Annotated in this window: 39 protein-coding genes (1 of these 39 only partly in view); 16 read left to right on the top strand and 23 right to left on the bottom strand. The window is 40.6% G+C overall.

The genetic code is table 11. The features are described 5' to 3' along the window. Positions 1 to 39: 39 nt before the first annotated feature. Positions 40 to 1,338 carry a hypothetical protein gene (locus C1E24_RS12335; RefSeq protein ID WP_138481876.1) on the top strand — a complete coding sequence of 433 codons (1,299 nt, stop codon included), beginning with the start codon at positions 40 to 42 and terminating at the stop codon, positions 1,336 to 1,338. A 36-nt stretch (positions 1,339 to 1,374) separates the two neighbouring features. On the opposite strand, the gene C1E24_RS12330 is transcribed toward C1E24_RS12335, so the two are convergent. The 3 genes from C1E24_RS12330 to C1E24_RS12320 form a co-directional block, all read right to left on the bottom strand. Further along, the gene (locus tag C1E24_RS12330) at positions 1,375 to 3,030 is read right to left on the bottom strand and encodes a winged helix-turn-helix domain-containing protein (protein ID WP_138481874.1); all 1,656 of its coding nucleotides are present in this window, start codon (positions 3,028 to 3,030) and stop codon (positions 1,375 to 1,377) included. A 153-nt stretch (positions 3,031 to 3,183) separates the two neighbouring features. Continuing rightward, complete coding sequence (locus C1E24_RS12325) at positions 3,184 to 4,182, bottom strand: cytochrome d ubiquinol oxidase subunit II (protein WP_138481872.1); 999 nt, start codon at positions 4,180 to 4,182, stop codon at positions 3,184 to 3,186. Beyond that, positions 4,175 to 5,548 (bottom strand): cytochrome ubiquinol oxidase subunit I, encoded by a 1,374-nt coding sequence (locus tag C1E24_RS12320; RefSeq protein ID WP_138481870.1) that lies wholly within the window; start codon positions 5,546 to 5,548, stop codon positions 4,175 to 4,177. Before C1E24_RS12320 ends, C1E24_RS12325 begins: the two co-directional genes overlap by 8 nt. A gap of 236 nt (positions 5,549 to 5,784) precedes the next feature. Between C1E24_RS12320 and C1E24_RS12315 the strand changes: the two genes are divergently transcribed. Beyond that, positions 5,785 to 6,945 carry a lactonase family protein gene (locus tag C1E24_RS12315; protein ID WP_138481868.1) on the top strand — a complete coding sequence of 387 codons (1,161 nt, stop codon included), beginning with the start codon at positions 5,785 to 5,787 and terminating at the stop codon, positions 6,943 to 6,945. A 67-nt stretch (positions 6,946 to 7,012) separates the two neighbouring features. Here C1E24_RS12315 and C1E24_RS12310 read toward each other — a convergent pair whose 3' ends face one another. Continuing rightward, complete coding sequence (locus C1E24_RS12310) at positions 7,013 to 7,615, bottom strand: porin (protein WP_138481867.1); 603 nt, start codon at positions 7,613 to 7,615, stop codon at positions 7,013 to 7,015. A 94-nt stretch (positions 7,616 to 7,709) separates the two neighbouring features. Continuing rightward, the gene (locus C1E24_RS12305) at positions 7,710 to 8,126 is read right to left on the bottom strand and encodes a hypothetical protein (protein ID WP_138481865.1); all 417 of its coding nucleotides are present in this window, start codon (positions 8,124 to 8,126) and stop codon (positions 7,710 to 7,712) included. 586 nt (positions 8,127 to 8,712) lie between these two features. Here C1E24_RS12305 and brnQ point away from each other — a divergent pair. From brnQ to C1E24_RS12280, 5 genes are all read left to right on the top strand, one after another. Continuing rightward, positions 8,713 to 10,002: a branched-chain amino acid transport system II carrier protein gene (gene brnQ / locus C1E24_RS12300; protein ID WP_138481863.1), complete on the top strand. Its 1,290-nt coding sequence runs from the start codon at positions 8,713 to 8,715 to the stop codon at positions 10,000 to 10,002. A 139-nt stretch (positions 10,003 to 10,141) separates the two neighbouring features. Further along, positions 10,142 to 12,382 carry a DUF5916 domain-containing protein gene (locus C1E24_RS12295; protein WP_138481861.1) on the top strand — a complete coding sequence of 747 codons (2,241 nt, stop codon included), beginning with the start codon at positions 10,142 to 10,144 and terminating at the stop codon, positions 12,380 to 12,382. A 131-nt stretch (positions 12,383 to 12,513) separates the two neighbouring features. Next, entirely contained in the window at positions 12,514 to 12,918 is a 405-nt protein-coding gene (locus C1E24_RS12290) for a hypothetical protein (RefSeq protein WP_138481859.1), read from the top strand. A gap of 154 nt (positions 12,919 to 13,072) precedes the next feature. Next, complete coding sequence (locus C1E24_RS12285; RefSeq protein ID WP_240722007.1) at positions 13,073 to 13,831, top strand: substrate-binding periplasmic protein; 759 nt, start codon at positions 13,073 to 13,075, stop codon at positions 13,829 to 13,831. A 220-nt stretch (positions 13,832 to 14,051) separates the two neighbouring features. After that, entirely contained in the window at positions 14,052 to 16,373 is a 2,322-nt protein-coding gene (locus C1E24_RS12280) for a TonB-dependent receptor (RefSeq protein ID WP_206078134.1), read from the top strand. A 274-nt stretch (positions 16,374 to 16,647) separates the two neighbouring features. Here C1E24_RS12280 and C1E24_RS12275 read toward each other — a convergent pair whose 3' ends face one another. From C1E24_RS12275 to C1E24_RS12260, 4 genes are all read right to left on the bottom strand, one after another. Further along, positions 16,648 to 17,331: a manganese efflux pump gene (locus C1E24_RS12275; protein ID WP_138481854.1), complete on the bottom strand. Its 684-nt coding sequence runs from the start codon at positions 17,329 to 17,331 to the stop codon at positions 16,648 to 16,650. Between the two features lie 4 nt (positions 17,332 to 17,335). Continuing rightward, positions 17,336 to 18,973, bottom strand: a complete 1,638-nt coding sequence (locus C1E24_RS12270; RefSeq protein ID WP_138481852.1) for a hypothetical protein — start codon at positions 18,971 to 18,973, stop codon at positions 17,336 to 17,338. A gap of 53 nt (positions 18,974 to 19,026) precedes the next feature. Continuing rightward, a complete protein-coding gene (locus C1E24_RS12265; protein ID WP_138481850.1) occupies positions 19,027 to 20,952 on the bottom strand; it encodes an alkaline phosphatase PhoX in 1,926 nt (641 codons plus the stop codon). A 264-nt stretch (positions 20,953 to 21,216) separates the two neighbouring features. After that, complete coding sequence (locus C1E24_RS12260) at positions 21,217 to 23,286, bottom strand: TonB-dependent receptor plug domain-containing protein (protein WP_138481848.1); 2,070 nt, start codon at positions 23,284 to 23,286, stop codon at positions 21,217 to 21,219. Between the two features lie 105 nt (positions 23,287 to 23,391). Here C1E24_RS12260 and C1E24_RS12255 point away from each other — a divergent pair, with 105 nt between their 5' ends. Beyond that, entirely contained in the window at positions 23,392 to 24,282 is an 891-nt protein-coding gene (locus C1E24_RS12255) for a LytTR family DNA-binding domain-containing protein (protein ID WP_171040889.1), read from the top strand. A 226-nt stretch (positions 24,283 to 24,508) separates the two neighbouring features. On the opposite strand, the gene C1E24_RS12250 is transcribed toward C1E24_RS12255, so the two are convergent. The 12 genes from C1E24_RS12250 to C1E24_RS12195 all read right to left on the bottom strand — a co-directional run bounded on the left by C1E24_RS12250 (position 24,509) and on the right by C1E24_RS12195 (position 40,154). Beyond that, complete coding sequence (locus tag C1E24_RS12250) at positions 24,509 to 24,694, bottom strand: hypothetical protein (RefSeq protein ID WP_138481844.1); 186 nt, start codon at positions 24,692 to 24,694, stop codon at positions 24,509 to 24,511. Positions 24,695 to 24,724: 30 nt separating this feature from the next. Beyond that, the gene (locus C1E24_RS12245; RefSeq protein WP_138481842.1) at positions 24,725 to 24,973 is read right to left on the bottom strand and encodes a hypothetical protein; all 249 of its coding nucleotides are present in this window, start codon (positions 24,971 to 24,973) and stop codon (positions 24,725 to 24,727) included. A 136-nt stretch (positions 24,974 to 25,109) separates the two neighbouring features. Beyond that, a complete protein-coding gene (locus tag C1E24_RS12240) occupies positions 25,110 to 26,630 on the bottom strand; it encodes a serine hydrolase domain-containing protein (protein WP_138481840.1) in 1,521 nt (506 codons plus the stop codon). Positions 26,631 to 26,915: 285 nt separating this feature from the next. After that, positions 26,916 to 28,169, bottom strand: coding sequence for an L-methionine/branched-chain amino acid transporter (gene yjeH, locus C1E24_RS12235; protein ID WP_138481838.1), 1,254 nt, complete (start codon positions 28,167 to 28,169; stop codon positions 26,916 to 26,918). 478 nt (positions 28,170 to 28,647) lie between these two features. Continuing rightward, on the bottom strand, positions 28,648 to 30,771 hold the full coding sequence (locus C1E24_RS12230) for an alpha/beta hydrolase family protein (protein WP_138481836.1): 2,124 nt from the start codon (positions 30,769 to 30,771) through the stop codon (positions 28,648 to 28,650). A 43-nt stretch (positions 30,772 to 30,814) separates the two neighbouring features. After that, complete coding sequence (locus tag C1E24_RS12225; protein WP_138481834.1) at positions 30,815 to 32,722, bottom strand: hypothetical protein; 1,908 nt, start codon at positions 32,720 to 32,722, stop codon at positions 30,815 to 30,817. Then, on the bottom strand, positions 32,719 to 34,611 hold the full coding sequence (locus C1E24_RS12220; protein WP_138481833.1) for a hypothetical protein: 1,893 nt from the start codon (positions 34,609 to 34,611) through the stop codon (positions 32,719 to 32,721). Before C1E24_RS12220 ends, C1E24_RS12225 begins: the two co-directional genes overlap by 4 nt. Before the next feature lie 9 nt (positions 34,612 to 34,620). Continuing rightward, positions 34,621 to 35,523, bottom strand: a complete 903-nt coding sequence (locus tag C1E24_RS12215) for an ABC transporter ATP-binding protein (protein WP_138481831.1) — start codon at positions 35,521 to 35,523, stop codon at positions 34,621 to 34,623. A gap of 2 nt (positions 35,524 to 35,525) precedes the next feature. After that, entirely contained in the window at positions 35,526 to 35,939 is a 414-nt protein-coding gene (locus tag C1E24_RS12210; protein ID WP_206078133.1) for a GntR family transcriptional regulator, read from the bottom strand. Positions 35,940 to 36,279: 340 nt separating this feature from the next. Beyond that, positions 36,280 to 37,377, bottom strand: coding sequence for an HlyD family secretion protein (locus C1E24_RS12205; RefSeq protein WP_138481829.1), 1,098 nt, complete (start codon positions 37,375 to 37,377; stop codon positions 36,280 to 36,282). A gap of 39 nt (positions 37,378 to 37,416) precedes the next feature. Continuing rightward, positions 37,417 to 38,745 carry a glycosyltransferase family 2 protein gene (locus C1E24_RS12200; RefSeq protein WP_240722006.1) on the bottom strand — a complete coding sequence of 443 codons (1,329 nt, stop codon included), beginning with the start codon at positions 38,743 to 38,745 and terminating at the stop codon, positions 37,417 to 37,419. Continuing rightward, positions 38,742 to 40,154 (bottom strand): hypothetical protein, encoded by a 1,413-nt coding sequence (locus C1E24_RS12195; protein ID WP_138481827.1) that lies wholly within the window; start codon positions 40,152 to 40,154, stop codon positions 38,742 to 38,744. Before C1E24_RS12195 ends, C1E24_RS12200 begins: the two co-directional genes overlap by 4 nt. A gap of 464 nt (positions 40,155 to 40,618) precedes the next feature. On the opposite strand from C1E24_RS12195, the gene C1E24_RS12190 reads away from it, so the two are divergent. The 6 genes from C1E24_RS12190 (at position 40,619) to C1E24_RS12165 (ending at position 44,423) form a co-directional block, all read left to right on the top strand. Further along, positions 40,619 to 41,050 (top strand): Lrp/AsnC family transcriptional regulator, encoded by a 432-nt coding sequence (locus tag C1E24_RS12190; RefSeq protein ID WP_138481825.1) that lies wholly within the window; start codon positions 40,619 to 40,621, stop codon positions 41,048 to 41,050. Positions 41,051 to 41,168: 118 nt separating this feature from the next. Then, positions 41,169 to 42,125 carry an endonuclease/exonuclease/phosphatase family protein gene (locus tag C1E24_RS12185; protein WP_138481823.1) on the top strand — a complete coding sequence of 319 codons (957 nt, stop codon included), beginning with the start codon at positions 41,169 to 41,171 and terminating at the stop codon, positions 42,123 to 42,125. A gap of 66 nt (positions 42,126 to 42,191) precedes the next feature. Further along, entirely contained in the window at positions 42,192 to 42,662 is a 471-nt protein-coding gene (locus tag C1E24_RS12180) for a glutathione peroxidase (protein ID WP_138481821.1), read from the top strand. Positions 42,663 to 42,673: 11 nt separating this feature from the next. Continuing rightward, positions 42,674 to 43,105, top strand: coding sequence for a MarR family winged helix-turn-helix transcriptional regulator (locus tag C1E24_RS12175; RefSeq protein ID WP_138481819.1), 432 nt, complete (start codon positions 42,674 to 42,676; stop codon positions 43,103 to 43,105). A 50-nt stretch (positions 43,106 to 43,155) separates the two neighbouring features. Beyond that, complete coding sequence (locus C1E24_RS12170) at positions 43,156 to 43,992, top strand: hypothetical protein (RefSeq protein WP_138481817.1); 837 nt, start codon at positions 43,156 to 43,158, stop codon at positions 43,990 to 43,992. A gap of 11 nt (positions 43,993 to 44,003) precedes the next feature. Then, positions 44,004 to 44,423, top strand: coding sequence for an HIT family protein (locus C1E24_RS12165; protein WP_138481815.1), 420 nt, complete (start codon positions 44,004 to 44,006; stop codon positions 44,421 to 44,423). Between the two features lie 20 nt (positions 44,424 to 44,443). On the opposite strand, the gene C1E24_RS12160 is transcribed toward C1E24_RS12165, so the two are convergent. Then, complete coding sequence (locus C1E24_RS12160) at positions 44,444 to 44,857, bottom strand: VOC family protein (RefSeq protein WP_138481813.1); 414 nt, start codon at positions 44,855 to 44,857, stop codon at positions 44,444 to 44,446. Positions 44,858 to 45,242: 385 nt separating this feature from the next. Between C1E24_RS12160 and C1E24_RS12155 the strand changes: the two genes are divergently transcribed. Then, positions 45,243 to 46,004 carry an isocitrate lyase/PEP mutase family protein gene (locus tag C1E24_RS12155; protein WP_138481811.1) on the top strand — a complete coding sequence of 254 codons (762 nt, stop codon included), beginning with the start codon at positions 45,243 to 45,245 and terminating at the stop codon, positions 46,002 to 46,004. Positions 46,005 to 46,085: 81 nt separating this feature from the next. On the opposite strand, the gene C1E24_RS12150 is transcribed toward C1E24_RS12155, so the two are convergent. Then, positions 46,086 to 46,313 (bottom strand): hypothetical protein, encoded by a 228-nt coding sequence (locus C1E24_RS12150; RefSeq protein WP_138481809.1) that lies wholly within the window; start codon positions 46,311 to 46,313, stop codon positions 46,086 to 46,088. Between the two features lie 174 nt (positions 46,314 to 46,487). Here C1E24_RS12150 and C1E24_RS12145 point away from each other — a divergent pair, with 174 nt between their 5' ends. Next, positions 46,488 to 46,700, top strand: partial view of a hypothetical protein gene (locus C1E24_RS12145; RefSeq protein WP_138481807.1) — the start only. 282 nt of this gene lie beyond the right edge of the window; the window shows 213 of its 495 coding nt (coding positions 1-213); it begins with the start codon at positions 46,488 to 46,490; its stop codon lies beyond the right edge, outside the window.

Here is a 46,700-nt window from a genome sequence, read left to right as displayed (position 1 = left end):
TAGCTAAGTAATTAGCTAAGTTTTAAGTTAAGGATAATTATGTCATCAAAAACATGGGGGATTTGCCTTATTTCTTGCGCGGTCTCATTTAGTGCGGGGTTTTATTTAAAAGGGTCTCAGGTAGCTATAAACGACTCTAGCAAATTAAACGATTTAAATGGAACTGTTTCACAAAAATCTCCTTCAGAACAGGCCGTGAAACCATACGAAAAAACAAAACTTCACACTACAAATCAGAACTTATTCACTGAAAAAGTCGTACTTGATAAGGTTGACGACTTTTTGAGTCGTAATAAAAACATTCACGATTTAAACATTACAAACAAAATGGTTGCGCCTTTTTATCAACTACTTTCAGAGCTAGACGAATACCAGTTGCAGCAAAAAGCAGAAGATTTAGTTGATCAGCTACCAAACTATGCAGCGTCTCGTCTACTCACTATTACACTTGAAACACTCGCAGAATTACAACCTCAAAAAGCCCTCGAAATATCAATGAGTATAAGTGACAAACATCATCAAAAATTAGCAAATATTCAGTCAGTTTTTTCAATATGGAGTGCCTCATCTCCAGAGGAGGCACTCGAGTGGTACGCTTCCGAAGACTTTAGTCAAACTGAATATGAACATTTAGCAAAAGATATTTTATCAACCACAGTGCTTAATCATCTCTATAATGAAAATAAATCTCTAGCGTTAACTAAAGTCTCCGAGCTATTACAGCAAAATAAATTAACCGCTTTTTCCATGGAAAGTTTATCTAAAAGTATTAATCAATCTAATGAATTTAGATCTTTATTAGATGTGCTTAGTGTTTCGCATTTTCACAACAACGGTATGATAGAGGTTACTGCACAGTGGTTTGATAAAGCACCTCAAGATGCAGCAGCTTGGGTCAATATGTTGGATGAAGAGCAAAAATCTCCGCGTTTATTCGATCTCGCTTTAAAGAATTGGATTAAGTCAGAACCAAAATATGCATCTGATTGGTATATCAAACAATTTGACGAACAACAGCAGAGCGAAGCAATTTCCAAAGCCGCAACGCATTTTGCTAGAGAAGATCCTAAATCAGCTTTAGAATGGGTTGAAAGTTTAAACATGACAAACTCTCAAAATGCAATATATGACATTTTAAGAAATGCTAGTTATGACTATCCTGATTTTGTGATCGCAAACTTAGATAGGGTACATGACACAAAAAGTAAATTGTCTGCTTTCCAAGATGCTATTTACTCTATTTATTTGAGCAACCCAGAGAAAGCCCAAAAGCTTATCGACGCCTCTGAACATAAAGAAGCTTTAGAGGCATATATACACAAGTTAAATCAATCATAAGGGAGGAATTGGTTTAATCACTATTCTATTTTTAGATTAATTAACTGTGTAAACCGGTGAATCATTAAACCAAGCATCAACCCGCGCTATCAGCATAGGGTTATCGCTGTGATTGGCGATAACCTGAGCCTTTTTCGCAAACTGTTCCGCTTCAGTTTGCAATAACTGGCTCCTTGCAATATCAGCCCTAGCTAATAATACCCAAATCTGGTTTGCAGGTGCTTGTGAGTGAGTCGCGATTTCAAATGCTTGTTGTAAGTATTGCTCTGAAAGCGCTTGATTTTGTTGTGCATTTGATACCTTTGCTAGTTCAATTAGCGCCGCAGTTTGGCCATAATCGCCTTGAAACTGCTTATGATACTGCAGTGCCGCAGTGAGATGGCGTGCAGAGTCGCTAAACTCACCTTGCAAACGCTTGATTTTGCCTAGCTCTTCATGAGAATACGCAATAAATAACTCATCGTTTTGCTGCTCAGCCAATTGTTTCGCTTGTTCAACATACTGCTCAGCACTGAGCAATTCGTTTTCTCTGTCAGTTTGTTGCGGCCAATTTATTTGCAAATACCCAATCATTAAATATGCGCGCAATAACTCTCTACCTTGTTTTCCTTGAGCTTGGGCAAGATTAATACTGTCTTTTAGAAGCGCTATCGCCTCTGTAATTTGTCCTGAGTTTGCATAACTCGCAGCCAAATAACGTTTGGCCGCCAATAAATCAGGCTCTGTACTTAACGCAGTTTGCAACAAGGGTTTTGCAGCAACGAAATCTTGCTCTAAATATTTTGCAACGCCTCTAGCAAAGGCCTCATTACTAAATTGGCTGATGTTTTTACCATTACCTGAAGGCTGATATTCATCGAAGCGAATTGCTATTTTGCTCACTAATTGATTGAACGCGTCATCAACAGAGGATGCGAACTCAATACCTTGTTCCACACCAAATGGCGTTTGTAATTGATAATGCAGTTGGAAATCTTCAGGGAAACCAGTCAAACGAGTGGCAACGATTAGATCAGCTTCTAACTTCTCTTGAATGGGATAAAGCGCCCCCCTTTGATAAGCTCTGCGCTGCTCGGCGTTCAGCCTTTCTATCGCGAAAAGTACATGATCGCTGTCAATGACCGCTAATTGACTTGATTGACTTAGACCAAGTGTGAGTTGCTCTTGACCACGCAGTGGCACCCAATTGTGAACGCTGTCTTGCACATCATTCTTCACAGGTAAAAATGCCACTTTTAGAGGCGGCTCTGAACGAATAAATAAAAACACAAACACCATTATCAGCAACAAAAAAACGGCGATTGACGCGCCAATCCACACTTTGCTTTTATCTATGACTGGCCGAGTTTTAATTCTAGCTTGTGAATTAATTGACTGAATTGGCTCTGACTGTATAGATTCAGGTAATAAAGGCGCAACCCACTGATAACCTTTACGAGAATAGGTTTTTATTACATTGGCACCCAGTAAATCACGGATCTCTTTAATAGATTGTGTTAGAACTTGGTCTTGGACAACAACATCATCCCAAACGGCGTTTATGACCGCCTGCTTGCTGACAATATCGCTTTTATGTTCAATAAGGTAATTAAGGACTTGCAAGGTTTTTGCGCGAATAGAATGTTCAGAGTCAACGCTGCTAACTATCCCTGTTACTGTATCTAACACTTTGTCGTCTATCTGAAATCGCATGACATTCTATGGCATTATTTTTAGTTTTTCTGTTTTAGTAGTCTGCTATATCAACTCAAAAGTAGCAAGTTTATGAGGTTGGGAAAGTATTCATAAACTTGCTAGTAAAGTTAAAGCTGATTTTTATCTAAATTAACCTGAGCTTTGGTTAGATCAGTAATATCTTAGGTCGTCGACTTTGCCCCAAAACACGCGATACGAATAAGCGGTGTAAGCCAAGATTGTCGGTACAACGAGTAAAGCCCCCCAGAGTAAAAAGGCCAATGATTCAGCCGCCGCCACTGCCTGCCAAATAGTAAGATGATTTGGCACTATGTCTGGAAAGAAGCTAATTGCTAACCCCAAGAATGACAGAGTAAAAATAGTCACGCTCAAGATAAACGGGTGATGTGCTTTATTATCTGGCTTGGTTGTTAGCTGCGATAGCTTTCGAGCCATTAATACAAAACAACTAAAACAGATAATCGGCAACGGTAATAGCAGCAACATGCTCGGCCAGCTAAACCACTTCAAGAAAATCTCTGGCGACAGCCATAGATTTGCGCCTGACACGAGGGCGATACCCACTAATGCGACATATACACAGCGCTTGCAGACGTTAATTGCATATTGCTGCAACTCACCTTCGGTTTTCATTACCAACCAAGCCGCACCAATTAGGGTATACGCAGCAGCAACACCGACAGCACTCAAAAGTGCAAAACCATAAGACCAAGCAGATTCATCAAAACCCATCACATAGCGACCTAACATATAGCCCTGCGATGTCGCTGCCAACAGTGACCCAAACTTAAAGGCCAAGTCCCATGCATTCTTATGGTCGACAATGGCTTTAGCTCTGAAATCAAACGCAACGCCACGCAAAATCAAGCCAATCAGCATAAAAGTACAGGGAATATACAGCGCTTTTAGCACCAAACTATGCGCAGTCGGAAATGCAATCAGTAGCAACCCAATTGCCAAAACTAACCAGGTTTCATTGGCATCCCAAAATGGGCCTATTGAAGCGATCATTTTATCGGCATCATGATCATTGTTGGTCGGCAATAAAATCCCCACACCCAAGTCATAGCCATCCAAAATGGCATATAGCAGCACAGCTAATGCCATTAACGCTGCGTAAATAATTGCTAAGGTATCTTGTTCAAACATGCGCAGACTCCTTAATTTCAATACTTGAACGTTTTTTGCCTACATGCTCTTGTTGAGATATTTCTTCAATAAGCACCGCTTTTCTCGCCATCAAAAATACCGTGTGTAAATAAGCGACCAATAAAAATGCATACACGGTTAAATACATCGCTAAGCTAAACCCGACATTAGCTGGCGCAATGGTGGTGGCTGCTTGATCGACAGTTAAAACACCGCTAACAATAAAGGGCTGACGGCCAATTTCAGTGACATACCAGCCAGCTAGCGTTGCCACCCAGCCAGAAAAACTCATTGCCACTAAAGTTCGCAGTAGCCAATTTGGTAAAGCGTTATTTTTATAAAGCTTAAATGCGGCAAACCAAGCAACTGCAATCATGAGTAAACCAAGCCCCACCATGACTCTAAAACTAAAGAACACCGGTTTTACAGGTGGGTGCTCACCTTTAAATTCATTTAAGCCTTTAATCTCGCCATCAAGTTGATGGGTTAAGATTAAACTCGCCAAATTCGGCACAGCCAGTTCAAAATGATTTTTACGCTGCGCTTCGTCTGGAATAGCAAATAACAATAAAGGAGCACCTTGTGTTGTTTCCCACACACCTTCCATCGCAGCGACTTTTTGTGGTTGATGTTCAAACGTATTGAGGCCGTGCAAATCACCTACATAAGCTTGTAATGGTGCCAACACTGCAGCCACAACTAAAGCGACCTTAAGGGTGAGCCTTGGCGCTTTTTTATCATCACCTCGCAGTAAACGATAACTACTGATCCCAGCGATTAAAAAGCTCGCGGTAAGGCCGGATGCAATCAGCTTGTGAGTAAAACGGTAAGGAAAAGAAGGGTTAAAAATGATCGCCCACCAATCGGTCGGATAAGCAATGCCATCTCGCATTTCAAAACCAACAGGGGTTTGCATCCAAGAATTAAGACTTAAGATCCAAAATGCCGACAAGGTTGTGCCAACCGCCACCACAAAACAGGCTATGGTATGGACACGTACTGGCACCTTATTAATGCCAAAAAGCATGATCCCTAAGAAGGTTGCTTCTAAAAAAAACGCGGTTAGCACTTCGTAGCCCAGTAATGGCCCTGCAATGTTGCCCACTTTTTCCATAAAACCCGGCCAGTTCGTGCCGAATTGAAACGACATGGTTATGCCACTTACCACACCCAATGCAAAAGTCAGTGCAAAAATTTTTACCCAGAAACGATAGGCTCGCATCCAAACCGCATCGCCGGTTTGTTCAAACCTGACTTTAAAGAATACGAGAAACCATCCTAACGCGATGGTTATAGTAGGAAATAAAATATGAAAACTGATATTTGCCGCAAACTGAATTCGCGACAGCATTAATGTATCTAACATGTTCCCCTCCGAACACGACCCAAGCACGCCTTAGTTGAAATCCTCCTCAACCAAGATTTTAAAGTTTCAGTAATTATTGAAACTTTAAAATATACTAAACACTAAATTGACTCAGATCAATTAATATTCGGTATTAATATTGTGCTCATTGAGATAGCTCAGAAAATGCTTGTTTTAAGTAAGGAGTAAAAATGACATGATAACTGCAAGTTATTTAAACGCTTTGGTCGTCAATTTTGCAAACAACCCGCTGTTATCTCTATCTCCTCTTAGCAATATCATTCATTTCAATTGATGCCTGTGCTAATGATCATATTACTACTCAAACGCCAAGCTATGTTTTAACTAATGATGTTCAAGGTGTAGATGGATTAAATAATCCCAGAGATATTGCATTAAGCAAAGATAAGAAATGGGTATTTGTTGCCAGTGCCGATGATAACTCGCTTTCGGTATTTAAGGTGAACTCTGACTTTTCGCTTTCACATCGGCAAACAATTAAAAGCAGTGACAATGTAAAACTCGAGGGCGCACTTTCTGTGGTGAGCGACAACGGCGGCCAAAACATTTATGTGTTAAGTTATTACCATAGCGCACTTTTACACTTTAGCTTTTCTGAAAAAACAGGATTAGCGTTACAACATACCTTGTCCGACAATCTGCCTTTTGCACAAGTATTTAAACAACCTGAAACCATCAAACCAGAACAAGATACGGTTGGGCTCTTAGGTGGTTATGAGCTAGCAATTAACCACAATACTAATCAATTGTTTATCGCTGCAACCGTCAGCCATGGTGTTAGTGTATTTAACTTGAATCAAGATGGTAAACCAATCCTGTCTCAACGAATTCATACAAACAAAGATGCAGCCCTTTCAGGTGCGGTTTCTGTGACAACCAATAATACAGGCCAATTTTTGGCGGTAGCAGGTATGAATGGTAAAGCCGTATCTATGTACAAACGTAATAAAGCTGGGAAATTTCACTTTTATCAAACTCTAAAGCACCCATTTGATATGCCAATTTCTGTGACTTTTGCTGGTAGCGGGCACTACCTCATTGCGGTCGATGCTATAAACAGCGATATTGTTTTGGCTCGTAAAAACCGTGAACAAGCATTTGAAGTTGTAAAGGCGTTAAGTAAAGACGAACATGGTATTGAAGGCATAAACAAAGTGACGTTATCAAAGAGCGAGCGCGCTATCTTAACTTTCTCAGAGCAAAGCCATCGCATTGATGAATTTCAGATAAACGAAGCTTCACTAAAGCACTCAAAAAGCCTTGCTCCAAGCGGGCTACAATCTGCTACCGCCCTTGAATTTATTAACTCAACCCATGCTGTCTCAACATGGGCGAAATCTGATGCAATTGCAGTATTAAAATTAAATGCCGAATAATAGAAGCACTAAAAAAGGCAACTAACGTTGCCTTTTTAAACACATTTAATCTTAACTCAGGTTAAAATTAAAAGTTATAACGGATATTTAAACCGGTGTTTTTGTAATCTTTTGCATTTCTGTAAGCAAAATTCAGTGTGAAATTCTCTGCAAAAGTATAGTTTAACTGTACTTGATATACTGCATTATTTTCTGACAAATACTCAAAATCCAAATGCTCATACCCCACACCAACAAGCATGTTTAAGGCTTTGTTAAACGCGAAGTGATAATTGGCTTCTAAACCATATATTGTTGCGTCATAAGAACTTTTATCAATACCACCACTATATGAATATTCAATTTCTGTTTTTAATTTTCCAAAGTAGGGAGATACTTCAATAATTTTATCTTCCTCTAAGTACGTTAGAAAACCAAAACCTGCAAACAACTTACCCAGCTCATAATCGTCATTATCATCTGAGTCTGTTGTTACTATATAACTGGCTTTGATTAAAAACTTCTCTTCCAATTGCTTACTGAACTTTAGCCCAACACCTTTTGGATCAAATCTGGAGTCATCAAACGACATAGTGGCATAGCCTGCCTCAACATAATCAAAGTTAATGTTGCTTGCAAAAGCTGAAGAAGAGATTAGCGAAGTTGCTAGAAGAATTGCGCGAATTTTCATTTTTTCCCTTATATTCTACTCCTAAAAATTCGTCGCAATTTTAATGACTTACTCTGCATAGAGTAAGCCTTCTATGTAATATATTGTAAACAAATTAACGGCACGTAAAGCTCATCACCAATTCATAAGGTTGGCCCATTGAATCTTCTGCGATACCTCCCCCTATCGACATCGCTGCGCCTACATCATCAACTGCATTTTCACCTAATACCCAAAGCACTGTGCCTGCTGTTTCTACCGCGCTTGCGATATTTAAATTCTGTAAATATTCTTCTTCAGGCATGCTGCCAACATAAGTGATGTTTTCATTCAGTACGTAGGCTTTCTTGTCTTGCTCATCACAAAAGTGCTTAGATTGTTTTAATGCTTCATTGCCAGCTTCAGATTTTGTTTGTGCCGAGAGCTTCACATAATGCTCACCGCTGTCTGAAGGGCGAACGTTATTGTGGTGTGCACACGCGGTTAATAAAGTCGCTAAAGAAAGTGAGATGAGTGTTTTCGCTGCATTCATTGTAAGTGCCTAAGGTGTTTGTTTTGATGAGTCTAAGTTAGCGCGATTACCTGTGAGAGTCCGTCAAATGTCGTGAGAAGTTGTAGAAAAGTGTAAAAGCACTAGGGCGTGTTTATCTTTGAAGTATGAATTTTGTTCAAATCAAAGGCTTTCAATACGCGAAATGAGCTACGCAGCATAATGGGTTATGTAAGTAGCGAATGACAAAGTAGTGGAAGCCTTTGGTTGAACTCTTCGAGCAGCGTGAGTTGGACATTTATTCGGCGTTATCGGCTGACTTACATAGAATAGCTATGCTACGTAGCCTCTGCCTTGTCTAAATGCCCAACTCGCTGCTGCAAAAACACACTGTAAAGGTCAACACGCCCTAATCGCTCAAATAAAAAATAAAACCATCATATTTACGGTATTCATAAATAGTTTATGCAAAAAACCTCAATTATGCTCCCTGCTCGTTTTTATTTATTTCTTTGTTTAGATTCCCTTCTCATCTGCATTTTTTAATCGCACAGTCTAAATTTGCATTGTCCCTAATAATCCCTAGAATGCGCCGCTCAATTGACTGACAGGTTATTACGAGGTTTTCATGTCAAAGTCTTCTCTATTAACGCTTGGGTTTATGACCTTTGCATTATTCTTAGGTGCGGGTAACGTTATTTTTCCGCCACAATTAGGTCAAGGCTCAGGTGAGTTTTTCTGGCCTGCAACTATCGGATTTTTGATCACCGCAGTGGGATTACCTGCTCTGACGCTTATAGCAATTGGCTACATGGGCGGTAGCGAAGCGCTAACCAATAAACTGCCACGCGCAGGCCATTTAATGTTTTGGGGTGTATTGTTTCTATCAATTGGCCCGCTATTTTCTTTACCAAGAACATTTAGCGTGTCGTTTGAGTTTATTGCCAAACCATTTTTCGCCGATTGGGCCTTGTTACCTTTCACTTTAGTAATGGCTGCAACCACGCTTTTCTTTGCGCTTAGCCCAGGCAAATTAATGGACAGAATCGGTAAAATCTTAACGCCGGTTTTATTACTGATGCTGTTATTTATCGCCATCAGTGCTTTTTTATACCCGCACGGACAACTCGAAAATACCGCAGAGCAATACCAATCTTTCGCCATTGCCTCTGGCCTATCCGAAGGGTATATGACTATGGACGTATTAGGTGCTGTGGGCTTCGGCTGGTTAGTGATCAATGCACTTAAAAGTGCGGCCCCTAATGCGCCTGTTGTGCCTAACCTGATCAAAGTTGTGCTGATTTCTAGTGTTGCGATGTGTTTCGTTTATATTGCAATCGCTTTTGTGGGTGCGAATTACGGCATTGTTGAAAGTAATGGTGGTGCGCTGCTATCAAATTACATGAATTGGATTTATGGTACCCCAGGTGTTTTACTGATGGGTGTGATTGTAACGCTCGCATGTTTGACTACCGCCATAGGTTTGACCTGTGCTTGCGCAGAGTTTACTAGCCAAAACTTCAAAAGCATTAACTACAGAACCAGTACTATTACGATTGTTGCCATTACAACACTAGTCGCTAATCTGGGCTTAGACCTGTTGATTGCTATTACATTGCCACTCGTTGTTGTACTTCACCCTGTTGCTATCAGTATTATTTTATTGGGTCTGTTTTATTTGAAGCGTCCGTTCAATGGCTTGGTTTACAGTTTAACCATTGCAGCCGCTATCACCGGCGGTGTCGTTGATGCGCTCAAGATCCTTGGAAATATGCCAGAGCAACTGCATAACGTATTTGTAAATTACCTACCTTTATATCAATACAATGCTGGCTGGATCGTGCCGACATTAGTCGTTTTTGCAGTCGCAAATATGCTGTTCCAACGCAAAGAAAATACAGCTCAAGCAGCTGCTTAAAGTGCATAACGAGTAATCTAAGGCCAACGATTTGCTATAAGTAATATAATTTTACAATTTATATACGCAAAAGTTGGCCTTCTCATTTTTCATTCGATTTTTCTCTATATAATGCCACCAGCAAAAACAGGGAAAAGAAATGAAAAAAATAAAACATACACTTAAAACATGGCTAAAGCGCTCTCCCGTTGCCATCGCCCTTTCAAGTGCCTTTGTATTACCAAACACCTTTGCCGCCCAAATCGATGGCGTACTCGACGAAGTACAATGGCAAAACGCTCAGGTCATCAACTTAGACAAAACCACCAGTCCTTTTACTCTTGCTCAAGCTGATAAGCAAACTCAGGTAAAATACTTCTCTAGTGAAGAAGGTATACACGTTGCCGTGATTGTCACGCAAGCACTCAGTGAGCAAACCTCTATGCGTACCGCGCGTGACAGTGATTTAGAAAGTGACTTCATTGAACTTATTATCGACTTTGATAATGGTAAAAACACCGCTTATGGCTTTGCGCTAGGAAATGGTGGTTCAATGCGCGACGGTATTTGGCAAAACAACAACCGTTTCAAAAGTGACTGGGATGGCACCTGGTTTGGAAAAACCAGCCAATCTGATACTGGTTGGGTAGCTGAATATTTGATCCCTTGGAATGTTGCGCCAATGGCGACAATTGACGGTGATGATCGCCAAATGGGCATTTATGTTCGTCGTCATGATGTAAAGTCGAACCGAAGCTACAGCCATGCACCAACCTCATCGAGTCAACCTGACTTTTTACGCGAATTCAGTCAAATTAAAGTGGCGAATCACGCCAGTTCATCATTAGATATCTTCGCTTCTGCAACGTACCAAAACGATATGCTTAATGACACCGATGACAGCAATATCGGCGTTGATATCTTCTGGCGTCCAGATGCCAGCCAACAATTGAGTGTGGCATTAAACCCTGACTTTGGTCAGGTCGAATCAGATGGCCTTGTGGTTAACTTTTCACCATTCGAAACTTTCTTTGCAGAGCGCCGCCCTTTCTTTACAGAAAACCAAGCTTTATTCGATATTCAGGGTAATGCCGGTATGCGCCTAGTTCACACTCGTAGAATTGGTGTTTATGGTGACATTGATGCTGCTGTTAAATATACGTCGAATGGCCAAAATAATGATTTTGGTGTGATGGCAGTATTTGAAAATGACGGCTATGTTAACGATAAAGAGTCAAACAAGTTTGCCACAGCTCGTGCCCAACACCGTTTTGATGACTCTCAGCTTGGCTACTTGGTGACTTATGCTGACAAAGCCACACAAGGCCGTGAGTCACAGGTTCATAGCATCGATTACCGTACTGATGTATCTGATACACTGCAAATTCGCGCACAAGTAAACGGCAGTTTCGTTGATTCTGACAAAAACAAAGAGCAAGTCGACGGTTACGGTGCATGGCTGAACTTTGTTCATAAATTTAGTGATAACTGGCAACAACGCTTAAACTTCACGGTTTACGATGAAAAATTTCAAGTCAATGATTTAGGCTTTTTATCACGCTCAGATTTACAACGTGTTTGGTATAACAACGAACGTTACTTCACCGATTTTGATGAAAACAGTAGCTTAAAACAGCGTCGTGTTGAAGGTTACTTTATGCGCGACCACAATAGTGACGGCGATCATCTAAGAACTGAAATAGGAATAACAGGTACTGAAGAATACAAAGACAGTGCCTTTTGGTTCTGGCGCTTTGACTATACGTCTTCAGGCCTTGATGACAGAACAACTCGTGGCAATGGCGATTTTAATTTAGGTTCAGGCCGTGAGTTTTTCACTGAGTACAACTTTGGTAGCCAAAACAAATTCCGCCACCATGTCGCTTTTGGACTACAAAGTTATGACCGAGAAGGCAATGGCGGCCGCTTCCACTATCACCCAAGTTACTACTTCACCGATAACTACCGCGTGTCTTGGAGTTTGTGGGCTGTGCAACAAAAACAAAGCCTATATTGGATTGACAACCAGCTAGCTCGTTATGACTACAAGCAATTAGAAAACAGTTTAGATTTTGATGCCACCATCGATGACAAGCAAGAAGTTCGAGTGCGTTTCCAATGGGTTAGTGTAACGGGTAAAAATGGTAACCTATTTGCCATTAACAACCATGGCGACCTATACGATGCCAACGCAAAAGTAAGTGACTTTTCTCGTTCAACGACGCGACTACAAATTCGCTACCGTTATGAGATTGCTCCGCTTTCTAACATCTATTTGGTTTACAGCCGTGGTGGGCAATCTATCGATGATTTAGAACAGAGCAACTTCTCGCTATTCAAAGAGGGCTGGGACAATCGTACAGGTGACAACTTTGTAGCGAAAATTCGCTATCGTTTTTAAAAAGTAACGATATATCTCGAACCTCCTGTAGTGGAGGTTTGAGGCTTTTACTATCAAAAGTAGCTTGTGGCATAGATTTAAGTCCCCTTTTTCGTATATTATTCATTTTTTAATAATAATGAAGATACGAAATGGATTTATTCAAACCCGCTCTGCTTACCACTTTGCTATTTAGCGCTAACGGTTTCGCCATACAAACTGTTGACCAAAGAAGTTTATCAGTTGAGCTTACAAAAACCGCAGCAATGTTGAATAAAAATGGGCCTGTGATGTTGGATGAAGAAACGCGATTAGACTCAGTTGCGACATTCAAAAACTATATCATCTATAACAACACCATGGTGAATTACAGCGTCGAGCAATTAGACCCCAATCAATTTACAACGCTGCTTCAAGATATCGTAATTAAACCTCTTTGCAGCAATAAAGACTTAAAGGCATTTAAAGATTACGGCGTGACTATGGTTTATCGATATGTTGATAAATCAGGTAATTTCATCAGCGAATTATCAAAAGATATGTCAACCTGCCCATAAGCTTATAGCGATTAATACCCGAATATTCTTAGCAAAAAGATAAGCACTTACATAAAACACCTTATCTTTTTGTTTTCATCCCAAGCCATTCCTTACGATTTAATTTCTGTCTATACTCAAGTAATAACCATGTTTTTGATAAATGAGCCTTATATTGCGACTGAGTGTTTGCTTTTTCCTATTCTTATTCAGCCATAACTTGTTTGCGCAATGTGCCAAAGACAAGACCGTGCACGTAGGCATTGGTGCAACTTGGCCGCCCTATGTGATGTATCAACAAGACAGAGCCTTTGGTCTTGAAATAGATATAAGTAGAAAAGTCTTTCAAAAGGCAGGCTTTTGCGTTGAGTTTGTCAGATTACCAACTACCGACAGAGCTATAAAAGAACTCAGCATTGGCTTAGTCGACGCGCTCCCCTCTTCTAGCTTCAACATCGAACGAGAAAAAATCGCTGCTTTTACAGCACCGTATAGACGTGAAAGAATGCGGTTATTCACACACCTCCCCGTTGAACCAATCAACGACTTAAAAACTCTGTTCGACCAAAAAATGTCATTTGTGATAAACCCTGGTGCATTCTACGGCGATGAATTTGATGGGCACTTTCAAAAATCAGAAAACAAAACACTGTTCGCTTTTGTAAAGAGCATTAAACAGCGCATGAGCATGGTGCATTTAAAAAGAGTAGAGTTTTTGGTCGAAGATGAAATGGCAGGGCTTTACTACTTTTCTACGTACCGAGGCGGTAACATTCAGCTTCACCCTTATATAGTCAATGACAACCCCATTCACTTTATGCTCAATCGTGAACGCTTTTCTGAGCAAGACATTCTCAAAATTAATAATGCAATCTCGTTACTTCAAGAAGAGATTAATACAATTATTGATCGCTATACGACATCCAATACTTAAGGCTGGTAAAATCTGAGCTACCACCCATCTTTGTTGAAAATTACTGCACTATAAACACCTGTTTGGTATCTAAGCCCATTAAAAATGTTAAAAAGCTTGTGATTCGCTCGTTTTAGGCCTTTTAAAATTTAAATTTACGCAACAAAAATAAGACACTTCAACTACACTTAATCAATCGTTTATTCAAGTTGAGACTCTTACCTTGAACTACGTTTTTAAAGTGAAAACTCGCGTTGCGACTTTTATATTTTTGACCTGTTTACCATGCACTGTAGTAGCCGATAGCAATGAAGAAATAGACTTATTTTCTTTGTCGCTGAGTGAACTAATTAATGTCACCGTCGAAGCTCGAAAAGTCGAAGAAGACTTGCAACGCACTCCTATTTCAGTCTCAGTCATGTCAAATCGCTTTTTGAAAGAGCGCAGTTTAACCAACTTACTCGAAGCCTCTTACTTTATTCCCAATATTGAAATTACCACGGTAGGCGAGAACTCAGGCTGTACGCATTGTGCAGGGATCACCATGCGAGGGGTTGGACAAGTAGACCCTATTCCAACCACAGATCCGAGTGTCGGTATTTATATAGATGGTGTTTACCATGCCCGTTCAGCCGGTGGTATTTACAGCTTTTTAGATATTGATCGCATCGAAGTGTTAAGAGGACCACAAGGCACACTGTTTGGAAAAAATACCATTGGCGGCGCCATTAATGTGTTCACAAATAAAGTCACTGACAAAAAACAGTTTAATGGTCAGGTGACCATCGGCGAATCTAATCGAAAAGATGCGTCTGTTATCTTCAATTCTCCTATTTCTGATAACGTGTCTGCACGCTTAGCTTTGTCGAAGAACTATCGAGAGGGCTTTGTCACTCGTGTTAATGGTGATAAAGAAGGCGGTCGAGATGATCTCAATGTCATTGCGAAACTGAATTATAAACAATCAGAGCAGCTAAATTTTGAATTTAGTTACGATAGACAACTACAAAACAATGGCAGTGCGCCCTCAGTGCTCCCTAAAAAAAATGATGATGCTTCACTCATTGTTTTGTATAACAGTATCGCTGAAGTATCTCCAGCAATTGACCCTTATTCTAAACTGACCGTATTTGATGATAAATTTCGCAGTGCCTCTACTGATGAAAACGAAAATCACCTGAATCAATATGGCTACAAAGCAAATATTGAGTGGGATATCTCAGATCAGCTTAAGCTCAAGTCAATTAGCTCCTATCGAAGCCTTGAAGCCGTATATGGTCGTGATTTTGACAATAACTCTTTTAATATTGGCGTAACCAGAGACTACCAAACTCAAAAACAAACAAGTCAGGAGTTTAATTTAACAGGTAGTGTCGGTAGCCAGTTCGATTGGTTACTAGGCCTGTTTGCCATTGATGAAGAAATTCACTATTTGTTTAATTTTACTTTTATCGAGGGCTTGTACCTTGGCCTTGAAACAATACCCGGCCCACTTGATGGCTCTCCGATAAGCAACCCGACAGCAATTGGAGGCGCCGGCAATCCCTTAAATATTGGACTCGACTTAGACAACACATTCAATAATGACATTGAGAGTGAAAGTGTCGCAGCCTTTTTCAATGGTAACTATCGCTTTGATGAGCAATGGACGTTAACTTTAGGGGGTCGCATTACCCGTGAGAAGAAAAAGCAGCAAGTTATTACAACCCGAAATATTGCCCAAGTTGTCGCAATAGAAAGAACTGATACGAGCCCAGAAGGTCCAATAGAAAAAAGCTGGCGGGTATTTTCGCCTTTAGCCAGTGTTCAATATCAGGCTTCAAACAATATGATGCTTTTTCTAACGGGGTCTCGCGGATTCAAATCTGGCGGTTTTAATGGTGTAGCTAATACGCCCGTTTCGGCCAGACCGTTTGATCCCGAATACTTAACCGCATTTGAACTGGGTATGCGCTCTCAGTGGTTTGATAACACCCTAAGATTAAATGCAACGGCATTCTTTATGAAGCACAAAGACATGCAACTAAGAGGAGGTGAGTCAGGTGAGGATTCTGGCGTCGAAATATTTATCGATAACGTTGGTAATACTGAGACTCAGGGCGCTGAAATAGAGTTTGAGCGCATCACTGGCAGCGGTTTTACTTTTTCTGGTAGTTTGTCTTATACAGATGCCAAGTTTACCGATGTTGGTACAGCTACTGAAGTCACCACAGACAGCAAGCTGATTAAAACACCTAAGTGGACAGCCTCATTGGGTATTAAATATAAATGGGAGTTATCGCATGGCCAGCAGCTTTCGACTCGCCTAGACTGGGCTTATCGAAGTAAAGTGTACAATGATGTCTTTAATAGTCCTTTTGCAACTCAACAGAGCATAGCCCTGGTGAATGTATCTGCAAACTATCTGATCAGCGAGTCACTCAGTGTCACTGCGTTTGTCACAAATTTAACTGACAAATACCATGTTATAGGTTCAAACGACTTTACTGCGTCATTTGGTGTCGCAGAGTTTTATCTCGCACCACCAAGGCAAGCGGGAGTCAGTATTCAATATCAGTTTTAAACAAAGACATTAGCTCAATAAATGAGCGAAATTGCATATCTTCGTCTATAGTTAATTAAAGTCAGATCAAATAGTCATTTTGTGTTGCGGTTTTGACTTTTTATGGCCTGAATTTCAGGCTAGTTGTAAATATGAATTTTCCTATTTCCTTTGCAAAAGATAAAAGGGGTAGCCAGAACTGCGCTTACCCCTTTGTTTCATGCGAATAAAAAAACTTCATGTCAATAAAAGCAGCTTGCCCATATAAGCTTCACGAGTAAAAGCCGCCTTTTGACTATTCTCTATTTTGCCTCGCCGGATAAAATACGTAACTGCCAACCAGTGTCGCTGCCAACATAAATATCGCGCCGTCATGAACTTGGCTATTGAAGGTATACCGAAATAAAGCCAGCAACCCGAAATAAGCTATGGTCGAATATTGCAGCCAGTGCCAGCCTCGATTTACCTTGGGATCTTTCTGAGACGCAAGTAAATAACGCCCGAGCCATAAGCCTATTTGCGATGACAAGAGCACTAATCCGCCTACCACAAAAAATGACAACCAAACCAATGACTCAGGCCAATTGATGATCTGCGCCGATTTCGCGGGCCCAGACCAAAGCGCATCCCAACTCACCGCAATAATCAACGCCCATGAAATTGCTTTATGCGTAAAGCTGGCCTCATCATCTTCATGATAGTCTTGCAATTCTTGATACAGAAAATAGGCAATAAACGCGAATGCAATTAAGCCAATGATAGGACTAATACTCGGTAGCCATTTCAAACCAAAATAACTCAGCATATAGCCAAACATCGGAAACAAGGTATGGGTTGCTGTGACTCCCACTACCCAACGCACTTTCACAGCCTTATCGCTCAGTTGTTTACTATAAAGTGCTGTGACTATGGCAACATCTAGCCCAATAGCTAAGCCCATGAGCAAACAGGCAAAGAGAAATTCAAGCAGTAGCTCCACACCGTTACTCCTTTAAGGATTTACTATTTTCAGCCTGCGCCCAATCAAGTCGAATATCAAAGCCATGCCTGAAGCCTTCTTCTAGTGGTGGCATATTATCTTCCACTTTTTCAAGTACGTTCGTTGCTACACCCAATGTTGCATCTCGACCGAATAGATAACTTTGCTCTTTCATAATCGTAAAGTATGCTTTGTTCAAATCGAGCGCTCTGCGATTTGAAGGCATGATGAGTTCATAAATATTTGGTAATGCCTGCACCTGCGCTGTTTTAACCGAGCCATCGTGATTGAACCACTTTTGTAGCATTTCTTTGTTTTGTCTGAACTCATCGCCCCCGCCAACTCTTTGCAGATAGGTTAAAAACTCACCTTGCTGTTGACCCAGTGTTGGCGTGTCTTTTTGTGTTTTCAGGTTGATGTAGCCCCACCCTTTAGCACCTTCAACTTTGCGAGCAAAAGAAAACGTTTGATCTATGGTTGTGCCCACTGTTTTATGACACCCATTACATGACTGTAATTCTTGATAATGTTGTTGACGCAATTGACCTTTTTCATCTTCAATGAAGCCATTTATGGTCCAGCTAAAGCCGTTATCTATGCCTCTTTCGCGCAAGTTAATTGTGCGTGGGAGTTGTTCAAACTCTTTTTCCTTGCCTTCTCTGTGATATGTAATCGCTACTTTGCGCTTATTCTTAAAGGCATGTTTTTTCATGTAGCGAACTTCTTTCATACGCTCTGCATTGTATAGATTGCCATTTTCGTCAACGCCAATGTAACGAACAGTATGTAAGAACTCGGTCCCCTGTGGATATAACATATCTGTTAAAGGCACTTTCTTAGCGTCACCAAGGTAATGACTACGCTTTTGCATTGTCGTGATCACAGAAAGCTTGCCGTCACCATTTAGATCAACCTGCAACTTACTTTCATCTATATCAGGAACTGTAATGCTGTCTAGGCGCTTCATCGACATTTCAAGCAAGCTTAAATTAGCAAAATACACGTCTAGGTTATCTTCACCTTTAAGCTGTCTAAACGACTTATCTAGTCGGATCATTACGTCGCCTGTCGAGCCATTTGTTGGCCAAAAGGTACTTGGGAAAGGTTTGTAGTTGAACGCCACCCAATGGCTGCCATCTTTGGCTAAGCCATTGCCAAAAAATGCTTTATTTGGCTTTGCAAGATTGTCTAACTTAATAGCTTCTTTTTGTGGATGGTCTGTATGAGCTTTGATAAATGAATGATAGTTGTCTTCTTTTACCCATTCACTGATGAAACTGTCTTTTATATTTTTTATCTTTAGTGAGCGGTCCACGAACAAGTTTGTCCAACTATTTGTCATTCCCACTTCTGAAAATTGATAGTCACCCTGTAAGTCACCATCATTCATGATATTGGGCCTTTTATCTGCGCTTGGGTAGCTCTGATGACAGGCCATACATGGATTGTGCTTCCCTTCAGTTTTAGTATAACACTGAGGTGGGATGACTGACTCAGGGTTATAAACTTCATTCTGTTTGATAAAATCGAGCGCCTTAGGCGTATTCGCTTTTTTATTCTCTGTTGCACCTTCATGTCCGTAACCTGGAGCTATAAAAAGCGCTGTGGCTAAAGTTATTAGCCAAATTAATTGTGTTCGCATGATGATTACCACTGATGAAAAGCAGAGATCTGACGATCTCTGCTACAACTGGATTAGTTCTTAACTGGCTCGTATAGCCATAATGTATTGTTCTCTTGGAAGCCATCTTCACCAATGATGATACGGCCATCGTCCATAACAATGACATTGTCTGGCTGTGAGAGCTGGTTCACATCACATCTTGCCGCACCATCTAGCGAGCTACGATAAGTAGAACCCATAACAACCGGTTCAATACGGCTGATGTTATAACCTGCTTCTAGCTTGGCACGATAAACACCACCACAATCTTTCACACGATTTGATAATTGAATATCACCTTCGCCATCAATCATCGTTTTATCTAGGTCAGCAATTGCAATATAAACAAATGCTTCTGTGACTTCTTCACCAGCAATAGTATTAACACCTTCAATTGCTTCTTTTGCACGATCAGTATTAATAGAAATGCCTTCCAGCTTACGCCATTCAGCTGTAGCGCCTTTTGCCTTTGCCGCTTGGCGAGACTCTAAGAATACAACGCGGTCATCCATTGGCGCACCTGCTGTAACCTTACCACCGCCGTTTTCTACTGACGGATAAGTGGCATCACCTTTATTCCATGCTGCAACATCAGCCAAAGTCATATAGCTAGTTTCACCTTCTACATACGCGTCTGTACCAATGCCATCAAAATCAGCAATCCAAGCTTCGATAGTAGCGTTATCCCCACGACCAATCTCTTTCCATTCAACATCGAAACCAGTTGTAGCTGGGTCATTTTGTCCTGCATCTTGCGTTAGCTTCGCGCCATACAGCGTGCCTTCACTTAAATCTTCAGGTGTGTCTGCAACAAATTTGAATAGTACGCCGCCAGTGTCATCTTGAGACATATACACTGTTTTACCATCTGGCATTACTGTTGCGTTTTCATGCTCAAAGCGACCTAATGCATAATGCTTTACAACTTCAGGCTTATCTTCTGTTGGCTTTTTCACTTCAGCAATGTAGCCGTAACGATATGGGTTGGGCGCATCTGGTGCTGTTAGCTTCCACATGTTTGCTAAACGACCTGATGCAGATGCCACTGGACTATTCCAGTTAGGGTTAGTAGTAGTATCAACCTTAGAATCAACAATCCACTCTTCAGAAGTAAGTGGCGTATTCCATGGCGTCACAGAGCCAAAACAGTTCGCTGCAGTACCGTGAACCCCTTTAAAATCAAGCATCATGGCATCATCAACTGACCATATGCCCTTATCATCTTTGGTTAATGCTAAACGGCTCATACCACCTGGGTACATTTCCCAGTTAGTGAACAGATAACCTTTCCCCTCACCTGTAGGAATGAAACCATTAAAATCAGGCATATCGTTTTCTAGGATTAACTGATTATCTTGATGTGAGTAGATATGACCTAAGCCTGACGGTAGTTTACCCGCATATGTATCACCCGTTTGGCCTAATACTTGATATTTACCATAAGCAGTCACAACTGTTTGACGCTCTTCTTCACTTGAAGGCACCGGAGAGTCGACCAAAGTTTTGGGTAATTCATTAAAGTTCACACCAGAAAGTACCCCGACAGTACCTGTATGAAACGTATACTTCTCATCCTCAGGAAGATCATCTAGCTTTTTATTCGTATGCGTATACTTGGCAGTATTACTATCAGAAGGGTGTTGCGCGTTGAAGAACAAGTCGCCTTCTTTCGTTAAAAAGATACCCGTTACTTCAGCACCAGCAGGCACTGTTGCTAAACGTGTTAACTTACCCGCAGTGCCGTCAAGACCATTTTCGCCAGCTTCACCTTGCGCGCCAGTGCCGCCAGTCTCACCTTGTGAACCAGTTTCACCTACTTCACCTTGCACACCCTGTTGACCCGTTTCACCTTGTGGGCCTTGCGCGCCCTGCGCACCATCATCACCGTCGATACACCCTGATAATGCAACCAAAATACTGAGTGTGAGCGCACTGAGCTTTAATCCATTCGTTTTCATTTTTTTACCTTGCTACGTTGTTTGTTGGGTTAAAAACGCAGGCTAGAATAGAGGCTCTATTTTAAAGTTAGGCTAAATATCAGTGACAGTTCAGTGACTTAAATTTGCAATTTCTATGACAGTCGTCATTTTAGAAACCGTATTTTAAGATTGGTTAAGCAATTAAAAAAATGAATGGGAAGTGAGATATTTACTGACTTAAACAAAATAAAAAAAGAGGCGATTTAGCCTCTTTCTTACCGTTTCACAAAATGACAGCTGTCTTTAAAAAGTCATACTAATACCAATTGATGGCAGTGGCATATCTGGAAATTGATAGTCTTTTTCAAACTCAGTGTAAGCCGCATTATATTCGAGCTCCTGAACTGCTCTTGAGCCATACACGTTTAACACTTCAATATACAAGTTGGTGTCTAGGCCAAACCACTCGGTTTTATAATCAGCACGAATATCTAAACGATGATAGTTACCCCACTGCTCAGCGTTAAACTCGCCGTAGTTTGGTACATAGAATAACGGCTCATTTGTGGCGCTGCTTGGTTCAACATAAGGTGTGGCAGAGTTTACTTGCGTGTATCTTCGGCCACTTTGGAAACGCCATTTCGCGCCTATTTGCCAGTTTTCGTCCCATTTATAGTCAAGTACGATATTCGCCACCCAAGGCAAATCAAATTCAGAGTTAAATTTTTGCTGCGTCAGCGGGTTGTCTCGCTCAGTTTTACTGTAGGCAATGCTCGCCCAACCAAACCAGTCATCTGAAAGCTGCTTATTAACCAAAAGCTCAATACCATAGGCTGTGCCACTGGCGACATCTTCAAATCGAGTAAAACCAGACACATCTTGTGCTAAAGAACGTTTTTGTGCATTCGGGTTTGCGACTAAAAGGTTATCAAGCGCTTTATAGAACAGCTCTGTTTTCATGCTTAACCTGTCATCAAGGGTCGATTCAAGATTGAGCACAATATGGGTTGCCTCACTGGCCTCGAGCTCAGTATTACCATAGCCTTCAATAAGGTATTGATAATCATCAATCAATGTATGGTGTATACCAGCGCTTAAATTCAATTTATGTGCGTCGTTTAAGCGATACCCCAAACGTGCACGTGGCTCCAGATAAGTTTGACTGTTGTTATTAGTGCCAAGTAGCGCAACCCCCACTTGGTAGTCCCAATTTGCACTTAAGTCACCGTTCGCCGAAACATAAGCGTGATACTGCTCAAATTTTAATGTGCCTTCTTCGGCAAACATATCGCTAAAATAACTCGGCGGGCATACTTCAAACTCTAAGTTACAAGGTAGTAGACGCCCACTACTGACATAATCTACTTCCGTTGATTGCACCTTGGCGCCAAATAGCACGTCAATGTCTTCGCCTTGATACTGACTGTCAGCCTTTAAAATCACTTTGGTGATGTCTGCATCCCATCGAAACACATCCCCTTCTCGCTCTTGTTGGTTTTGCGTCAGTAAATTTAAGCTGGTGGTGGTTTCAAAATCACCATTAAAATTCTGCCAACTGATTGCTTGGCTATGAAAATACGTTTGATAACGTTCGCCCGATGCCAAATCTGGGTTTTTGCCTATGTCTCTGCCATCCGCATCGAAGGCAATTTCGATGTAATCTTTCGCACCACTGGCGGTCGCTCTGATCACATTGTTGTCGTCTAAATCCCAAATCAGCTTGGCTTGGTAGTCTCGATTTCGAGGTGGCACCGCAAAAGAAAAATCTTCGTCCTCAATAAAATTATCGACATAGGTATGCACTAAGCTTTCTCTAAAAGACACGTAAAAAGCCGCATTGTTTGCAATGGCTTGCTCATACAAAAAGCCACTTCTAAAGAAACTTAAATCTAAAACATTGGTTGGGTTATCTGCATCGGGATCTCTCAGCTCAGTTAAAATCACACCGCCATTTGCATTGGCGTATTGGCTCGACCATGCACCTGTTTTTAACTCAAAGCTTTCTATCAACAACGGGTTGTAGACACTGATCCCATCATTGTGAAACACATAGCCCATCTCAAGTCCGTCAGTTAAATATAAATTGTCACTCACAGAGCTGCCGCGAATGGCCGGTTGTGCAACTGGGCCACCGGTACTCGGCGTTGCTAATACCACACCCGGTAAGGCTTCTAGGCCTTTTAATGGATCATTGCCCGTACCAGGTAGAGACAATAACTTACCAGAACTGATTTTTATGCCGTCAGGCTTCGAAGCCACCACAGTAATACTTTCTATATTTACTTTGTCGTCATTGTTATTTTGCGTATTTGCTAAAGCGTTTGTCGCGAAGGTTCCAACTAAAACAGCTAAGGTGGATTTAATAAAAGTCATTTTTGCATCCTCAATATGCGTTTATTTAATGACAGTAATTTACGCTGTTGTTGCTTTCTGGTTTAATTAAGCCCTTGATTTATGTATGAATGGGCGGTTTATTGTATGAATGGGCAATTTCCAATTGGTTCCATTAGCCCTTGGCGCTACTTTGCTTGTATTGGCTTCTTTTTAGCAGGCCTTTTAAGTATCTCTGATGATGACAATGCACTACCGCATTGGCTAAATTTTGTCGTTTGGCAGGTACAAGTGTTCTCTGGTTTGGCGTTTTTTATTGCCACACACACCTTAATGAAAGGCGTATTAGCACGACAAAACGATATCGTAAAACTGGCCATCAGCTCAGTAATTGCGGTGACTATTTATGTGCCATTTTCTTTATTGCGCGACGTATATATAGAGCATGAAACCGCGTATACCTTATATGCTCTGTTTGAAGAGTGGCAAAATATGGCACCCGCAGCTCTCATTTCATGGGTGGCGATAAACTTACCTTGGCTAAGTGGCTTCCAGATCAAACGCACTGAAAACATAACTTCCTCGTCAAAAGAAAAATTTCAAACCATTGATAGTATTGCTAATAAAAATAAAAACGAGATGATTGAGCCTGTATCGGCTAACCCTGAAACTACAGAGCCCACAGTTGAGCAACAAGACAATCTATCTACCCAGCCGGATCATGATTTTTTAAAAATCGCAAAAATAGACAACATAAACTCACTCATTTGTCTAAAAGCAGAGCTACATTATTTGAAAGTCGTTACAGAACAAGAACAACATCTGATTTTATACAACTTAAAAGATGCCATTGAAGCGCTGTCGAACATCGACCCTACACTCGGCGCAGGACAAACCCACCGCAGTTATTGGGTGAACTCCAATCACGCAGAAAAGTTACTCAGGAAGAATCGCGAAGGCGAGTTGGTGTTATCGAATCAAGATAAAGTGCCCGTGAGTCGAGCAAATATGAAGAAGGTCAAGGGGTGGTTTGAGTAGCGTTCACAAGGAGTGCTTTTCAAGAACTATGAGGGCAGAAATTTCTAGGCTGGAGAATTAGTCACAATTTATGCTCTTACTTTAAAAACAAAGCACTTAAATAATAAAGCTTGCGCTAACGCTATAAAACCGAAAAGCCATGGTCCATTTGTACAGTAACTAACACATAAGAAACAAGTTTGTACGAATGCATAATAAAAATAACTTATGCGCTTAAATTTACACGCTAGCCAATGAATGAAACTAACAAAAATATAGCGATATAAAACAGAAATGGTACAAATAAACCAGCTAATTCAGTTTGCTCGAATTTATGTAGTTGAAATGATTCAATTAAGAAAGCAATAGGAATAAGCAGGCTTGAGATGAACAAGCTTTTAAATAGCGCACTATCCCAATTACCTAAATTCAATTGTTTTCACCTAAAGTTATAGCCTTTGATTTACTCAAGTTGACTGACTTTTTCATTTACACCAGCTCCAGAGGGAGACGCTGGTAATTTAGGGTCCCTATCGCTGAGGATAAATATCAAAATACCGATTGATGCTACAACCGGTACTGCCCAAATAATAACAATTTGAGCAACCTTTTGTGCTTTATCAAAGGAGTCAGATTTTGCGACCATTAACGTAACAATGATATTTAAAGCAAGCGCAAAGATCAGTGCTATTTCTAAATAATTATCAACCATGAATCACTCCAATATGAAGGGCTATAAAACAACCCAAATAAACGACAAAAAAATTGGTTAACCTATGAGAGACATAAATAATTGACAACAGTAAATTATCCAAATGAGATTTCTTTTTAGTTAACGATCTTCAACACTATAAGCGTGTAAATGTTTCGACAGCCAAAGGATTAATACCATGCATATCAACTGAAATCACCTTATCCTCAACAATTTTAAAAGCTGCTATTCTTCCGCCACCAATAGCAAATTGAACTCTCAATTCGTCTTTTCGTTTTGCTGCCGTTGCGACTGCATTTAATTCACCTAATTTAAATTTAAGAGCATTACTTTTTAGCAATTCGACTTCTAGATTACCCCATAATGGGTTGTGGAAAGTCCCTGCATATTCTGCTTTTTCTCGTGTTAAAACCATTGTTCTTGAAGTATTTCTTTTTTCATGCGCTTTATTGGTTTCTTTAATATTTGTTTGTATTGCTAGCCAGCTTTTTTTCATAGCATCAATACGAGAGTCTGTAATTTTATTTACATCACCCTTACCTAATAAAATGCTATAAGCAATATCCGCGATACCTGCTGTCATAGGGCCAGCTACGGTTTCTTCATTGTTAAGTACTACCAGTCCAATATTATGCGCTAACATAAAAGATGTATGCGTATGCGAACCTGCTATCCCGCCAAAGTGATGATATGTTTTCTCTTCTTTATAAGGGCCAATGTACCAACCCCATGCATATCCCTTACGAACAAAGTCCCTATACTTTAAATCATTAGTAGCTAACTTTTGATGAGACGTTTCAATAACTTCAGCTGGATATATTTGCTTTCCGTCAACCTGGCCTTGGTTCAATTGGGCAATTAAAAACTTTGCCATATCTCTTGCGGTTGAGAACGTGCCTCCGGCAGCTTGCAAAGTAGAATTACTCTTTTCAAAAGGCATGACTTCGTTAGGATTAGCAGCATACAAATGATAAGGACGTGCAATGTCAAAGCCTTTATTTTCTGCATCGCTAATGTACGATGAGGTGTGGTTCATTGATAAAGGTTGGTAAACCAATTCTTCAAGGGTTTGCTGCCAATCTTGCTTGAATTTATCTTCAGCCCATACACTTAATATGTTGTAACCGACATTACTATATTGGTAGTGTCCTAACTGATTGGCAGGTTCATTTTTAGTTGCAGAGGCTAACTTTTGACGCTGTAATTTATTATGTTGCCCTGTAAATGCAAGAGTGTCTTCTAAGGGACGATTAGCTAGTGCATGAGTATGAGAAACGAGGTGTTTAACTTGAATCTTATTTGTATCAATAAAAGGAAACTCTAAAGTAGGAAACATCTCAGCCATAGAAGTACTATCTTTAATATCGCCATTTTCCTCCATTAATAGCATTGATAAAGCAAACATGGGTTTGGTAACCGATGCAAGATAAAAGGCGGTTTTATCATTAACCTTTTTATTTTCTTTTATATTGGCGTATCCAAAATACCCTTCGTAAACGATTTTTCCATCTTTTACAATTGCAACAGCAGTGCCTGAAGGTAAACCTACTTCTTTTTTTACAAAATTAACGTACTTATCTATCGCTGAAAAGTCATTATCTGCAAATGAAGTACCTGCAAATAGAAAGCTAGCGATAAGCGGTAAAACAAATCTCATTCTTTAAATCCCTTTGTTGATTAAAATTAATACACGTGCGATTAAACTAACAAGCCAACTAACAGCTTATTCCTTTCCAATTTACATATAAAAACTCAGACAAAATGAGTTATATTATATCCAATATTCACACAAGAAAACTTCATTGTAAACAATAATTTAAAGTGTAAAAGTGCAACTTTTTTCAAATAGACATCAATATAAGCTGCCACCAAACAAAAAGGCATGAAGCTCCCATCTCATGCCTTTGTCGATTTAAAAATCACTAAACAATTAAACCCAACGCTAAGCATTACTCATTTTGGTGAGCTGCTTTCGTTTTTGCAGCATTACAAATGGGGTGATCACGGCCATTAGAATGAATGCATAGATCATATGTGCACCTATGCCGATGGCGAGTGCTATGCAAAACCCTAAACCGAGTAAAATCATTGGGCGGTTTTTCACACTCAGTAATCGCCATGCCGCTAACATGGCCGCGGCGTAAATCACAACAAACACACCGTTCACCCAGTTAATTAAGTCTTCTAGGTCTTGTTGGCTATAAAATGTGACGATTAAAACTAGCGCTATTACCAGCATGAGCGTGGTTAGCGCGCTTAATGGCACATTGAATTCATTACGTTTTGCCAAATAGCTTGGTAATACGCCCTGCTCTGCGAAGCTACAGATCAATCGTGCAAGGCTTGCGGTATATACATTAACGGTTGCCAGTCCACCAGCGACGCCTAATACACCGATAATATAATGGCCGTTGTGACCGAATAATTCGCCGAAGAACGCATTGAACAGTCCAACCATGCTGAGTGATTCATTGTTCGGATAGGCGATGACTAATAAGGTACAGGCCACATACACAGCGCCAACTAATACTGTGCCGATGAGCATCGCTGGGATCATGTCTTTTTCTGGGTTTCTGAAATCATCTGACAGGTGTGACATTGCCTCGACACCTAAGAAGCTCCAAAATGCGATACCCGCAGCGCCAAGCATGGCATAGGTATCGAATGAGCTGGTGTTAAAACTGCCCTCAGTTGGGTTACTTTTACCAAATAATAAGATCACCAAAGCTAAAATAATCAGCGTAAGCGCAAATTGCAATTTGGCCGACACTTGAATGCCGCGTAAATTAATTAGCCATAAAAACAATAAGGTAGAGAGCTGGCCCAAGAGTAACGCTTGCCCTTGAAATGGCACAATTTGCTGCACAAACATAAAGGTCATAACAATGGCTGCAGGTGCGCCAATTGGCACCACACACATAAACATTAAGCCAATCACTCGGCCTGCAACCTTGCCAAATGCTTTTTCGACAAAATACGCTGGTCCTGCTGCATGGGCAAATCGCGCGGCCAATTTACCAAAAATTAGCGTCACCGGCACAATAGCCACGGTTAAAAGTATCCAAGCATAGAGCGCACTAAACCCTGCTTGTGCCACGGTTAATTGTGGCAATATAAATACTCCAGTACCCAACAAAGTGGTGGCCATCATGCCCGCCCCTTGCCAGCGCCCGATACCTTGTTTATCTGTTTTCATTTCTCGTTACCCCTTGTTATTATGGGGCTAGTATATAAATGTTGTTCATTGCATTCTGCGCAATTTCACCCACATTCAGCACATCAAACCGTCAAAGTGACGGTTTACCAGTAAAATACCCGCAATTCGATTGAGCGAGCTTTCTTAGATTATTTTTACATCAGTCCCCTTATTCAAAGCGCGACTAGAATAATTACTCTTGCAAGCAACTAAAATCTGTGTGAATTTATGCCAATAGGTCTAAAATTCAAGGAATTAGATGTTTAAGCGCGCTCACTTATTTGCTTCACTCTTTCTGGTTGGTTTTAACACAGCTTATGCAAACGAACACTCAAACAACACAGTTTCACCCAGTCTTGCTCAAACAGATCAAGTAAGCCTTTTTTCAACCTAGCTCAAAGTTGATTGATTTAGATAAATACCGAGTAGCTTTATGTTCTGTCACTCGGTATTTATCGCTTAAGTTTACGCTGCTTATTTAAAGCTCATCCGATAAAGCGAGCTTATCAATTTCCATATGCTTTTTAATAAAGCGGATCAGACGCTTGTCTTTGTCTTGGTCTAGCGGTAGATATTGTCCATCTAGATATTTGGCTAATACTCTTTCAAGCAAATAGCTATACGCCAATACACCTTGCTTTGATGTGGGGGAGTGCAGTGCACTAGGGTCAACAAAATAACTCACCGCTTTGTTTGCTTCTTGCAGTCTCAATACATAGTCGTTGACATCATTGATGAAGATTTTTCTATCTCCGCGACCTGCCCACACAAATACAGGGCTTTGAATTTTGTCAGGGTGAGCGCTGGGTGAATTTGCAGTAAGCTGTGCTTTAGCCGCTTTGTCATCCCAATCCACGATCATTTGTCTAAAGTAATAATCACTAAATTGCCCCCGCACCTTCTCGGCAAAGCGATAATACAAACGCGCTGAGCGGCCTATGTCTAAACCCGGTGCACCTGCAAAACCCACCTTGAACAGTTTGGCTTCAAAAGTCAGTGCAGTCAGGCTGCTAAAGCCACCAAAACTGTGGCCTATGATGGCGAGTTTGTCTTTGTTACCGATCCCTTGAGATAAAATGAAATGCGTGCCATCAATGATATCGTTGTGGGCAATACCAAGTCCGAATTGTTTATTAGCCCCTTTTTCATACCCTTTACCATAACCTGTTGAGGCTCTGAAGTTGGGTTCAAACACAATGTAGCCTCTATTCGCCAATAACTGTGTTTGTCTGTCAAAACCCCATTTCACTTGTGAGAAAGGGCCGCCATGTGCTTTAACAACTAAAGGGGCATCAGATAACGCAACACCATTTGGCAGCGTTAGGTAGCCATAGAGATTAAATCCATCACGACTTTGATATTGCACCGGCACTTTTTCAGATATCCAAGCATCTTTCATTGCTTCATCGTTTGGTTGTAATGCGTTTGTTTGTTCATACAAAATGCGTTGCAAAGTCTGTTGCTGTGGCTGATAAATGTAATACTGGGTTGTTGGGCTATTCTCTTGCAAGCTTATCAACCAAGGTTTGGTTTGATAGGCATTAATACTCGCGGGTAACGCATACGTGAATGCTTTACCTTCGAGATATTCACGAATATGTGTTAAGTGTTTAGCCACTAGAGGGTGGCGGCTTAATTGCTGCGTTTTGGCTCCTTCATATAAATAGGAGCTTGGAGTGAGCGAGCCATTCTCGTCTTCGCCCAATGTCGCTGACACCAAGTCGAAGGCTTGCTGTGGTTGCGCTGCAACATCGAGCAACGTCTGTGTTTTTAAATCAAACCAAGCCAGTCTTTTAAACTCTGCATCATGACTGGTTTTAATCAGTAACTGCTGTGATTTGTCGTTAAAACCCTGAATTTGGCACTTATCATCCCATTGGCAGGTAAAGGTCCGTTTTAAAGACCCATCAGGCTGAACTTGCTGAATAAAACGCTCTCCGCGATTGCCTTCAGCGGTATTCACTTGCTTGATAAAAGCCGCGTTACCCGTGTTCGCGTTTACTAATAGCTGTGAAAAAGGCAGTGTTGTCTGCCAAATCACACGCGCTTTGCCTGAAGCTGCAATGCTCAATATTTCAAAGATGCGCTCGTTGGTACGCCACTTTTTAACTAAAAAGCTGGCAGGCTGACTTGGGTCTACTCCCAAAAATCGCTCTTTCTTTTTCCAATCAATTTTGGCCAACCTTTTCAGCTTGGCTTTGTGCTTTAATGGCAACACTGAAAGCTGCTCGCCGACTCTCACAAACACTACTGAGCCGTCTTTAGAGACTTCAAATGATGGGCGCTTTCTGAGAGTAAAAAGCTTAGTGGTTTTATGTTCTGCAAGGGTATATTGATTAAGCGACCAGCGTTTTATACCCGCTTTTTCTTCACTACTGAGATACAAAACATAATCGGCATGGGGTGATAGGGTCACTGCCTGTATACGCTCACTTTGTAAAAAGTGCACTGCCGGTTGAAGCGGCGCACGGTTTTTTTGTTGCACACGTTGTTTGACCTCACTGAGATCGGTTAAAAACTCAGCTTTGGCAGAGCTTGTGCACATTACCCATAAAATCAGCGCGCAACGAAGCGTACCACTGAAAATGTCAGTCATATTCATTATTCACTACCTGGTTGTTGATGCGCCGAAGCGCATCACTTGGTTAATTTAGGGTTGCGTTAGAAGAAGTTGATGAGACTTTGATTTTCGCGCCTCTTATGTTGCTAAGCCATGGGGTCAACAACATAAAACAAGCCACGCCAATTAAGCTCATGAATAGAGCCATACCCACCCAGAACAGTTGTTGCTGTGTGCTTAATTGTGCTCGTCTTGCCAGCAGATAAACCAAAGCCATACTGAATAAAGTAAACCCTATGGCATATGCCATAACTTGAGCTGACCTTGTTCTCGAAATAGTGTCATTAAATACAGCGCCAATACTTTGATCATTGCTGTTTAACGCCTCATTGGCTGATTCAAATACGGTGGCAAAGAAAATCGGCGACTGCCAAAACTCTTGCTCGGCCACAAACTTAGGTAAAGGTCTATGTGCAATATATTGCTTTGAAGTTACCTGCGTCACTTCGCCTGCATAGTCAGCAAACACCACAGACACACCCGGTTTTTGGAAGCCAAAGTAAGAGCGACCATGGAATAGAAATAACGCTCCATCAGGTAACATATAAAACTGCGTATACATTCTGCCAAAGGCTTGCTCAGGATACGCAACAGAGAAAAGCGGTGCACTGCTGGTATTCAAGGCAAAGAAATCACGCTTTTCGAATACCAATGCTCTTTGATTTGTGGCCATAGAGACAAGTTCACCATCGCGTTCAGTTTCAAAAGGCCCATAAAAGTATTCACCGTCTTGCGTTTGAAACTTTATTTCCATGTACTGCTCTTCAAAATCAAGTACGTAAAGCGTATTAGGTGTTTGGATAAAACGACCTGCGATCAATCTTGGCGGATGAGCAAATGCCTCTAGGTTTTGTATGTCATCAATTGATGTAACAGCATGAAAACCATTTTGATCAATGACATGTTTGAGGTTTTTGCTAACCAAGTCATAACCGAAAAATACTTGATATTGATGTGAAAACTGCCACTTAGTTAGGGTTTTCATGTCTATGTATCTTTGTTGCTGATCTTGATGCATCAACTGGTTCAAAGTATCGAATGAAGTAGGATGTGTGCTCATAAATAATGTGCTGACACCCTCTAAATTCGGTAGCAAATGTGCTCGCCACTGTGTTTCATCAGCAGGTAAAATTCTATCTAGAACCGCTTTGGCATCTGGCCCCCACATTGAAGCGTAATACTCGGGTATGTCGGCTTTTTCAAAACGGTCAGGATGGGTCGAAAATAGCGTAACCGGAATATGGTAAAACAGAGCCTGAGTCGACATTAAAATGGCACCCAAAGCAGGCCCCATGAGTATAGCTGCGATAAATTGGCGACTCATGCGAGTATCGTGTTGACTGACATTCAATTTGAAGGCTGCTCTTGCTAAAAAATACACAAGAGCAACCATTATCAAGTCAACAAACAACACAAGAAACGGCGAATTTGGCGTGCTATTGAGCACAAAGAGCAGCATGCCAAGAATCAGTAATGCCCCTTTATTTGCCGAAAGCGCAATATATACACCGGTGAAATACGCAAATATTGCAATAAGTGCTACGTGGCCCACATACAGGTAATGCCTAAACTCAATGAGCTCAAGTGACGCACTGTCTAACACAACGAGCATAAACAGTAATGGTACTACGAGGACCATCATCACAATGCTTAACCCTGCTGCGATCAACGCTTTGAAAATGATTTGCTCAGCTAATGGGCGGTGCATCAGATACGCCCAATGGTTCTTCCTTTTATGTAATAAAAATTGCGTCACAGAAAAGATCAAAGGCAGTATTATCGCAAGGCCACTCAGCACAGTGCTGAACATGCCTCGGCCAGCCATAAGATCGCCCTGACTCGATAAATAAGCCAGTAAAGCTAGAAATATAAATGCCGCCGTTTTGGCATACACTTTATATCGATTAAGCTCAGATAAGAATAAATCCCTCATGCGACTGACTCCCTTTTAATTAATCCTTGTAATTTCGGCCATGGCATCAGTATCAAGAATGCAATCAGCGCAGTTGGGCCTGTGACGAGCGCAATCAATAACCAAAACTTATGCGTTTTATTGTCTAATTGGGCTTTTTTGCCAAGATAGAAGATTGCAGCAACTGAAAGCAAACAACCAAAGATAATAAGAAATGCAAAACTCAAATCGATCGGTCTTTGCCAAATAAAACCTTTGCCTTTTGAGGGTTCAGAATTAAACATCAAAGTTGAATGCACTAAGTTATCTACCACATTCAACACCAATGGAGAGAACATTAACTTTTGTTGATGCAACCAATCTGGCAGCGCTGAAAGCTGCATTTCTTTGCTCACTAGTGTGATGTTGTCGCCCTCATGAGGCAGGTAAATTAATTGAGCACCAGCTTTGAGTGCCGCAAATAAATTGCCGTCGTGCACCATGAGCACATAACCGTCCATCACCTCTGCCATCACAAACTCAGGCGATACAGGGTGTGCAAAGTCTAGCGACACTTGTTTGATTGGTGCTAGGCCGCCAAGACTGTCAACAAATTCCACTTTATTGAATAGATAAACTTGCTGGTTTGAGCTCATAAAGATCACATCAAACATAGGTACTAAAGTCGAGGTGAAGTGCTCTTCTGAACCAGTTAATGCAAGTTTCAAGTCGATACGTTTATTCTCAAAATCAACTTGATAAAGCTTATTTTTGGTTTGCACATAGTGAGTGCTTGTTTGTACTGCCACAGCCACATCGGCAAATTTATCAGACTCGGTCAGCTGACTTGCTTGGTCTACAAACCCTGTGCGGCCTAAGAAGCCAACTCGTTCACCAGTTTGTCTATCAATACCGACAAATAGCATTTCTGAATGAGAGAACACCCATTTTGTGGTATCTGTCTCTAGCGCAAACTGACTATGTCGAGTATGTAAGTAAAAGCCATGCTTATGTTGAGGCTTATAAAAGTGTGCTCGCGATAACGTGTTGGTTTTAGCAAGTTTAAGCTGCCTTTGTATCGTATCGCCAAGTGGCTGTTCGATATCTCTGGCAAGCCATTGCATTACCTCAAGATCAGTGTGCTTTCGTAATAATTCATAATCAAATTGCCCTTGGGTTTCTAATTCGTGCAGGGGTTTCGCTAAGTCGTATTGCTGCGAAGTTAAGCTCAGAGGAATATGGTAATAAAAAGCTTTTAACGATATTAAACCCACAACCGCAACAGGCTGAATAAAAAGCACAGCAATGCCGATGAACCGCTTAGATGTTTGCTCTGCTGCAAGATTAACGCGAAATGAAGCATAAGCTAAATAACCGCTAAACAGTAAGAACATTGAATCTAACAGCAAGAAATACAGCACACTTTCTTGGCGTCTTAAAATCAAATAGGTGAGTGAGAACAATACGCCAATTGCGAGTTTATTGTTTGCCAACGCAATAAATTGACCCAATGTATAGCCACATAGCATGACCAAAAATGCATGCACAACGTTTGTGTAATGTCTTGCTTCAACCACTTGCTGCGTCGTGACATCTGCAATCAACACATTCACTAAAAATGGCAGAATAAAGGCAATAAAAAGCAGTAATGCACCGGCTAGACTTAGAGCAAAATAAATTCGCCCTTTAGATAAAGGTCGATGCATCAGATAGATCCAATGGTTCTTTCTTCTATGTAAAGACACAGACACCACCCCAAATAACACCCCAACAGCAACACCACCTAAAATAATAAAAAGATGCAACTCAGATTGCGGCTCTACCACTGAGAAAAATTTGCTGAATGTGCTCCACAGCACCAATTGCAATAGGCATATGCCCCAAGCAAAAAGTTGGTAGCGCTGATATTCACTTTTGAATAAATCAAACATCACGCTCTCCTACTGTGGTACTCGGTGATTTTTTGCCAAGATAGAAGCGATGGCTTTATCTAAGCTAACAGGGACTTGCGTAGCGGCTTCTATGCCAAGTGCATTAAGCTTTTCTAATGCCTCTGCGGCCTCTAAGTCAGCCAAAACTAAGTGGGTTTGTTCGTCTATAATACGTGCAGAAAGTACGTTACCCAGTGTGCTAAGTTGTGACTCACTCAAGGCCTCATCAAAGATCCAATACGTCACCATGTCGCAGAATTTTTCAGGACATTCGTTATATTTCATCTCGCCATTTTCAATCACGATTAACTGTTCAGCGACACGTTCTATCTCTTCCATCTGATGCGAGCAGTACACTATGGTGGTGTCGATATCTGCTTGGGTGAACATCAGAGCTTCTAAAAACGCTTGCTTGGCAACGACGTCTAAACCCAGCGTTGGCTCATCTAAAATCAGCACTTCTGGCGCTTGCGCTAAGGCCATAGCGAGATTTAGACCGGCTCTTTCACCGCGAGATAACGCCGATACTTTTTGTGACTGCTCAACGTTAAAGTTACCGATCACACTGTCATAAAGATCTTGTCGCCAGTTTTTATAAAGATTTTTCTGCATGGCGGTCACTTCATGGACTTTCATCCAGGTTGGCAGAGTATGCTCTTCGTTCACATAGCCAATGCGACCTCTGTGTTCAGGCTCTAAAGACTGACTGTTATGGCCCAAGATAAAAGACTCACCCGAGGTCGGGGCATCGAGTCCTAGGAGTATTCTAAATAAGGTGCTTTTACCCGCACCATTAGCACCAATCACGGCATGAATGCCACCTTGAGCTATTTTCAAATTAAGAGATTGGATCGCGACTTTCTTTCCAAAACGCTTATGCAGTGCTCGGGTTTCGATAATGTAATTAGCCATAACTAACGCTCTTTATCCTGCTTATTAATCGTCTGTAATTGCCCTTGTACATGCTCAATAATCTCTCGGTGACTAAAGCCTAAGCTGATGATCTCATTTATGAAATCATCGGTAGCTTGCTCAAGCTTTTGCGTTCGCTCTTCCTCAGATAAAGTGCACTGTTGCTGAGTCACAAAAAGGCCTAAACCCTTCTTTGATTCGACTAAGCCAAGGTCAGTTAATTCGTTGTAGGCTTTGGCTACCGTATTTGCGTTAATGGTCAATTGCATTGCCAAGCCACGCACACTGGGTAACTTACTTCCTGTTGGTAATGTTCCGCTGGCAATCTCTTTTCGAATGCCATCGACAATTTGACGAAAAATCGGCCGAGCGTCCCCGGTCACAATTTGTATCGCCAGTGCAGTAGTTTTTGTCATTAGCTAATTATTTACTGTACTATCTGTAGTAGTACAGTAGTTCGAGTGTACTACTTCGTCAATAGTACAGTTTGAGTTATTTTATTTATCTATAAAAATCAGTTGGTTGGTTTTTTCTTTTTTGTTTTGATAATGGTTTAAAGGCTAGTTAAGAGGTGTCTATAGACACAAATGTGTATCTTTTTGAGAGTTAAGCATTGCAGTCGAATGCCTAAATAAAGCAGCAATAACACCACTGTTTTTCTGGTGACTGGTTTAAAAATAGAAAATAATTACAGGTCAAAAGGTCAGTACTGTTAGGCTTAAAAAGTACTGACTGAGATAATTATATAAATTGCATTCAAAGTAAGTCGTTTTCTTCAAACAAAGCAAATGCTTGTTCAACCTTTTGATGTTTAAACCTGACATCAATTGGTAACCCTTCGACCTGAAAATGGTTTGGGATCGGTAAACTTAAAGTAATCTTTAGTGCAGTTTTTTCTCCCTCAAATGGCCCCATTAAGAAACTTGGTAAGCGAGAGGTTAACTCGGTGGGCTCACTGATCCTTGCATTAAGCTTGGTACCATCCGGAAAGCGAATTTGCGCCTCTTGTCCTATGTTCGAATATTCAAGGTGCTTTGGGTCTAAATAGGCGACTACTTTACTTTCTTTTTGTGTATCAATGAGTAATAAAGGCTGCCCTGCAGTGACACGATCACCAGTTTGCACCAATACGTCTTCTATTCGCCCTGCATTGTCGGTTTTTATAAACAGCGACTGCTTAAGTGCAGCTAAACGCGAAAACTCATAGCTTAGGTCATTATATCTTTGCCCTTTTAAGCCAAAACGGCGCTCTAGTTCTTGACGTTCTTTCTCTCTTGAAATATCAACTTTAGTTTGCTCATACGCCATTTGTGCAGCATTGTACGCATTCACCGCACTGGCTAAATCAGCTGCGGGGATCACCCCTTTTTGCTTAAATCTTTCGTATTTTTCAAGTAACTCTTTTTGTCGCTGAACACCTTGTTTAGCGACTTTTTTACGTTGCTCTAACTGACTTAAAATGATCTGACTTTGTGGCATGTGCTGAGTGTAAAGCATCATCATTTGTCGGTTTATTTCGTTGTATTGTGCCTCAAGCTCCGTATTGCTCAGTACCAATAAATCTTGAGCTTGTTCGACATTCATCGCCTTGCTGACATGCACAGATTTAATCACGCCATCGTATGGCGCTCGAATAGTAAGCGGTTCACTGGTCACTATGCCAGGGGCCACAATTGACACTTTGGGGAAAAGAAATAACCATAAAACTAACCCTATCGGAGACGTCACCAATAATACTAAAAGATACCAGCGGAACTGATAGGCGGCGCGCTTGCTTCCTGCGTAAGCCACATTCAGCCCTTTCTCAACTTGCGGATTTTCAGACTTGGTACTTCCATTAAACCTAATTTTCATCTTTTAAAACCTAACGAGAACTTAAAAAACAGTTAATAACTAAAACTTTTGTCCTTTTTTTAGCACCCACCAAGGTGCCATCGAACTTTCTTCATGGGAACGGCGAACCAGCTCATTGAGCAATGCAAAACAACAAATGGTGCGCATGATCATGGAATAAATGGGATAAAGCGGTAGCCACACTGCTAACTTGAGATCTTGTTTTGGTCGCTCAGATACACCTAATAAAACTAAGGTGTAAAAGTACGCGATGGTGAAAAAATACAGCGTAAAAATAACCAAAGACAAAGACACAATAAATTGCCAAGGATAGATAATCATAGTGACGATTAAATACACCAATACCACAAACGGCAGCATCACATTTTGTAAAAAGCCATAGAGCAAGGTGAATAAAAAGCTTTTCCAACCCAGTAATTTTGGCGAAAAGGCTGGCCAATGTTTTCGAAAATACAAAAACAGTAAGTCACCATCCCATCGTAATCTTTGCCATAACAAGGTTTTGAAATCGTCAGGTGCATCAGTGTGACCTATTGCAAGTGTCGCATAGGGAATTTTGAGATTAGGATGGCGCTTAAAGTATTGTTTAATACGTATAGTTAAATCAAGGTCTTCGGCTGTGTGGGTATCCCAGCCACCAATTTGCTTTAAGAAGTCTTTTCTAAATGCCCCAAAAGCCCCTGAAATATTGTTAATAAGGTTCCATTGCGCAAGCCCTGTTTTACCGCCCTGCATAGACACTAAATACTCGATTGCCTGCATTCTTGTCCAAATAGAGCTAGTTACGTTTCTTACTCTAAGCGCACCACCAACTGCGGGTACATTCGGATCTTCAAATAAGCGTACTATGCGGCACAACATATCATTGTCGAACGAGGTGTCGGCATCTACATTGACAACGATGTCACCTTTAGCCGCATCAAGGCCCGCATTTAAAGTAGATACTCGCCCGCCGCGTTGCCATTTTGGCAACACTCGAATATGTCGTTTTGCTCGCTTGATGTTTTTCATACAAAAACTCGCTACCGTATAGGTATGTTTATTTTGTACCGCACCATCAACCACAGCGATGATTTCAACTTCTCCCGGATATGTTTGTTCCACCAAAGACTCTATGGTCGTTTTTACCGCATCCCCTTCGGCATAACAGGTAATGATACAACTCACTTTTGGGAAATAATGGGAGGGCTGTTTTAGCAATTTTGCATTTGCCCTACGCCACTTAAGTACGCCTAGCGTGATCAACGCAAACAATGGCATTTCGTAAGCCAAATACATGGGCACGAACATCATCATTTGGGTAAAAAACTCTGTCGCTTGTGAGAATATGTTGGCGACTAGATACCAGATAGTATTTAGTTCGCTCAAAACTCAATGCGCCTAGCTTGCTCAAGTGCCTCAAACAACCACATATTCACATCATCAGACATGCTTTTATCTGGCAGCGCCAACGCTTTAATTGACAAGGCGATATTCTTATCTGACTGTAATAGCTCTATTTCATTGAGTTTTTGATAGATTTTTGGCAATTGTGCTAATGGAGTGAGTGGCAAAAACAACAGTAAACTATGCTCTTCTTGTACACAGCAAATGTCGGTAAGACGAATGCTTTTTGCGATCCGCTGTTCAAGCTCATCAAACAGTGAAAAAGCCACTTTCTCGCCTTTGTCTTGAATGAATTGCTCAACATTTTCCATTGTAATGTAAACAACGCTATGTTCTTGTTTGTGCCTAAGCGCTAGGTTATTTTGCCACTGTAATAACCAGCAAAATTGCGTGAAGTTAATATTTTCAGCTTGGTCGAACATAAAGCTATTGAACTTTTCGCCAAATTTCGCCAAATTGCGGCCATTTGCTGATAACTTGTAACTATTAACACTCTGCACTATCAGGTTATTTACGTCATTCTTCTCACCGCAATCCATGCAGTCCGCAACCACATCTGAGTCTACAAACAAGTTAAAACAGCTATTGCACTGCTGATTTTCGATGGGTCTATCATAATCAACGCCAATATGACGAAGCGGTTTTGAACAGTTTGGGCACCCCAATCCGATTTGCTGCTTAAACTCATGCTCTGCTGCAACATGGCCGCAATTAAAGCAATGCAAACTTGCTTTAAGCCCTATATCTATGGATTGGCATGATGGGCAAGTATCAACATAATTAAGATGACCACTGTGACAAGACTGGCAATAACGCACACGATTAACAAGTGTATCCACTTCTAGCCAGTTTCTTCGAACGACAGAGGCAAGCCAATTAATACTGTCTTCGGCTTTTATGCCCCAAGCTTGTAGTAACGGGTACCAATACAGAGATTGCATTTGAGGCGATTTAGCTGGCAGTAAAGTCGCTCCTTTAAACACCCACAAGTAACTGAGTAACTTCATCACCGCAGTTTCAACCAAAGTGCTGTTTACTGCCAACTGCTTTTTACGGGTTTCACTAAACTCAGCCAATGATTTGCTTTGCTCAGACCAAATACCATTGGCTAAATGAGTCGACAGCGAGCTCGCTTGGCAAACAAATATGGTGCTTAACCAAAACGTCTCTGACTGCCTTAAGAAAGCCAATGTTTCATCTTGTTTTTGAGCTGGTAAATCTAGAATGATTAACCCAATATGTTGCTTTGCTGAAAACTCAGTCTCAAACGAATCGATGTTTTTGAAATAGAGTAGCTCTGTTAAACCAAAATTTTTTAGTGCGTTATCGTTTTCAGCAATAAAAATAGAAGAAGAAAAAAAAGAAAGGTGAGACTTAGACTGTTCGAGCATACAACATTAATCCATTAACTACTTAAATAGAACAAAGCAACGAGCAAAATCTACCATTGATTCCACTATCGTTTAGTCATATTTATTGATCAATAATTTGCTTAGCTATCAAATTGACTCAATAAATACGCTTTCTAAAACTACGAAGATAGTACCACAAATAATTTATAGCTTAAAAGAGGAATAAATAAAAAACTAACTATATTAATAGGATAAGAATAAGTCGCATCAATATCAGAGGTAGAGTAAAAACACTAAGCAAAACATAGAATCACTTTGTAACATTTGTTTTTTTATTTCACTCCTTGCAAATAGCGAGCAAATTATGAGGCTGAATAGCTTTTCAATATAAAGCGAAGATTGTTGCAAATGTTAATCGAATTTAGTCCTGCAATATCACTTTCATAAAAATTCGGGCCGTGTAAAATTCGTGCCTGTCTAGAAATATCAAAAAGTGCTTTATAGTGGATAAGTTCGACAAGCAGATCATTGCTGAATTAAAGAAGAATGCGCGCCAAAGCGTCTCGGCCATTGCCGATACAGTGAGCCTTTCACGCTCCGCGGTTACCGAAAGAATTAAAAAGCTCGAGCAAAACGGCGTCATTCGAGGCTATCAAGTATTGCTGAGCGAGTCTCAAAAAGTTGGCGTATCTGCTTATTTTGAAATACAACATCAATGCGCGCGTTGCTCTGAAGTCGTCCCTTTGTTTCAGGCTATTCCTGAAGTGGTTACTTGTCGTGGGATCACCGGTGACATGGACTTGTTGGTGTTTGTACAGGCAGAGTCAATGCAGCGCTTACATGAAATCCGCGAACACCTCGACGCACAGCCGGATTTTGTAAAGATAAAAACCCATGTGGTAATGAGTGAATGGATTGATAACCGAGCTGGTTAACTTCTAAGAAACACTAAGATTAATCCCATCCTTCAATCATTTTAAGGGACTAAAACTTCTCATTTTTTTGTCACCTAGACTAAAGTTTAGCTAAATAGAAACGTGATTTGGTGATGCATTGCTGTTCATATTACTACTGATTGAGCTAGTTTTACTCATGCTGATCTTACTGCCTTTAGTGGCATTAAGTGGCGAGTATTACCTGCTCGATTTACTGAGTAACTTTCAACTTCACTTTTTTATATTGGCGTTGTTTTTTAGTATTCCTTTGCTGTTAAAGTCGGTTAAAGTTGGCGCGATATCGGCTGTTGTTTCAATCGTTCTTTTTGCCAGTAGCCACCTTTGGTTGTTTAGTATGGCACAACCTTTAGAAAAGGAATATTTAAACGAGCCTCCCAAGCTGCATATCGTGCAGGCCAACTTAAGTTACTACAACCCAGTGCTACGAACTGCCGTTGAAGAACTAAACTCGCTCGATGCCGACTTATATCTTTTTTACGAATTTAACCAAGAACAAAAACCACTCTTTCTGGAAATAGCAGCTAAGCGTTATAAGTTTGGTGATGGGGATTATGATGGCTTTCCTGATGGAATGGGAATAATTAGTAAATACCCACTTACCGACATAAAAAAACATAAAGTTTTGCCACGAAAAGGTACGGTTATTACTTTGACTTTGCAATTACCTAAAAAAAAGCTCGACCTCATTTTATTGCACCCACCCTCACCACGTACCCCAGATAAATGGCAAAAACGCAATGTGTTATTGGGCAGTGTTCAACCCTTGGTAGAACTTGCGAAAAATAAACATATTCTGGTGGCCGGTGATTTTAATACCACACCTTGGTCAAATCACTTCCCACGTCATCATCAACTCACCCCGTGCTATCAACAAACAGGCATGTATGCATCTTGGCATGCTTCTAAATACCTACATCCTTATGGTTGGTTAACCGGTTTACCGATAGATCATTGTTTAACGAGTAACAGCGTTAAAGTCTCTCAATTCAAAACCCACTCACTACCGGGTAGCGATCATCTGGCATTAGATTACAAAATATCATTCACTGATTAGTGTTTGATCTTTTATGTCGCACGCGATACAGTCTTGCACGGTTAAAAATAAAAAGGTGCTTAATTTATGTTTTATGATTTAAAAGCGACAAGCTTACAAGGCAAACCGATCAACTTCTCTGATTTTAAAGATAAAGTTGTATTGATCGTTAATACCGCAAGTGAATGTGGGTTTACTTATCAATATGAAGGCATGCAAAAGCTTCACGAAGAATACGCAGGCAAAGGCCTTGTGATCATCGGTTTTCCTTGCAACCAATTTGGCAATCAAGAGCCTGGTGATGCCAGTACCATTCAGCAAGGATGTTTGATTAACTATGGCGTTGACTTTTTGATCAGCGAAAAAGTGGATGTAAATGGTGAAAATGCACACCCAGTTTTTCAATATTTAAAGTCTAAGAAAACAGGCTTTTTTGGCAAAAACATTAAATGGAATTTCACAAAGTTTTTGATCAATCGTCATGGTGAAGTTGAGAGCCGCTTTGCACCAGTGACTAAACCGCAAGCAATTGCTAAGAAGATTGAAAAGCTACTGTAGAGAGTGCGCAGATGCAAAACGATGATTTACTTAAATTAGAAAATCAGTTGTGCTTTCCGCTTTATGCCGCATCTAGGCTGGTAACGCGTCTTTACCAGCCTTTGCTTGAAGCCCATGGCCTGACTTATCCACAATATATTGTTTTGTTGATCCTCTGGGAGCAAGACGGCTTAACGGTGAGTGACATCGGTGATAAAGTCATGCTAAGCAGCAATACCTTAACACCGCTACTAAAAAGAATGCAGAGCGCCGAATTAGTAGAAAGAGCAAGAAGCGAGTTTGATGAGCGTAAAGTGATTATAAAACTGACCGAAAAAGGCCAAGCACTAAAAAGTGAAGCGGCTTGTATTCCACTACAATTGCTTGAAAATAGCCAAATCGATATTGAAAAAGCTAAGCAACTGAAAAGCTTATTAGACGAGTTCATCAATAAGTTAGCTTAAATAATGTTTAACAAACAGGAACGCGGTAATAAATAGCAAAAGGATGCTTCATGAAAAGTGTGACGCTGGTTCGTATATCTTGCATTATTGTTAGCTTGGCATTCATTGATGCAATAGGTGCGTTATTCAGCTTTTGGTCAATTGAAGGGCATGAAAGAGGCATCATCTTAACCATTGAGAGTGTGGTTTTAATTGCATTGCTCTTTAATAGTTTACTGATAAAACGATGGGTAATTGGCAACACAAATGACAAAACCCTCATAAAAATAGCGTGGCTCAATTTTTTATCGCTTTGCTTTTGCCTTTTAGGCGATATCACTAACTTCAATCTTCCTGAAACCTTTTATCGATATGAAAGCATCATCAAACATGACTATTTAGCCGATTCTATTTACTTTTTCTTGCCTGGCTACACTCTACTTTTACTCGCTGGTATTCGTGCCATCGAATTAAACACCAAAGATAAACACTTTATCAGATACCCTGTGATCGCTGGCTGTGTGGTCGGTATGATCTCAATGGCTATGATGCACCTTCCTAATACTGACTTGTTTATCACCATCAGCACAGGGATTTATGCCATGCTGATTGGCGTTGTTGGTTTTACAGGCTTTGCGTTTATCGTATCTTGCGGCGGTTTTAAAGCATCAAAAGGTGAATTACTGGTTGGCATGGGCTTTATTCTGGCTGCTGTTGCCGATGCCATCATCGGCAACTTTTGGATATACGGTCATCAAGGCGAAGGGTTTTATCCGCAAGTCAGATATATAAATTGGATAGTTTACATAACCTCTCAATGCATGGTGATCCATTTACCGCATCTACTTGTAATAAATTCTAAGTATTCGCATGATAAAAATCAGCAAGATTACAACCCTGTGACGTAACCGAGGCAAAAATGAAAGATCAATACCAAGCAAATAATATCTTTGCGAAGATTTTAAAAGGCCAAGCCCCTTGCATTAAATTATTTGAAGACGACTATACGCTTGCTTTTATGGATATCATGCCGCAAAAAGAAGGACATGCTCTGGTTATTCCAAAACAAGCTGCTACAACGATTTACGACCTCACAGATCAAGCCGCACTGGCATGTATGAAAACAGTACAGAAGGTAGGTAAGGCCGTTGAGCAAGCACTAAACGTGCAAGGTACTTCGATTGTGCAGCATAATGGCAATGCCGCAGGCCAAACTGTGCCACACTTTCACTTTCATATCATTCCTGGTTCATTACACGGCTTAAAAGCCCACGCTGAAGTGAAAGCTAAGCCGGAGCATATAGAAAAAGTCGCGGAGAAAATTAAGGCATATATATAATATATGCCTATTACACAAAATTAATCTGAGTTTCGTTCATTCGGTAGATCAGATAAATACTCTACAAATTCCACTTCAAAACCGTCTGGGTCAATGAAATAAAGGTTTTTTCTAAATGGATGGTCACTGCCAACCTTATCTATTTCAAACCCTGCTGCTAACATTCTTTTTGCAAGCGCCTCGATATTCTTAACAACATACGCAAAGTGCGCGAGACCCACTTGATGCCCTTCAAGCCTACGGTTGTCACCTTCACCGTGGTCGCTCATGGCTAAATAATGGTAATCATCGCCAAAATGTACCCACGTACGCTGTTTTCCATACCATTCTCCCTCACCTTTGCTGCGAATAAACCAATGTGGAAATGCTGCCTGATAAAACTTGAGTGAACGTTCGATATTGCTGACGACTAAATTTACATGTTCTAAATACATAATGCGCTCCTTACTTGTTAGCCATAGTTTGGTTAAAAACGGCGTGAAAAGCTGCTGCGTTAAAAAATTGCGTGATTCTTTCGATTATTGTTGTGTGCTTTGTTGTGTGCTTCATTGTCTTCATCCTTTGATATTTTTTTATCTGTTGATTTGATGAAGCCACTTTAAAAGCTCAAGTTAACTTGAGGTAAAGTGTAAATTTTCCGATTGGTATGATTGAAAAAATTGATGGATAAAAAGCTGAAAGCTGAAAGCTGAAAGCTGAAAGCTGAAAGCTGAAAGCTGAAAAAATAATGCGAACATTCAGTTCCGAAACTGTCGAGTAAAAATATATCGTTAAATTTAATATTTACCTCGTTAACTAAAGCCACACTAGGAACGTATTATGTTTAAAGAATTACATCACCAAGAGACGCCTCTTATTCTTTGTAATGTATGGGATGCAGCGAGCGCTATCATTGCCGACAAACTTGGCTATCTGGCAATCGGCACATCAAGTGCAGCTATTGCGACGTCACTAGGAAAAACCGATGGTCACAACATCTGTTATGAAAAATTATTAGCGGTCGTAAAGCAAATATCAGAAGTGACCACATTACCACTTAGTGTGGATATAGAAGCTGGTTATGCTGACACGCCACAAGAGATTGTAGATAACATTGCAAAACTGGCAAAGTTAGGAGTGGTGGGTATTAATATCGAAGACAGCCAATTAATCAATGGCCGCAGATCTTTAGTCGGTAAACATGATTTCAGTGAGAAACTGTCGCAAATTAAAGCACATTTGAATAACGCTAAAATTGAAATGTTTATAAACGTCCGCTCAGATACTTATATTGTAGATGCAGCCACCGCTTTACCCGAAACAATAGAGAGAATTAGCCTGTACGAAGACGCAGGGGCCGATGGTATCTTCTTACCTTGTTTAACCGCGCTTGACGATATAAGAAAACTCGTAGCGCACTGCAATTTGCCACTCAATATAATGTGTATGCCAGAACTAGCCAGCTTTGGCCTACTGCAACAACTCGGTGTGAAACGTATTTCAATGGGTAATTTTGTTTACGATAATATGCTCGCCCACTTAGAAAATACCCTGTCATCTATTAAACAACAAGGTTCGTTTAAGCCTCTGAACCTCGTCTAATAGGCTGTTAATTAGGGTTATGCTCTCAGAGCTAGCGGCAAGGCTGATGACACTAAAATAATGCAAATGAACCTTACTCTGCTATTTATCATCGCCGTTATCTTCTTTACGTTTGGGTTGCTCTTGCTTTGCTTTAGCCACGTTTTTAAATGCCGGTGGTGGAATTGGAAACAATGAAATCAGCGGCATGAGTGCCATAAATAAATAGGCGCCTTTAGGCATTTTCTTAGCCCATATTGTCGCTCTTCTTCCCAAAAAAACAAACAGTAAAATAATTAAAACTCCTAACCCAATGGTTAAAAAATCCATTTTAACTACCTAAAAGTTGATTAATACATAATCAACTTAATTGTGATCTCCCTCCTTTAATTCAAGTTATTAAATATAAATTTATGCCCTATAAGTAATTTCACTTTGACAATAAAGCTGAAAAGATCAAATATAAATAACAATCATTTTCAATTGTATTTTATATATTTACTTATGGATACCAATAACACGCTGATCCAACAGGCTATGCTCACTTGGCAAAATACAATATGCGAAGGTAACAACGCATTCGAAAACAATCGCTATATTACTGCGGACAAATTATACCAAGATAGCTTAGAACACTTAGCTGATATTGGTGGTTTCATAACTTCAAATACACCGCCACCTACATCTTGGGTGATTGATCAATTTGTACCAGCACTT

Source organism: Pseudoalteromonas phenolica (assembly GCF_005876835.1).
GTDB lineage: Bacteria > Pseudomonadota > Gammaproteobacteria > Enterobacterales > Alteromonadaceae > Pseudoalteromonas > Pseudoalteromonas phenolica_B.
This window is presented reverse-complemented; position numbering and strand designations above follow the sequence as displayed.

Coding starts and splice junctions, on each gene's coding strand:
- C1E24_RS12205 (WP_138481829.1), bottom strand. CDS start 37,377: ATGAAAATTAGGTTTAATGGAAGTACCAAGTCTGAAAATCCGCAAGTT.
- C1E24_RS12155 (WP_138481811.1), top strand. CDS start 45,243: ATGTTTAAAGAATTACATCACCAAGAGACGCCTCTTATTCTTTGTAAT.
- C1E24_RS12195 (WP_138481827.1), bottom strand. CDS start 40,154: ATGCTCGAACAGTCTAAGTCTCACCTTTCTTTTTTTTCTTCTTCTATT.
- C1E24_RS12325 (WP_138481872.1), bottom strand. CDS start 4,182: ATGTTTGAACAAGATACCTTAGCAATTATTTACGCAGCGTTAATGGCA.
- C1E24_RS12265 (WP_138481850.1), bottom strand. CDS start 20,952: ATGAAAACGAATGGATTAAAGCTCAGTGCGCTCACACTCAGTATTTTG.
- C1E24_RS12255 (WP_171040889.1), top strand. CDS start 23,392: ATGAATGGGCAATTTCCAATTGGTTCCATTAGCCCTTGGCGCTACTTT.
- C1E24_RS12335 (WP_138481876.1), top strand. CDS start 40: ATGTCATCAAAAACATGGGGGATTTGCCTTATTTCTTGCGCGGTCTCA.
- C1E24_RS12215 (WP_138481831.1), bottom strand. CDS start 35,523: ATGGCTAATTACATTATCGAAACCCGAGCACTGCATAAGCGTTTTGGA.
- C1E24_RS12150 (WP_138481809.1), bottom strand. CDS start 46,313: ATGGATTTTTTAACCATTGGGTTAGGAGTTTTAATTATTTTACTGTTT.
- C1E24_RS12230 (WP_138481836.1), bottom strand. CDS start 30,771: ATGAATATGACTGACATTTTCAGTGGTACGCTTCGTTGCGCGCTGATT.
- C1E24_RS12245 (WP_138481842.1), bottom strand. CDS start 24,973: ATGGTTGATAATTATTTAGAAATAGCACTGATCTTTGCGCTTGCTTTA.
- C1E24_RS12320 (WP_138481870.1), bottom strand. CDS start 5,548: ATGTTAGATACATTAATGCTGTCGCGAATTCAGTTTGCGGCAAATATC.
- C1E24_RS12210 (WP_206078133.1), bottom strand. CDS start 35,939: ATGACAAAAACTACTGCACTGGCGATACAAATTGTGACCGGGGACGCT.
- C1E24_RS12305 (WP_138481865.1), bottom strand. CDS start 8,126: ATGAATGCAGCGAAAACACTCATCTCACTTTCTTTAGCGACTTTATTA.
- C1E24_RS12270 (WP_138481852.1), bottom strand. CDS start 18,973: ATGCGAACACAATTAATTTGGCTAATAACTTTAGCCACAGCGCTTTTT.
- C1E24_RS12330 (WP_138481874.1), bottom strand. CDS start 3,030: ATGCGATTTCAGATAGACGACAAAGTGTTAGATACAGTAACAGGGATA.
- C1E24_RS12225 (WP_138481834.1), bottom strand. CDS start 32,722: ATGAGGGATTTATTCTTATCTGAGCTTAATCGATATAAAGTGTATGCC.
- C1E24_RS12260 (WP_138481848.1), bottom strand. CDS start 23,286: ATGACTTTTATTAAATCCACCTTAGCTGTTTTAGTTGGAACCTTCGCG.
- brnQ (WP_138481863.1), top strand. CDS start 8,713: ATGTCAAAGTCTTCTCTATTAACGCTTGGGTTTATGACCTTTGCATTA.
- C1E24_RS12310 (WP_138481867.1), bottom strand. CDS start 7,615: ATGAAAATTCGCGCAATTCTTCTAGCAACTTCGCTAATCTCTTCTTCA.
- C1E24_RS12240 (WP_138481840.1), bottom strand. CDS start 26,630: ATGAGATTTGTTTTACCGCTTATCGCTAGCTTTCTATTTGCAGGTACT.
- C1E24_RS12220 (WP_138481833.1), bottom strand. CDS start 34,611: ATGTTTGATTTATTCAAAAGTGAATATCAGCGCTACCAACTTTTTGCT.
- C1E24_RS12295 (WP_138481861.1), top strand. CDS start 10,142: ATGAAAAAAATAAAACATACACTTAAAACATGGCTAAAGCGCTCTCCC.
- C1E24_RS12290 (WP_138481859.1), top strand. CDS start 12,514: ATGGATTTATTCAAACCCGCTCTGCTTACCACTTTGCTATTTAGCGCT.
- C1E24_RS12175 (WP_138481819.1), top strand. CDS start 42,674: ATGCAAAACGATGATTTACTTAAATTAGAAAATCAGTTGTGCTTTCCG.
- C1E24_RS12170 (WP_138481817.1), top strand. CDS start 43,156: ATGAAAAGTGTGACGCTGGTTCGTATATCTTGCATTATTGTTAGCTTG.
- yjeH (WP_138481838.1), bottom strand. CDS start 28,169: ATGAAAACAGATAAACAAGGTATCGGGCGCTGGCAAGGGGCGGGCATG.
- C1E24_RS12180 (WP_138481821.1), top strand. CDS start 42,192: ATGTTTTATGATTTAAAAGCGACAAGCTTACAAGGCAAACCGATCAAC.
- C1E24_RS12165 (WP_138481815.1), top strand. CDS start 44,004: ATGAAAGATCAATACCAAGCAAATAATATCTTTGCGAAGATTTTAAAA.
- C1E24_RS12160 (WP_138481813.1), bottom strand. CDS start 44,857: ATGTATTTAGAACATGTAAATTTAGTCGTCAGCAATATCGAACGTTCA.